Genomic DNA, 49974 nt, shown 5'->3' on the forward strand with positions numbered 1-49974 from the left:
CCGCCCGCCCGCCCCTAGAAATCGGAGAACACACCACATGACAACGACGTCAGCGACGTCGACGCGCGGTGGAGCGCGCGTCCACGTCCAGCGCTTCGGCACCTTCCTCTCGGGAATGGTCATGCCGAACATCGCGGCCTTCATCGCCTGGGGCTTCATCACGGCCCTCTTCATCCAGACCGGATGGCTCCCGCTCCTCGGCATCGACGCCACCTGGGTCCAGCAGTTCGGCGGCTGGAGCACGGATCCCGACGTGGTCAACACCGGCCTCGTCGCCCCGATGATCACCTACCTCCTCCCGCTCCTCATCGCGAACACCGGCGGCCGCATGGTCTACGGCGCCCGCGGAGGCGTGGTCGGCACCATCGCGACCATGGGCGTCATCGTCGGCGCCGGCATCCCGATGTTCATCGGCGCCATGATCATGGGCCCGCTGTCGGCGTGGCTCATGAAGAAGGTCGACTCGATCTGGGACGGCAAGATCAAGCCCGGCTTCGAGATGCTGGTCAACAACTTCTCCGCCGGAATCCTCGGCCTCCTCCTCGCGCTCCTCGCCTTCGCGGGCGTCGCGCCGCTCGTGGTCGGCCTCTCGACCGCCCTCGGTGCGGGCGTGGAGTTCCTGGTCAACGCGGGCCTGCTCCCGCTGACCTCGCTCTTCATCGAGCCGGCGAAGATCCTCTTCCTGAACAACGCCATCAACCACGGCATCCTCACGCCGCTGGGCGTGCAGCAGGCGGAGGAGGCGGGCAAGTCCTACCTCTTCCTCCTCGAGGCCAACCCCGGCCCCGGCATGGGCGTGCTCCTGGCCTTCGCGTTCTTCGGCGTCGGCGCGGCCCGCGCCTCGGCTCCCGGTGCGGCGATCATCCACTTCATCGGCGGCATCCACGAGATCTACTTCCCGTACGTGCTGATGAAGCCGGCGCTGCTCGCGGCCGTCATCCTCGGCGGTGCGACCGGTGTCGCGACGAACGTCGCGTTCAACTCCGGCCTCCGCGCCCCCGCCTCGCCCGGCTCGATCATCGCGGTGCTCCTGCAGACCGCGAACGACAGCTTCCTCGGCGTCATCCTCTCGGTGATCCTCGCGACCGCCGTGTCGTTCCTGGTGGCCTCGGTCATCATCCGGTCCGGCCGCAAGCGCGACCTGGCCGCGGAGCAGGAGGGCGACGACAAGCTCGCCGCCGCCGTCGCCGCCAACGAGGCGAACAAGGGCAAGGAGAGCGCCGTCGGCTCGCTCATCAACGCCCGCGGCGCCAACGCTCCGCAGGACTCGGCCGGCGCCTCGACCGCGGGGGCCACGGCAACCGCGACCCAGGTCCGGAACATCGTCTTCGCCTGCGACGCCGGCATGGGCTCGTCCGCGATGGGCGCCTCGGTGCTGCGGAACAAGATGAAGAAGGCGGGCTTCGAGGACGTCACGGTCACCAACAAGGCGATCGCCGCTCTCGAGGACGACGTGGACCTGGTCATCACCCAGGCCGAGCTCACGGAGCGCGCCCGCCAGCGCACTCCGGGCGCCATCCACGTCTCCGTGGACAACTTCATGAACAGCCCGAAGTACGACGAGGTCGTCTCGCTGGTCGCGGAGCAGCACGGCAAGTAGTACGCCAACCATTCGGAGGGAACCCGTAGGGTGCGACAGAGCGGACACGCTCCGCTCGCCCCTGCGGGTTCCCTCGCTGTCAGCACCTCCACGGAAGGACGCACCCCATGAGCGACGTGCTCACCATCGGACAGATCGACGCCTCCGGCACCGCCACCACGAAGGAGGCCGCCATCAAGGAGGCCGCCGACATGCTGGTCGGCGTCGGCGCGGTCACCCCCGCCTACTACGAGGCCATGCTCGCCCGAGAGGCGACCGTCTCGACCTACATGGGCAACCTGCTCGCCATCCCGCACGGCACCAACGACGCGAAGGACGAGATCCGCTCCTCCGCCCTCTCGTTCGTGCGCTATGCGCAGCCGATCGACTGGGACGGCAACGAGGTGCGCTTCGTCGTCGGCATCGCCGGCGTCGACAACGAGCACCTCGAGATCCTCTCCAAGATCGCGATCATCTTCTCGGAGGAGGACGAGGTGCAGAAGCTCCTCGACGCCCCGGACGCGCAGTCGCTCTACAGCCTGCTGGGCGAGGTCAACTCCTGATGCCCACCGCCGTCCACTTCGGCGCCGGCAACATCGGCCGCGGCTTCGTCGGCCTGATCCTGCACGGCGCCGGCTACGAGCTCGTCTTCGCCGACGTCAACTCCGAGCTGATCGGCCGCCTCGCCGCTGCCGACAGCTACGAGGTGCACGAGGTGGGGGAGGAGGCGGCCACGCACGTCGTCGACCGCTTCCGCGCGATCGACTCGGCCGCCGACGAGGAGGCTCTCGTCGGCGAGATCGCCGCCGCCGACATCGTCACCACGGCCGTCGGCCCGAACATCCTGCGCTTCGTCGCCCCCGTGATCGCGAAGGGCCTCGCGGCCCGCGACGAGTCGGCGCCGCGGCTGGCGGTCATGGCCTGCGAGAACGCGATCAACGCCACGCGCCTCCTGCAGACCGAGGTCGCCGCGAACCTCGGTGCGGACGAGTGGGAGCGCCTGCGCACCCGCGCCGTCTTCGCCGACACCGCGGTGGACCGCATCGTCCCCAACCAGGACCCGGGCCAGGGCCTGGACGTGACGGTGGAGAGCTTCTTCGAGTGGGTCGTCGACCGCACTCCGTTCGAGGGCACCGAGCCGGAGATCCCGGGCGCGACCTGGGTCGACGACCTCGAGCCCTTCATCGAGCGGAAGCTCTTCACGGTGAACACCGGCCACGCGACGGCCGCCTACACCGGCTTCGCGGCCGGAGCGCACAAGCTCTCCGACGCGCTGGCGATGCCCGAGGTGCACGACGCGGTCAAGGCCGCGCTCGAGGACACCAAGGCGCTCATCGTGGCCAAGCACGGCTTCAGCGACGAGGAGCAGCAGGCCTACCTCGAGAAGACGCTGAAGCGCTTCGCGAACCCGTACCTGACCGACACGGTCGACCGGGTGGGACGCCAGCCGCTGCGGAAGCTGTCGCGGCACGAGCGCTTCATCGGACCGGCGGCCGAGCTCGCCGAGCGCGGGCGCACGCCGGAGGGACTGCTCGCCGCGATCGGCGCCGCGCTGCGCTTCGACGTGCCCGAGGACCCCCAGAGCGTGGAGCTCCACGAGAAGCTGGCCGCGCTCACCCCGGAGGAGTTCGTGGCGGAGGTCACCGGCCTCACGGCCGAGCATCCGCTCTTCGACCGGGTCGTGGCGGTCGTCCGCGGCTAGTCCCGTGGCCGCACGGCGGTGAACGACGACGAGGTCCCCTGCTTCCCGCGGGGGACCTCGTCGTCGTCTGCGGCGGCTCGGGCGGAGCGCTAGAACAGCCGCCAGCGCGTGAGCGGCCAGGCCACGGCGAAGACGCGTCCGGTGACCCTGTCGATCGGCACGGTCTTCACGCACGTGTCGATCGGCCCGCCGGCGCCGCGGCACTCGCCGAGCGAGTCGTTGGAGTTCGACCGGTGGTCGCCCAGGACGAAGAGGGAGCCCTCGGGGACGGCGTACTCGTCGAAGCAGCGGAGGGACGCGGGGCTCGTCGTGCAGTCGAGGGTCCCGGGGGTGAAGGGGAAGTCCTCGAACACGTAGGACTCGTCCAGCGGCTTCCCGTCGACCAGCACGTGCCCCTCGGCGTCGCAGCAGGAGACGGTGTGGCCCCCCTCGGCGATCAGCCTCTTGACGAGGAACTCCTCGTGGGAGGGGCCGATGCTGGTGACGTCGCCGAACGTCTTCACGATCTCGGAGAGGGGGCTGCCGGCCTCGTCGCTCGCGCCCCAGTCGGCGTCGCGCGAGAAGACGACGATCTGGCCCTCCTCCGGCCCGCCCTGGAGGGCGAGGGTGCGGTCGACCAGGATGCGGTCGCCGAAGAATCCGCCGCCCTGGAGGGTGTTCTCCATCGAGCCGGTCGGCACCGTGTACACCTTCACGAAGAAGGTCTGCACCAGGGCGATGACCGCGATCGCCGCCAGGACCGTCACCACCGGGTGCGAGTACCAGCTCCGCCTCGCGGTCGCTGACCTCGTCGTGCGCGCCATGTGCTCTCCCTCCGGCTCGACGGAGCCAGCCTAGGCGGCGGCGGACGCAGGGCAGGGCAGGGGGCGCGCGTCGGGCGCGGAGGCGGAGGAGGGGGCGACACGCCCGAGGTGGCGGAGCGGCCGCGATTCGCGTAGTATCGACCCTTGGTGTTTTGCGCGTGCTCCGGCATGCCCGCGAACCCCGATCCGGGCTCTCGCCCGGTGGTGGCTCGTCGCGGAAACATTCGCACGACCAGTACACACACTACTTCCGAACGACAGTGAGGCTATGGCCAAAAAAGACGGTGTCATCGAAATCGAAGGTGCGGTTGTCGAGGCGCTCCCCAACGCGATGTTCCGCGTGGAGCTGACCAACGGACACAAAGTTCTCGCCCATATCTCGGGCAAGATGCGTCAGCACTACATCCGGATCCTCCCCGAGGACCGGGTGATCGTGGAGCTGAGCCCCTACGACCTGACCCGCGGCCGGATCGTCTACCGCTACAAGTAGGCGTTCGCTCCGCTGACGTTCGCGACGTGCGTGTCCTGTAAGGAACGGCCCCGGCATCCGCCGGGAGCACGACGCCAGCGAAAACAAGGACAAGAACAATGAAGGTCAACCCCAGCGTCAAGCGCATCTGCGACCACTGCAAGATCATCCGCCGCCACGGCAACGTGATGGTCATCTGCAGCAGCAACCCCCGCCACAAGCAGCGCCAGGGCTAGTCCCGCTGCTTCCGCGAGGGAGCGCAGGGGCGGCGTGCCGCCCCCACTGCACAACTGAACACACCCGCAGCACCAGAAATCGCGCAGCACCCCGGCGACCCCGGGGTGGACGGCGAGGACACCTTCGGTCGGAGGCCGAGGCACCGGTGCTGCTTCACACCTCCACTCACTCACAGGAGAAGCCACAATGGCACGTCTGGCAGGAGTAGACATCCCGCGCGAGAAGCGCGTGGAGGTCGCACTGACCTACATCTACGGTGTCGGCCGCACTCGCGCGCTCAAGACCCTGAGCGACACCGGGATCGACGGCAACATCCGCGTCAAGGACCTCAGCGACGACCAGCTCGTCTCGCTCCGCGACTACATCGAGGGCAACTACAAGGTGGAGGGCGACCTCCGCCGCGAGGTCGCCGCCGACATCCGCCGCAAGGTCGAGATCGGCTCGTACGAGGGCCTCCGCCACCGTCGCGGCCTCCCGGTCCGTGGACAGCGCACCAAGACGAACGCGCGCACCCGCAAGGGACCCAAGCGCACCGTCGCCGGCAAGAAGAAGGCCGGCCGCAAGTAACGCGGGCGACACGGACCTAGAGGAGATACAGAATTGGCTACCCCCAAGTCGGCCGCGCGCAAGCCGCGCCGCAAGGAGAAGAAGAACATCGCTGTGGGCCAGGCCCACATCAAGTCGACGTTCAACAACACCATCGTCTCGATCACCGACCCCTCCGGGGCCGTCATCAGCTGGGCCTCGTCCGGCGGAGTCGGCTTCAAGGGCTCGCGCAAGTCGACGCCGTTCGCCGCCCAGCTCGCCGCCGAGTCGGCCGCGCGCCAGGCTCAGGAGCACGGCATGAAGAAGGTGGACGTCTTCGTGAAGGGCCCCGGCTCGGGTCGTGAGACCGCGATCCGCTCGCTCCAGGCCGCAGGCCTCGAGGTCGGCTCGATCAACGACGTCACCCCGCAGGCGCACAACGGCTGCCGCCCGCCCAAGCGTCGTCGCGTCTAAGCAGCACTCGCAGCCGTCGGCCGGCCGCACGAACCGCCTCCGGGCGGGGAGTGCGGCCGACCGGCGGATCGCGCATTTCTTTCACAACTCCACACCTCGCAAACGCACGTGTCATATAGCGGACACGTGATCGAAAGGAATCATCAGTGCTTATCGCACAGCGTCCGACGCTCACCGAGGAGAACATCTCGGAGTTCCGTTCCCGCTTCGTCATCGAGCCCCTCGAGCCCGGCTTCGGCTACACGCTCGGCAACTCGCTGCGTCGCACCCTGCTGTCCTCCATCCCCGGCGCCGCTGTCACCAGCATCCGGATCGACGGGGTCCTGCACGAGTTCACGACCGTCCCGGGCGTCCGCGAGGACGTCACCGAGATCATCCTGAACATCAAGGGACTCGTCGTCTCCTCCGAGCACGACGAGCCGATCACCGCCTACCTGCGCAAGCAGGGAGCCGGCCAGGTCACCGCTGCGGACATCTCGGCTCCGGCCGGTGTCGAGATCCACAACCCGGAGCTCGTCATCGCCACGCTGAACGACAAGGCGAAGTTCGAGCTCGAGCTCACGATCGAGCGCGGCCGCGGCTACGTCTCGGCGACCCAGAACCGCAGCGAGTTCTCCGAGGCCGGCCAGATCCCGGTCGACTCGATCTACTCGCCCGTGCTGAAGGTCACCTACCGCGTCGAGGCCACCCGTGCCGGCGAGCGCACCGACTTCGACCGCCTGGTCGTGGACGTGGAGACGAAGGCGGCGATCTCGCCGCGCGACGCCATCGCCTCCGCCGGACGCACGCTGACCGAGCTGTTCGGTCTCGCCCGCGAGCTGAACAACGCGGCCGAGGGCATCGAGATCGGCCCCGCGCCGGTCGACGCGGTCCTCTCGACCGAGCTGTCCATGCCCATCGAGGACCTCGACCTCTCGGTGCGCAGCTACAACTGCCTCAAGCGCGAGGGCATCAACAACGTCAATGAGCTCGTCGCCCTCTCGGAGACGCAGCTCATGAACATCCGCAACTTCGGTCAGAAGTCGGTGGATGAGGTCAAGGAGAAGCTGACGGAGCTCGGCCTGTCGCTCAAGGACTCGGTCCCCGGGTTCGACGGCGCCCACTTCTACAGCTACGACGACGAGAGCATCTAGGTCCTCCGCTCCGGAGCCCCGGCTCCTCGCGTCCGACCTGCTGACACCCCTTTAGTACTGGAGTAAACCCATGCCCAAGCCCACCAAGGGCCCCCGCCTCGGAGGCGGACCCGCACACGAGCGCCTGCTGCTGGCGAACCTGGCCGCGGCCCTGTTCACGCACAAGAGCATCAAGACGACCGAGACCAAGGCCAAGCGCCTTCGTCCGCTCGCCGAGCGCCTGGTGACCTTCGCCAAGCGCGGCGACCTGCACGCCCGCCGTCGCGTCCTCGCGACGATCGGCGACAAGTCGGTCGTCCACGAGCTCTTCACCGAGATCGCTCCGCTCGTCGCCGAGCGCGAGGGCGGCTACACCCGCATCACCAAGATCGGCCCCCGCAAGGGAGACAACGCGCCCATGGCCGTGATCGAGCTCGTCCTCGAGCCCGTCACGCCCAAGGCGAAGAAGTCGCGCACCGCCACGGCGCCCGTGTCCGCTCCGGTGGACGAGGCCCCCGCCGAGGAGACCACTGCCGAGGAGACCCCCGTCGAGGAGGCGCCCGTGCAGGACGCTCCCGTCGAGGACGCCGCGCAGGACGCTCCTGTCGAGGAGACCGGCGCGACCAAGTAGTCACGCCCCCTCTGCCGAGAGCCCTCCGTCCCCTCCGGGGCGGGGGGCTCTCGTCGTTCCACGGGGCCGAGTGGCGCGAATCGTCGCTTACGATGGCACGGCTGCGCTCGTCGGGTGCGGCCGCGTCACGACCGGCGCTCCCGGGGTCCGCCCCGACGATCCTCGGAGGACTTCTTTGCGACTGCGCTCCTCGGCCGCTGCGGCGCTCCTCGCCCTGGCACTCGCGGGCGGAGTGAGCGGCTGCGCCTCCGGCGAGGTGATCGACGTGCCGGAGTCGGCGGGTCTCGCGAGCACGACCCCCGTGCCGTCGGCCGCACCGACCGTGTCCTCCGTGCCCTCCGTGCCGTCGAGCGAGGGCGTGGACTGCGCGACCGCTCTCCCCGCCTCCCTGGTCGAGCAGGAGGCCGGCTCGACGGCGGGCACCGTGTCGATCACCGCCGCGGGAGACACGTGCTCCTACGCCGTCGACGGCGGCGACCCGGTCGTCGTGCTGACGCTGCACCGCGGGCCCCTCGTCGAGACCTTCACCGGTGCGGGCGAGGCGCTCGGCGCCGTGCCGGTCTCGCTGGGCACGGCCGCCTACTGGGTGCAGGGCATCGCCTCCGCTCCCTCCGAGCTGGCCGTGCTCGCAGGCGGCTGGGAGGCGCGGATCGTCTCCTCGGTCGGCGAGCAGTCGACGCTGGTCGGCTGGGCGGTCTCGGCCCTGGCGGCCGTCGACGTCCCGCTCGCGGTCGCCTGAGCCGCGACCACGGCGCGCTCTAGACTCGTCTGATGCTCCACCGCGTCCGCCTCGACCTGGCCTACGACGGCTCGCACTTCTCCGGGTGGGCCAAGCAGCCCGGCCTCCGCACCGTGCAGGGGGTGCTCGAGGAGTCGCTCGCCCTGGTGCTGCGCTCCGAGCAGCACCCGACCGTGACGGTCGCCGGGCGCACCGACGTCGGCGTGCACGCCAGCGCCCAGGTCGCCCACGTCGACCTCACCCCCGAGCAGTGGGGCCGCATCAGCACCGGCCGGCGCCGACCGGGGGAGGAGCCGTTCCCGCCCGCGTCGATCCTGGAGCGGCGGCTCCGCGGGATCCTCGGGCAGTACACCGACGTCTCGGTGCACCGGGTGACGGAGGCGCCGGAGGGGTTCGACGCGCGGTTCTCGGCGCGCTGGCGGCGGTACGAGTACCGGCTGGCCGACGCCTCCTCGATGCGCCACCCGCTCGACCGCACGTACACCACCTGGATCACCGACTCCCTCGACCTCGACGCGATGTCGGCCGCGGCCCGCTCGCTCCTGGGCCTGCACGACTACGCGTCGTTCTGCCGTGCCCGCGCAGGGGCCACCACCATCCGGAGCCTGCTCGACTTCACCTGGGAGCGAGACGCCGACGGAGTCCTGCACGCCCACCTGCGCGCGGACGCCTTCTGCCACAGCATGGTGCGGGCCCTCGTGGGGGCGTGCGTCGCGGTCGGCGCCGGGAAGCTCGAGGCGGGGGCGGTCCCGCTGCTGCGGGACGCCGCCCGACGGACCAACGCGTTCGCGGTGATGCCGGCCCGCGGCCTCATCCTCCGCGAGGTCGACTACCCCGAGGACGACGCGCTCGCCGAGCGGGCCCTGCTCACCCGCGCGAAGCGCACCGTGCGGACCGAGGGGCCGGACCCGGAGGACTCGGAGTGAGGCGAGGGTGCGCGACCGCGCCCCGCGACCCGTGGCGGCTCGGGTCGCACCTCCCGCCGCCGGAGCCCCTGCCGCCACGATCCGTGCTTGGCCGCACGGGGGCTTTGCTGTAATGTCGACCCTTGGTGTTTTCGGCCGTGTGCCGAGCGCCCGAAGTTGAGCCCTCCACCGGATCGGTTCGGCCCCTCGCGGGTCGAACGGCCACGGAGCGGGATCCACGAACACCTCACTCCGACCAGAAAGCAGCACTCACGTGACTCGCACTTTTTCTCCGAAGCCGGCTGACGTCCAGCACGACTGGATCGTCATCGACGCGTCCGACGTCGTGCTCGGCCGTCTCGCCACCCACGCCGCGGCGCTCCTGCGCGGCAAGCACAAGGCCACCTTCGCGCCGCACATGGACATGGGCGACTTCGTCATCATCGTCAACGCGGAGAAGGTCGCCCTCACCGGCCAGAAGCTCCTCCAGAAGAAGGCCTACCGCCACTCCGGCTACCCGGGCGGCCTCTCGGCCACCACGTACGCCGAGCTCCTCGAGAAGAACCCGGTCCGCGCCGTCGAGAAGGCCATCCGCGGCATGCTCCCCAAGAACTCCCTCGGCCGCGCCCAGCTGCGCAAGCTGAAGGTCTACACGGGATCCGAGCACCCCCACGCGGCCCAGCAGCCGCAGGCGTACGCCTTCACCCAGGTCGCCCAGTAGGCTCCGGCCCTCCCCGACACCCCAGACTTCGAAGACAAAGGATCACCTACACCGTGGCGAAGATCGCAGACCAGATCGACGTGGCTCCCGAGAGCTACTCCACCGAAAGCCCGGCCACCGAGGCGTCCACGACGCCCCGCGCCGTCCTCAACGTCTCCGGCGCAGCCGTGGGCCGACGCAAGCAGGCCATCGCCCGCGTGCGACTCGTCCCCGGCAACGGCGGCATGACCGTCAACGCCCGCGAGTTCGCGGAGTACTTCCCCAACAAGCTGCACCAGCAGCTGATCACCGACCCCTTCAAGGTGCTCGACCTGATCGGCTCCTACGACGTGGTCGCCAAGATCACCGGCGGCGGCCCCTCGGGCCAGGCCGGCGCGCTGCGCCTCGCCATCGCCCGTGCGCTCAACGAGATCGACCGCGAGAACAACCGCGCGATCCTGAAGAAGGCGGGCTTCCTGACCCGCGACGCCCGCGTCATCGAGCGCAAGAAGGCCGGTCTCAAGAAGGCCCGCAAGGCGTCCCAGTTCTCGAAGCGCTAGTCGACGCGGCCTGACGGCCGCACGACCAGCAGCTCGAGAAGGGACTGCGCACCATGCCGCGCCTGTTCGGAACAGACGGCGTCCGTGGCCTCGCTAATCGCGAGGTCACGGCCGACCTGGCTCTCGGCCTCGCCCAGGCGGCCGCCCGTGTACTCGGAGCGGCCGCCCGGGCCGAGGGCCGTCGGCCCGTCGCCGTGCTCGCCCGCGACCCCCGCATCTCCGGTCAGTTCATCGGAGCCGCGGTCGCGGCGGGTCTCGCGAGCGCGGGAGTCGACGTGCTCGACGCCGGCGTCATCCCGACGCCCGCCACCGCCTACCTCATCGCCGACGAGAACGCCGACTTCGGCGTGATGATCTCGGCCTCGCACAACCCCGCAGCCGACAACGGCATCAAGTTCTTCGCCGCAGGCGGACGCAAACTCCCGGACGAGCTCGAGAACCGCATCGAAGCGGCCCTCGGAGTCCCCCCGCTCACGCCGACCGGAGCCGACGTCGGCCGCATCACCCGCTTCTCCGACGCGGAGGACCGTTACGTCCTCCACCTGCTCGGATCCCTCGAGGGCACCCGTCTCGACGGCCTGCACGTGGTCATCGACTGCGCGCACGGCGCCGCCGCCGGCATCTCGCCCCAGGTGTTCACCGACGCCGGAGCGACCGTCACCGTCATCGGCAACGACCCCGACGGCCTCAACATCAACGACGGAGTGGGCTCCACCCACCTCGACAACGTCGCCGAGGCCGTCCGCGCGGCCGGCGCCGACATCGGCATCGCCCACGACGGCGACGCCGACCGCTGCCTCGCGGTGGACGCCCAGGGCCGCATCGTCGACGGCGACCAGATCATGGCGATCCTCGCGACAGCCATGGCCCGCCGCGGCGCCCTCCGCGACGACGTCCTCGTGGCCACCGTCATGAGCAACCTCGGCCTCAAGCTCGCCATGCGCGACGCCGGCATCCGCGTCATCGAGACCGCGGTCGGTGACCGCTACGTCCTCGAGGCGATGAACGACGGCGGCTACTCGCTCGGCGGGGAGCAGTCCGGCCACGTCATCATGAGCCGCTACGCCACCACCGGCGACGGGGTGCTCACCGGCCTCCAGCTCGCGGCCGAGATGGCCCGGACCGGACGCACGATCGCCGACCTGGCCGCAGTCATGTCCGTCTTCCCGCAGACCCTCCTCAACGTGCGCGGCGTCGACCGCGAGGGCGTCCGCGACGACGAGGTCATCGCCTCCGCCGTCGCCGACGCCACCGCCGAGCTCGGCAGCGACGGCCGCGTGCTCCTGCGCCCCTCCGGCACCGAGCCGATGGTGCGCGTCATGGTCGAAGCGAAGACGCAGGAGACGGCCGACCGCCTCGCCGAATCGCTCGCCGCGGTCGTGCTCGAGCGGCTGCGCTCTTAGGGAGCCGCTCCCTGCGCGGCTCCTCGCGGTCGGCCTGGAGAGGTGGTCGCGATGGGTGGAGCGGGGCGCGTTCGCCGCGGGTGAATCGCTTTGCACGCGATTCCCACGACGGCTCGTGGGTTGGGCCGCTCCCTGCGCGGCTCCTCGCGGTCGGCCTGGAGAGGTGGTCGCGATGGGTGGAGCGGGGTGCGTTCGCCGCGCGGGAATCGCTTGGCACGCGATTCCCACGACGGCTCGTGGGTTGGGCCGCTCCCTGCGCGGCTCCTCGCGGTCGGCCTGGAGAGGTGGTCGCGACGGGTGGAGCGGGGTGCGTTCGCCGCGGGTGAATCGCTTGGCACGCGATTCCCACGACGGCTCGTGGGTTGGGCCGCTCCCTGCGCGGCTCCTCGCGGTCGGCCTGGAGAGGTGGTCGCGATGGGTGGAGCGGGGCGCGTTCGCCGCGGGTGAATCGCTTGGCACGCGGCTGTGTTCGTTGCGGGGCCGCTCCCTGCGCGGCCCCTCGCGGTCGGCTTCGCGAGGTGGTTGCGATGGGTGGAGCGGGGCGCGTTCGCCGCGTGGGAATCGCTTGGCACGCGGCGGTGCTTGTTGCGGGGCCGCTCCTTGCGCGGCACCTCGCGGTCGGCTTCGCGAGGTCGTTGCGCGGGTGGAGCGGGTCGCGTTAGCCGCGCGAAAATCGCTTGGCACGCGATTCACGCTGACGGCTCGTGGGTGGCGGCGAGCCTGCGCCGATCCTGCGGTGGAGGGGTTCGAGGAGGTCGGTGGCTGCGCGGTGCGCGCGGCGGCGAACAGCGACCGGGGGCGCAGTCAGATCTTGCGGAGGAGGACCGAGGAGACGGTGTGGTCGGCCTGCTTGCGGAGGACCAGGCTCGCGCGGGAGCGGGTGGGGCGCACGTTCTGCAGCAGGTTCGGCTCGTTGATCGCGGCCCAGATGCTCCGCGCGCGCTCGCGGGCCTCATCCGGGCTGAGCGCCGCGTATCGGTGGAAGTAGGAGTTCGGATTCGCGAACGCGCCCTGCTGCAGGGTGAGGAAGCGCTCCTCGTACCAGCGCGCGATGTCGCTGGTCCGGGCGTCGACGTAGACGGTGAAGTCGAACAGGTCGCTCACCGCCAGGCCGTGACCGGGTACCGGCGGCTGCAGCACGTTCAGGCCCTCGACGATCAGCACGTCCGGCCGCCGCACGACGATCTCGGCGTCGGGGACGATGTCGTAGGAGAGGTGCGAGTAGAACGGCGCGCGCACCTCCGCGGCCCCGCCCTTCACCTCCGAGACGAAGCGGAGCAGCGCCCGCCGGTCGTACGACTCGGGGAAGCCCTTGCGGCTCATCAGACCGCGGCGCTCCAGCTCGCGGTTGGGCAGCAGGAAGCCGTCGGTGGTCACCAGCTCGACGCGGGGCGTGTCCTCCCAGCGGGCGAGCAGCTCCCGAAGCAGGCGCGCGATCGTCGACTTGCCCACCGCGACCGACCCCGCGACGCCGATCACGAACGGAGTCGGCTGCGCGCGCTCCCCGAGGAACGTGCTCGTCGCGCGGTGCAGGTGCCGCGCGCCACCGGCGTACAGGCTCAGCAGGCGCGAGAGCGGCAGGTAGACCTCCGCGACCTCGGTGAGGCTCAGCCGGTCGCCCAGCCCCCGCAGCTGCACGACCTCGGTCTCCGACAGCGGCAGCTCCGTGGTGCGGGCGAGCTCGGCCCAGTCGGAGCGGACGATCTCGACGAAGGGGGAGGGGTGCGCGTCGCGCGCGGGATCGCGAGGAGACGACGGCATGGGGACCGATCCTAGCGTCCGCCCCGCCGGGTGCCCGACGCCGCGGGAGGCGCCTCCGCGCCGCTTAGAATCGAGCGCATGTGTGGAATCGTTGGATACGTCGGTGAGCGCGACAGCCTGGCCGTGCTGCTCGGGGGCCTGAAGCGTCTGGAGTACCGCGGCTACGACTCGGCCGGCGTGGCCGTGATCGACGCCGACGGGCAGCTCGACAGCCGCAAGCGCTCGGGCAAGCTCAGCGTCCTCGTCGACGACCTCGAAGCGCACCCGCTGGCCGAGGGCACCACGGGCATCGGCCACACCCGCTGGGCGACGCACGGCGGCCCGACCGACCGCAACGCCCACCCCCACCTCGCGGACGAGGGCAGGCTCGCCGTCATCCACAACGGCATCATCGAGAACTTCCAGCCGCTCAAGGAGCAGCTGCTCGCCGAGGGCGCCGTCTTCGAGAGCGAGACCGACACCGAGGTCGCCGCGCACCTGATCGCCCGCGAGTACCGCCGCACCGGCGACCTCGTGCTCGCCTTCCAGGCCGTCGTCGCGCACCTCGAGGGCGCGTTCACCCTGCTCGCCCTGCACCAGGACCAGCCCGGCGTGGTCGTCGGCGCGCGCCGCAACTCGCCGCTCGTGATCGGCCTGGGCGACGGGGAGAACTTCCTCGGCTCCGACGTCGCGGCGTTCGTCGAGTTCACCCGCCGCGCGGTCGCCATCGGCCAGGACCAGATCGTCACGATCACCCCGGAGCTCGTCACGGTGACCGACTTCTTCGGCAACCCCGTCGAGACCGAGCCGTTCGAGATCGCCTGGGACGCGTCGGCGTCCGAGAAGGGCGGCTGGTCGAGCTTCATGGCGAAGGAGATCACCGAGGGCCCCGAGGCCGTCGCGAACACGCTCCGCGGCCGCATCCACGAGGGCGCGATCACGCTGCCCGAGCTCGACGCGCTCGGTCCGGTGCTGACGGAGATCGACCGCATCACGATCATCGCCTGCGGCACGGCCGCCTACTCGGGCATGGTCGCCAAGTACGCGATCGAGAAATGGGCGCGCGTCCCCGTCGAGGTCGAGCTCAGCCACGAGTTCCGCTACCGCGACCCGGTGCTCACCCCGCGCACCCTCGTCGTCTCGATCAGCCAGTCCGGCGAGACGATGGACACGCTGATGGCGGTCAAGTACGCCCGCGAGCACGGCGCCAAGACGCTCTCGGTCTGCAACACCCAGGGCGCGACGATCCCGCGCGAGTCGGACGCCGTGCTCTACACGCACGCGGGACCCGAGGTGGCGGTCGCCTCGACCAAGGCCTTCGTCGCCCAGATCGCGGCGCTCTACCTCTTCGGGCTGCATCTGGCCGCGGTGCGCGGAGCCGCCTCCACCGAGCTCGTCGCCTCGCAGGCGGCCCAGCTCGCCGCGATCCCGGAGAAGCTCTCCCGCGTGCTCGACGCCTCCGACGACATCGCCCAGCTGGCCGGCTGGATGGCCGACACCCGCGCGGTGCTGTTCCTCGGCCGCCACGTCGGCTACCCGGTGGCGCTCGAGGGCGCGCTGAAGCTCAAGGAGCTCGCCTACATCCACGCCGAGGGCTTCGCGGCGGGCGAGCTCAAGCACGGCCCGATCGCGCTGATCGAGCCGGGCCAGGTCGTGTTCGTGATCGTGCCGAGCCCGAGCGAGTCGTACGAGCTGCAGCGAAAGGTGATCTCGAACATCCAGGAGATCAAGGCCCGCGGCGCCCGCGTCATCGCGATCGCGGAGCAGGGCGACACGGCCGCGATCCAGATCGCCGACGAGGTCGTGCCGATCCCGCTCGCCGACCCGCTGTTCGAGCCGCTGCTCGCCGTCACCCCGCTGCAGATGTTCGCGATGGAGCTCGCCGCCGCCAAGGGCCTCGACGTCGACCAGCCGCGCAACCTCGCCAAGTCGGTCACGGTCGAGTGATCGAGCCGTGATCGTGGGGATCGGGGTGGACGTCGTGGACCTCGCGCGCTTCGAGCGCTCGCTGACGCGCACGCCCCGGCTCCGCGACCGGCTGTTCGCCGAGAGCGAACGCTCGCTCCCCGTCGCCTCACTGGCGGGCCGCTTCGCCGCCAAGGAGGCGCTGATCAAGGCGCTCGGCGACTCCGTGGGCGCCGGGTGGCACGACATGGTCGTCGAGCGGGACGAGCACGGGAATCCGTCCTTCGCGCTGCACGGCCCGGCCCGGGCGGCCGCGGAGGCGCGGGGGATCACGCGCGTGCACCTCTCGATGACGCACGACGCGGGCGTCGCCTGCGCGTTCGTGGTGGCCGAGTCGTGAGCGTCCCTGCGTCGTACCGCGAGGCGGTGATCGACGTCGACGCGATGGCGGCGAACGCCGCGCGTCTGCGCGAGCTCACCGGCGCTCGCCGGCTCATGGCCGTCGTCAAGGCCAACGGCTACGGGCACGGCGCCCTGGCCGCGGCGCAGGCGGCGCTCGACGGCGGCGCGGACGCCCTCGGCACCGCGGAGCTGCGGGAGGCCGTGGCCCTGCGCGAGGCCGGCGTCGTCGCTCCGATCCTCTGCTGGCTGCACGACCCCGGCGAGGACTTCGATGCGGCGCTCGAGCACTCGATCGACGTCGCCGTCTCCTCGGTCGACCAGCTCGGCACGCTCGCACAGTCGGCGGAGGACCGCGGAGTGCGCGCGGCCGTGCAGCTCAAGGTCGACACGGGCCTCAGCCGCAACGGCGCCGCGGAGGAGGAGTGGCCGCACCTGGCGGAGGCGCTCGCCCGTCACAGCGCTCGCGGCACCGTCCACCTCACCGGGCTGTTCTCGCACCTGTCCAACACCTCGCGCGAGGACGACCTCGCCCAGCTCGCGCTCCTCCGCCGCGCCGAGGCCGTGCTGGCCGCGCACGGGGTGCAGGCGCCGGTCCTGCACCTCGCGGCGACGGCGGCGGCGCTGCGCCTTCCGGAGGCACGCCTCGACATGGTGCGCAGCGGCATCGCCCTCTACGGACTCTCGCCGTTCGAGGACGAGACCTCTCTCCAGCTCGGGCTCGTCCCGGCGATGACGCTCCAGGGCCGCGTCGCCGGCGTCCGCCGGGTGCCCCACGGGACCGGCGTGAGCTACGACTACACCTGGCGGGCCGAGGGCGGGACGACCCTCGCGCTCGTGCCGTTCGGCTACGCGGACGGCATCCCGCGGAGCGCCTCCGGTGTCGCGGAGGTCTCGATCGGCGGCCGCCGCCACCGGATCGCCGGGCGGGTCGCGATGGACCAGTTCGTCGTCGACGTGGGGGATGCGGGCGTTGCGACGGGCGACCCGGTGACGCTCTGGGGCGACCCGACGACCGGCGTCCCCTCGGTCGACGAGTGGGCGCGGTGGTGCGGCACCATCAACTACGAGCTGGTCACCCGGCTCGGGCCGCGCGTCCAGCGGCGGCTGCTGAGCGCGGCGGACGGCCGTGCCTGAGCGCTCCTGGTTCGCGGACCGCGTCGTCGAGGTCGCTGATCCGGAGGCCATGGCGGAGCTCGGCCGCGAGCTCGGCCGAGTGCTGCGCGCCGGCGACCTGCTGGTGCTGACGGGGCCGCTCGGCGCGGGCAAGACGACCTTCACGCGCGGGCTCGGCGAGGGCCTCGACGTGCGGGGTCCCGTGACGAGCCCCACCTTCGTGATCGCGCGGACGCACCCGCCGCTGCACGACGGGCCGCCGCTCGTGCACGTCGACGCCTACCGCGTGGGCTCGCCGGTCGAGCTCGACGACCTCGACCTCGATCCGGCGCGCTCGGTGGTCGTCGTGGAGTGGGGGGCCGGGATGCTGGACGGCGTCGCGGAGTCCTGGCTCGACGTGGTCATCGAGCGGCCGACCGCCGGCTCCGACGCCGAGGAGGGCGAGGAGCCGATCGAGCCGCGGACCGTCCGCTTCCGCGGCACCGGCTGGAGCTGAGCCCGCGGGTACCCTGGACGCGTGCTCCTCGCGATCGACACCTCCTCCGGAACCTCCGTCGCCGTCGTCGACTCCGCTGGCGCCGTGCGCTCGGAGCGCACCGAGACCGACACCATGCGCCACGCGGAGGTGGTCGGCCGGCTGATCCAGGAGGCGCTCGAGGCGGCCGACGTGGCTCCCGGGGGCATCGAGGCGGTCGCCGTGGGCATGGGCCCCGGCCCCTTCACCGGCCTCCGGGTCGGGATCGCCGCCGCCCGGGCCTTCGCGCTCGGCCGCGGCGTCCCCACCCTCCCCGTGGTCTCGCACGACGCGATCGCGCTCGCCGCGCTGCGGCACGGGCGCGCCGCCGGCTTCCTCGTCGTCACCGACGCCCGCCGCCGCGAGCTGTACTGGAGCGCCTACGACGGGCTCGACGATCAGGGACTCCCCGTCCGCCTCGCCGGCCCGGGCCTGGACAAGCCGCCGGCCCTCCCGCATCCGGAGCTCCCGCGCCTGGAGGCCGAGTCGGTCTCCGCCGGCGAGCTCGGAGTCGTGGCCGCCCGCCTGCGCGCGGCCGGCCGGCCCGGTGCCGCGGACGAGCCCCTCTACCTCCGCTCGCCCGACGTCACGCTGTCGGCCGGCCCCAAGCGGGTGACCGCATGAGCGAGGCCGTGCTCCGCGACGCGCAGGCGGACGACCTCGACGCCGTCATGGCGATCGAGCAGTCCGAGTTCGTCGGCGACGCCTGGTCGCGGGGGATGATGGCGGAGGAGATCCGGAGCCGTCACACCCGGTACCTGGTCGCCGAGCAGGACGGCGAGGTGGTCGGCTACGCCGGGCTCCTCTGCCCCGTCGGCGCTCACGAGGGCGACGTGCAGACGATCGCGGTCGTCGCCCGGGTCCGCCGCACCGGCCTCGGCCGCCGACTGCTGCGCGCGCTCCTCGAGGCGGCCCGCGAGCGAGGCGCCCGCGAGGTCTTCCTCGAGGTCCGCGCCGACAACCCCGCCGCGCAGACCCTCTACCGCTCGGAGGGCTTCGAGGAGATCGGCGTCCGCCCCGCCTACTACCAGCCCGACGGAGTGGACGCGATCGTGATGCGCCTGCCGCCGACCCCGACCCAGGAGACCCCGTGAGCACCGGACCCCTCGTCCTCGGCATCGAGACCAGCTGCGACGAGACGGGGATCGGCATCGTCCGCGGCACGACGCTGCTCTCGAACACCATCGCCTCCTCGATGGAGGAGCACGCCCGCTACGGCGGCGTCGTGCCCGAGGTGGCCGCCCGGGCGCACCTGGAGGCGCTCGAGCCCGCCCTGCACGCGGCGCTCTCCGAGGCCGGTGTCGCGCTCGGCGACCTGGACGCGATCGCGGTCACCAGCGGACCGGGACTCTCGGGCGCACTCATGGTCGGCGTCGGAGCGGCGAAGGCGCTCGCCGTCTCGCTCGGCCTGCCGCTCTACGCCGTGAACCACCTCGTCGGACATGTGGGAGCCGACGTCCTCCGGGCCGACGGCAGCGAGGGCAGCCCCGTCGAGGTGCCGACGATCGCGCTGCTGGTCTCGGGCGGGCACACCTCGCTCCTGCACGTGCGCGATCTGGTGTCGGACGTCGAGCTGCTCGGCGAGACCATCGACGACGCCGCCGGCGAGGCCTTCGACAAGGTGGCGCGCGTCCTGGGCCTGCCCTATCCCGGCGGACCGCAGATCGACCGGGTGGCGGCGGACGGGGACCCGAAGGCGATCCGCTTCCCCCGCGGGCTCAGCCTGCCGAAGGACCTCGAGCGCCACCGCTACGACTTCTCGTTCTCAGGGCTGAAGACCGCGGTCGCCCGCTGGGTCGAGAAGCGCCAGGACGCGGGGGAGGAGGTGCCCGTGGCCGACGTCGCGGCGAGCTTCCGCGAGGCGGTCGCCGACGTCCTGCTCACGAAGGCGTTCGCCGCCTGCCGCGACCGGGGCGTGCCGCGCCTCCTGCTCGGGGGCGGCGTGGTCGCCAACGCCCGGGTGCGCGCTCTGGCGGAGGAGCGGTGCGCGGCCGCGGGAGTGACCCTGCGGATCCCGGCGCTCTCGCTCTGCACCGACAACGGCGCGATGATCGCCGCACTGGCGGCGCAGCTGATCGAGGCGGGGCATCCGCCGTCGGGGCTCGGCTTCGGGGCCGACTCGACCCTCCCGGTCACCGAGATCCAGGTCCGCTGAGGCCTCTACCGGGCGGCGGCCGGGCCGCGCAAGCGCCGTCCAGCTTTTTGACAGGCGGATCGTGCCACTGCCACTCTTGGCCGCATCCGCTCGTTCCTGACCCTGGGGGATTCCATGACCACTCCGTACACGCCCGCGTCCGACCGCTACAACATCCTGGCGATCATCGGCTTCATCGCCTCGTTCTTCGTCTCCATCGTGGGCATCGTGCTGGGCTTCATCGCCCTGTCGCAGATCAAGCGCACGGGGGAGAAGGGCCGCGGCCTCGCCCTCGCCGCCGTCATCATCGGCTTCGTCGCGATCATCATCACCATCATCTCGTTCGTCGCGCTCTTCTCGATCGCGGCGACCATGCCCACGACCGGGTACTGATCGACACGCCTCCGAGGCTCGGGGGCGCCCGCACCACCAGGAGGACACCGTGACCGACGACACCGCGCCCGGACCGCAGACCGGACCGGCGCCCGCGCCGTTCGCCCCTCCGCTCGGCGAGCCGTCGGCGGCCTACCCGCCGCCGACGGCCGCCGCCGATCCCTACCCCGGTCTCCCGCCCCGCCGCCCGCCGATGAATCCGCTCGCGGTCGCGGCTCTGGTGTGCGGACTGCTGGGGCTGGCGCCCGCCGCCATCGTCCTCGGCCACATCGGCTTCGCCCAGGCCCGACGCTCCGGACAGCGCGGCCGCGGTCTCGCGGTCGCCGGCTTCGTGCTGGGCTACCTCGCGATCGTCCTCGCGGTGATCGCCTACCTCGCCTGGACGGCCTTCGTCGGCGACCTGCGCGACGGCGGGTACCTGCCCGCGTGAGCGGACGGAACCCCTCCGCCGCCGCCCGGGTGCTGGCTAGACTCGCGCCATGAGCGACGACAGCACCCGTCCCGGCCCCGGCTCCGACGAGCAGCACGGCTCCGTCCCGGTCCCGCCGGCCCCGCCCGTCCCCCCGGCTCCGCCCGCTCCGCCCTCGGCCGCGTCGCAGCCGTCGGTGCCGCTCGCCGACTCCGCACCGCCGGCCTACGGGTCGCCGCCGCCGCCCGCGTACCCCTCGGCGCCCGCCTACTCCTCCGCGCCCGGCCACCCCGCCGCCTATGCGGCCGCACCGGCGCCCGTCGTCCCCCGCACGCTGAGCCTCGTCGGGATGATCCTCGGCATCGTCGGCCTGGTCATCACGCTCTTCGCCGCCGGTTTCGGCTTCCTGCTGTCGGCTCCGGCCGTCGTGCTCGGCTTCCTCGGACGCCGGCGCGAGCCGGCCGCGCGCGGCTTCGCGCTGACCGCGATCATCACCGGGTTCGCCGGCATCGCCGTCTCGCTGATCTACCTGGCGGTCTTCCTCGTCTTCGTCGTGGTCGCCCTCGCCGCCGGCACCTCCGGCTACTGAGCCGGCGCGGGCCGCTCGACGCGCTCCGCGAGCAGCGCGCGGTGGCGCCCGGCGATCCGCGTCAGGATCAGCACCGCGCTGCCGGTGCCGGAGAGGCCCAGCCGCTTGCGGAAGCGGGCGGGGTCGACGTCCACCCCGCGCTTCTTGATCTCGAGCACGCCGATGCCGCGGGTGCGCAGCTCCTTCGCCAGCGTGCGCTCGTCCAGCGGCAGCTCGGCGAGGACCCGGAAGCTGCGGAGGAAGGGCGAGGCGGCCGCATCGTCGCCCGTCAGGTAGGCGATGCCGGGCGAGAGCATCCGCGAGCCGCTGGAGCGCGCGAGCTCGCCCAGGAGGCGCGCGCGGATCGCGGAGCCGTCCGGCTCGTGCACGAACGCGCCGAGGGGGCCGACCTCCTCGTCCTCGCTGTCGCCCGCCGCGGTGAGCTCGGAGGAGCCGGTCGCGCCGAGCAGCAGAGCGGAGCGGCGCACGCCCGGGCGCGCCAGAGAACCGAACCAGAGCCCGGTCTCGACCAGCTCCCCGTCGACCGAGACCCACTGCGCCTCGGCGTCCCGCGGCAGGCGCTCGCGGTCGAAGCCGGGACCCACCTTCACGCCCACGGGACGCTGCTCGGCCAGGCCGAACGCGAAGTCGAGCGAGGGGGAGTAGTCGTCCGGATCGTCGAGCCGGCGGGTCTCGCGGTGGCCCGCCGTGCGGCGTGCCGGGTCCAGGTAGACGGCGTCGAAGCCGTCGAGGTCGAAGGCCTCGGCCGTCGAGTGCACGGCGCTCGCCGCGGGGAACGGGGCGAGGTTGAAGCTGGCCAGGGTCGCGGTGACCTCGTCGGCCTCGACGGCGGTGACCGCCAGGTCGATCGCGGCCATCGCGAGGGCGTCGCCGCCGATCCCGCTGCCGAGGTCGGCGACGCGCGCCGCTCCCGCCGCGGCGAACCGGCCGGCGTGCAGGGCGGCGACGCGCAGCCGCGTCGCCTGCTCGAGTCCCGCGTCCGTGAAGAGCATCGAGCGGGCGAACTCGCCGAACTTCGCCTCCGCCTTCTGCCGGAGCCTCGCCTGGGTGAGCACCGCGGCGACGAGGACGGGGGAGTGGCCGGCGGCCCGGAGGCGTGCCACGGCCCGCACCAGGTCGTCGGACCGGTAGCCGTCGAGGGAGTCGAGGAGCCGGAGGCCCTCGGGGGAGAGGAGCTCGACCAGCTCGTCGCGTCGCATCCGGCCATGGTAGGCCACGGCCTCCCGGCGGGTCCGCCGCCCCGCTTGGCACTCTGATTGCACGAGTGCCAGCGGAGCCCCTACGATGGATCTAGCACTCTCGGAGCGTGTGTGCCAGAACCGCGTTCCGCCCACATCGTCGTCAAGAAAGAGGTCAACCGTGTCGGTGTCCATCAAGCCGCTCGAAGATCGCATCGTCATCAAGCAGGTCGAGGCGGAGCAGGTGACCGCTTCCGGTCTCGTCATCCCCGATACCGCCAAGGAGAAGCCGCAGGAGGGCGAGGTCGTCGCCGTCGGACCCGGTCGCATCGACGACAACGGCAACCGCGTGCCGCTCGACGTCGCCGTCGGCGACAAGGTGATCTACTCCAAGTACGGCGGAACCGAGGTCAAGTTCGGTGGCGAGGACCTGCTGGTCCTCTCCGCTCGCGACGTCCTCGCGGTCGTCGTCCGCTAGGCAGCATCCCTCGGAAGGGCCCGTCGACCTCGGTCGGCGGGCCCTTCCGTCGTTCCCGGTCCTCCTCGCGGCCAGTGGCCTGATCCGCCCGCTACGGGGCCGTCTCCCCACCCCGCGGCTGCGTAGCATCGGGGGAGTGACCAGCTCCCGCACCCCTGCCGAGTCCGTCTCGCCGTCCCCTTCGGACGTGCCCGTCGGCGAAGGAGTGGAGGCGCTCGGAGCGGCGGGACGCCCGGGCGGGATGTCCGGCACGGGGCTGCTGTTCGCGTTCTCGGCCTACCTGCTCTGGGGTGCGATGCCCCTCTACTTCATCGCGATGGCGCCGGCGTCGCCGTTCGAGATCGTCGCGTTCCGGGTGCTCTTCTCGCTCGTCTTCTGCGTGATCCTGCTCACGGTCCTCCGCGGCTGGCGCTCCTTCGGCGCGCTGCTGCGCCGCCCCCGCCTGCTCGGCGTGATGGCGATCGCGGGCGTGCTCATCTACGTCAACTGGCAGGTCTACGTGATCGCCACGACCACGGGTCACGTCATCGAGGCGGCTCTGGGCTACTTCATGAACCCGCTGGTCACGGTGCTGCTGGGCGTCCTGGTGCTGCGCGAGCGCCTCCGGCCCCTGCAGTGGGCCGCGATGGGCGTCAGCGCGGTCGCGGTGCTGGTCATCGCGGTGGGCTACGGATCCTTCCCGTGGATCTCGCTCGCCCTCGCCTTCTCGTTCGGCCTCTACGGCCTGGTGAAGAGCCGCGTCGGCGGCACGGTGGACGCGGTCGGCGGGCTGACGCTCGAGACGCTCTGGCTGACGCCGCTCGCCGTCGTGCAGCTGGCGGTCGTCGGCTCCACGGTGGGGCTGACCCTGACGACGGAGGGGACGGGGCACGCCCTCATCCTCGCCTCGGCTGGGATCGTCACGGCCGTCCCGCTGCTCCTGTTCGCGGGCGCCGCCCGGCGCCTCCCGCTGTCGATCGTCGGCTTCGTGCAGTACCTGACGCCGTTCCTGCAGTTCCTCGTCGGGGCCTTCGTGCTGCACGAGGAGATGCCGCTCGAGCGCTGGATCGGCTTCGCGCTGGTGTGGGCCGCCCTGGCGATCTTCTCAGGCGACCTCGTCGCCGCGGAGCGCAGACGGCGCCGATCCTCCGTCTGATCTGCGGAACGCGTCGTCCTGGCGCGGCGCGACAGCGGAATGGTAACGATCCGGTCGCGAAACGTATTGGTAACACCCCTGTATTGTTCACGGCTGCTTCGGAGGTTAGGTTGGCCGAGCGGTTGCCACCGGCGCCGCTCCCACTGACACACACCTCTCAAGGAGCAACATGGGCGTTTACGCGAAGGCCGGCTCGGCCCGCGCGCGGTCCCTCCGGGCAACCCTCGGCGGCGTCGCCATTCTGGGCGCCAGCGCTCTCGTCCTCGCCGGCTGCGCCGGCGGCGGCGACAGCGGATCGGGCGGCGACAGCGGCTCGGGCGACCTGTCCCTCAAGATCGGCACGATCCTCCCGCAGACCGGCACCCTCGCCGTCCTCGGCCCGCCCGAGATCGCGGGCGTCGACCAGGCGGTCGTCGACATCAACGACGCCAAGGCCGGCATCACGATCGACGTGGAGCAGAAGGACTCGGGCGACACTACGACCGACATCGCGACGCAGTCGGCCACGTCCCTCATCGCCGACAACGTCTCCGCCATCATCGGCGCGGCGTCCTCGGGCGTCTCGAAGACCTTCATCGACCAGGTGACCCAGGCGGGCGTCGTCCAGATCTCGCCGGCCAACACCTCGCCGGACTTCACGACCTACGACGACGACGGCTACTACTGGCGTACCGCTCCCTCGGACGTGCTCCAGGGCCGCATCCTCGGCAACAAGATCCTCGGCGACGGCAAGACCAACGTCTCGATCCTGTACATGAACGACGCCTACGGCACCGGCCTCGAGAAGAACATCAAGGAGACCCTCGAGGCGGGCGGAGCATCCGTCGCGGCCGAGGAGATCTTCGAGCCGGCCTCGACCGACTTCAACTCGGCGCTGACCTCGGTCCTCGCCCCGAACCCCGACGCGCTGGTCGTCATCTCGTTCGACGAGATCAAGACCATCGCGGAGCAGCTCTCGGCCAAGGGCTTCGACTTCTCGAAGCTCTACGGCACGGACGGCAACTACGGCGTCATCGGCGAGTCCGACACCAACGTCGATATCGCCGGCGCCCAGTTCACCAACCCGGGCGTCCAGGCGTCCGAGGACTTCCAGGGCAAGCTGCAGTCGCTCGTCGAGTCGCAGGGCAACGACGCGCTGACCGTGTTCAGCTACGCGCCGGAGTCGTACGACGCCACGGTCCTGACCGCTCTCGCCGCGCTCCAGGGCAAGGCGACGGACGGTGCGACCATCCGCGACAACCTCATGTCGGTCTCGGAGGGCGGCACCAAGTGCACGACCTTCGCCGACTGCGCGAAGCTCATCGCCGACGGCGAGGACGTCGACTACGACGGCCTCTCCGGCCCGATCTCGTTCGACGAGAACGGCGACACCAGCGAGGCCTCGGTCTCGATCTACAAGTACGGCACGGGCAACACCACCTCCTTCGAGGAGACCGTCGAGGGTTCGCTGAACTGACGACGCGGTGACGCGGCTCCTGCCGCATCCCTGAGGGGCTCGGTCTTCGGACCGGGCCCCTTCGCCGTCCCCGGAGCGCAGAGCAGGAGACGCGCCGGTCGTGCGGACGCAGCGAGGCGCGGCGGTCGTCCGGGAGGGTGACCGCTGTCGGGTGCGGGCGGACGGCTCCGCGGCGTCCAGGGCCCGGCGTGGCGTCGAGGAGCCACCCGGGAGGAGGAGCGGCTCGGGCGGCCGGTGAACCCCTCCGAGCGCCTCTCCCGGCCTCGAGGGGGCGCCCTGCCGGACCGCGGGCGGGAGCGACGACGTCGAGCGGGAACGCAGAAGCGCGCGCCCTCCGGGGGGAGGACGCGCGCTCGTGGTGTGCGGATGGCCTAAGAGGCGCGGAGCAGCTCCGCCTCCTGCGCCAGGCGGTACGTGACGAAGGAACGGCTGTAGTTGCGGCGCTTGCCGCCGGTGGTCTCGGCGATGACGACCTGGGCGTAGACGCCGACGACGCGCCAGCGCTCGTAGTCGCCGATCGCACCGGTGCCGAAGCCGGCTCCGAGTTCCACAGGGGCGGGGGTGTAGCTCTTCATGGTCGGCTCCTTCGAGGCGGACGACGCGGCGCTCGAGGCGCTGCGGGGAGGGGAGGAGATCGGCGACCGATCGCGGTCCCTACCGGGGGAGAGGGGAGCGGGACGTCCCCCTGCAGGGCTGTCCCGTGTCCCCAAAACTACGGCAGGTAGGGCGATATCCTGTCCCCCTCGTGGGGGTCGCTGGTGCGGAGAGACTCTCGCTGTCCTGCCCTCGTCCCGCGGACAGGAGACCGAGTTTCCAGACCGTCGTTCCGCCGACTTCCTGGGGCTTCGAAGGGCATCGCGGAGAGACCGGCGAAGGCCTGTCCGCGCCGGGAGAGCGGCCCCCCGCCTCCCTTCTGCTGCACCCCGTGCCGGCGCGTCTCCGGGCACCGAGCCGCCTGCCTTCCCGCCCTGCTCGGAGTGGTCTCCGAGCCGCCCGGCGCCCTGGGCGAGCGGCCCCGCCTCCGCCCCGGAGCCGCACCGGCCCCTCGGCCCCGCTCGCGCCCGCTCCGCGCCCCGGCAACGACGAAGGGCCCGCCGTCCGGAGACGACGGGCCCTTCGCAGCGGGGGTCAGCCGCCGACGGTCGGGGTGCTCGTGGTGACCTCGTTGGTCGTGGCGAGCGTGCCCAGGTAGAGCTCGATGACCTTCGGATCGTTCATCAGCTCCCGGCCCGCGCCCTCGTAGGCGTCGCGGCCCTGGTCGAGGACGTAGCCGCGGTCGCAGATCTGCAGCGCCCGCCGCGCGTTCTGCTCGACGATCATGATCGAGACGCCCGCGCGGTTGATCCGCTGCACGTTGACGAACGTCTCGTCCTGCCGCATCGGGGACAGGCCGGCGCTGGGCTCGTCGAGCAGCAGCATCGACGGGTCCATCATCAGAGCCCGCGACATCGCCACCATCTGGCGCTCACCGCCCGAGAGCGACCCCGAGCGCTGCTTGAGCCGCTTGCTGAGCTCCGGGAAGAGCTCGGTGACGAACTCGAGCCGCTCCCTGTACAGCTTCGGCTTCTGGTACATGCCCATCTCGAGGTTCTCCTCGATGGTGAGCGACGGGAAGACGTTGTTGTTCTGCGGCACGAAGCCCACGCCCTTGGACACCAGCTTGTCGGCCTTGAGGCCGGTGATGTCCTCGCCGTTCAGCAGGACGGTGCCCTGGCGGATGTTGACCAGGCCGAACATCGCCTTCAGCAGCGTCGACTTGCCTGCACCGTTCGGGCCGATGATCCCGACGAGCTCGCCGCGCTTCACGTAGACGTTCGAGCCGTTGAGGATGTTGACCCCCGGCACGTAGCCCGCGTGCAGGTCGTGCGTCTCGAGGGTGTTCGGAGTCGTCGTGTCGGCGGTCATCTCTCGTCCTTCTCGAATTCGACGGCCGGGGCGTCGGTCGTCGGGGCGACGCTCGTCGGCGCGGAGGCCGACGGGGACGCCGTTCCGGCCGCCGGAGCGTCGTGGCCGGGCGTCGGGATGCCGGCCTGCTCCGCCTGCCGCTCCACGTCCTCGCGGACGAGGTCGGAGTCCATCTCCTCGGCGATCTCGAGCTGGCCCTCGATCGTGCCCAGGTCGGTGTCGTGGTGCGCGCCGAGGTACGCGTCGATGACGGCCGGGTCGTTCATCACGGTCGAGGGCGGGCCCTCGGCGACGACCTTGCCCTCGGCCATCACGATCACCCAGTCGGCGATCGTGTTGACCATGTGCATGTCGTGCTCGACGAAGAGCACGGTCATGCCCTCGTCCTTCAGGTTCACGATGTGACCCAGGAGCGACTGCGTCAGCGCCGGGTTCACGCCGGCCATCGGCTCGTCGAGCATGACGAGCTCGGGCTCCGACATCAGCGCCCGCGCCATCTCGAGCAGCTTCTTCTGGCCGCCCGACAGGCTCGACGCGTAGTCGTCCCGCTTGGTGTCCAGCTTGAACTTCTCGAGCAGGCGGATCGCGCGCTGCTCGATCGAGTCCTCCTCCTTCGACCACAGCGGGCGGATGAGCGAGGTGAAGATGTTCTCGCCCTTCTGCCCCTTCGCGCCGAGCAGCATGTTCTCGAGCACCGTCATGCCGCCGAGCGCCTTGGTGAGCTGGAACGTGCGCACCATGCCCATCCGCGACACCCGGTAGGCCGGGACGTTGGCGAGGTTCTTGCCCTTGAAGTTCCACTTGCCGGTGTTGGGCTTGTCGAAGCCCGTCAGCAGGTTGAAGAACGTGGTCTTGCCGGCCCCGTTCGGGCCGATCAGGGCGGTGATGGATCCGCGGGGGATCTCGAGGTGCTCGACGTCGACCGCGGTCAGGCCGCCGAAGCGGCGGCTGACGTTGTCGGCGACGACGATGGGGTCCTTCTTCCTGACCCCGGGGACGATTGCTTCCTCGGTGATGTCCGAGACCGGCGTCTTAGGCAAAGTGCAGATCCTTCTTCTTGCCGAAGATCCCCTGGGGTCTGAAGATCACCAGGAGCATGAGGGCTACCCCCACCACGATGAACCGGATGGGTCCGGTCTGCACGGTGGTGAGGCGGATGAGGTCGTTGTTGAGGACCCCGGTGTCGATCCCGAGCGTGAGCAGTCCGTCGGTCAGACCGAGGACGACCCAGAAGATGATCGAGCCGACGACGGGTCCGAAGACCGTCGCGGCGCCGCCCAGCAGCATGATCGTGTAGAGGAAGAACGTGAGCTGGGTGCCGTAGTTGTCGGGCTGGAGCGAGCGGGGGAGGATGAACAGCGCTCCTGCGAGGCCTCCGAGCACGCCGCCCAGGATGAGCGCCTGGATCTTGTACGAGAAGACGTTCTTGCCGAGCGAGCGCACGGCGTCCTCGTCCTCGCGGATGCCCTTGATGACGCGGCCCCAGGGGCTGCGCATCAGGAGGAACACCAGGAGGCAGGCCAGGAGCACGAGGCTCCAGCCGACGATCCGCACCCACCACTGGTCCTGGCTGTACGTGAGGACGCCGATGCCCCAGCGGCCCTCGGGGAGCGGGTTGAGGTCGTTGAACGCCTTCGCCGCGCCGTTGATGCCCTCCGAGCCGCCGGTGATCGCCGAGAACTCGGGGGTCTTGACCGAGAGCCGGATGATCTCGGCCGCCGCGATCGTCACGATCGAGAGGTAGTCGGCCCGCAGCCGGAGCGTCGGGATGCCCAGGATGAGCGCGAAGACGGTCGCCGCGACGATCGTCGCGAGGAAGGAGCCCCAGACGGGCCACTCGAACTTGACCGAGGTGATGGCGAAGGCGTAGCCGCCCACCGCCATGAAGCCGGCCTGTCCGAAGTTGAGCAGCCCCGTGAATCCGAAGTGGATGACCAGGCCGATGGTCGCCAGCGCGTAAGCGGCGACAGTGGGATCGACGATCTGCCCGATCGCCAGCCAGATGAAGTTGAGGTTCATGGTGTCCTAGCCGATCCGTTCCTTGCGGCCCAGGATTCCCTGCGGCCTGACCAGGAGGATGATGATCATGAGAACGAGCGGAGCCACGTACTTGAGGTTCTCCGGGATCCAGATCGTCGAGATGTTCATCATCAGTCCGATGATGAGCGAGCCGACCAGCGCGCCGTAGGCGGAGCCGAGTCCGCCGAGCGTGATCGCCGCGAAGATCAGCAGCAGGATCGACGCTCCCGTGTCCCAGCGCAGCGACTGGTAGTAGCCGATGTAGACGCCCGCCAGCGCGGCGAGAGCGCCCGACATCACCCAGACGACGCGGATGACGCGCTCGACGTTGATGCCCGAGGCGGAGGCGAGGGCCCGGTTGTCCGAGACCGCCCGCATCGCCTTGCCGATCTTCGTCTTCGTGAGGACGTAGGCCACGGCGACGATGCAGACGACGCCGACGACGGCGCCGACGATGTCGGTGAACTTCAGGCTGATCCCGAGCTCCGGCACCGTGAAGAACGGAGCGGTGCTGTTGGGGAGCGAGAGCCGGTCGGCTCCGAAGAAGAAGACGAACACGTAGCGCAGGGCCAGCGAGAGGCCGATCGTCACGATCATCAGCGGGATGAGCTGGATGCCCTTCTTCCGCAGCGGCTTCCAGAGCAGCCCGTCCTGGACGAAGCCGAAGGCCCCGCCGAGGATCACCGCGATCGGGATGGCCAGCAGCGCCGGGAGTCCGAAGACCCCGGAGAAGAGGTACGCCATCAGCGCGCCGAAGGTGACCAGCTCGCCGTGGGCGAAGTTGTTCAGGCCGGTCACGCCGTAGATCAGCGAGGCGCCGATCGCCGCGAGGGCGATCAGGAGCCCGAAGATCAGGCCGGTGACGACCTTCGGCCAGAAGATGATCCAGAACGTGTCGGCCGACACCGGCTGGTTCACCGCGTTGGACGTCCCGTCGGGGTTCGTCGCGTCGTTGCCGGTCGTGCCCTCGGTCGCGGGGCTCGTCGGAGCCGCGGAGTCCGTCGGAACCGGGACGGTCGCTCCGGAGCCCTTCGGGTTGGCCGTCGAGACGATGAAGTTCACGATCTGGTTCTGCGAGGCGACGATCTTCACCTGCTTCGGGTTCTGACCCGCGGCGGGGTAGCCCTTGTCGGCGGGCAGGGACTCCTCGTCGACGGTCACCGTGTAGGTGCCCGCGGCGTCGAGGGGGAACGTGGCCCGGCCGTCCTCGCCGGTGGTCACGGTCGCGGAGGCGTCGCCTCCGATCTCGACGGTCACCCCCGTCAGGTTCTCGTTCGTCCCCTGCACGCGGACCCAGGCGATGATCGACTGGTCGGCGGTGGTGGCGGCGAGCGCGGCGGGGGCCGCCGCGGCGATCCCGGTGAGGGTCGCGGCGAGCAGACCCAGGGCCAGGAGCCGGTCTCGGAGCCTCGGGCGTCTCCTATCCACGGGGCGCCTCCCGGTCCGTCGGATGCAGGGTCGTCGAGCGCTGGCGGCGCATCGAACGGCTGGCTGTGAGCAAGACGTCTACCTCTCGTCAGGGTGCACAGACGGATGGGGTCTCCGGGCACGCCCGAATCGCCGTCGTCAAACAACGTTGGTTGACCATACGTTCCGCATGTGTCGGCGGTGTTTCACCGTCCGCACTTACGCGTGACGACATTATGAGGGAGAGGAGAGCGCTCCAGCGCCCATCCGCGGCCCGGCGGCCGCGCCGTCGAGGAATACCGCGGGCCTCACGGCGCTTAAGATCGAACAACCGTGGCGCTCGTGAGCGGACTCCTCCCGTCCTCTCCGGGCTCCCGCACTCGACCTGCTAAGGGGCATTGATGGACCAGCCGGATCCCTTCGGATTCCTCGGACTCACCTACGACGACGTCATGCTCCTCCCGGGGCACACCGACGTCATCCCGAGCGAGGCCGACACGGCCTCCCGCCTCACCAAGCGCATCAGCGTGGCGACCCCGCTGCTCTCCGCGGCGATGGACACCGTCACCGAGGCGCGCATGGCGATCGCGATGGCCCGCCAGGGCGGCTTCGGCGTCCTGCACCGCAACCTCTCCATCGCCGACCAGGCCGACCAGGTCGACCGGGTGAAGCGGAGCGAGTCGGGCATGGTCTCGAACCCCGTCACCACCACCCCGGACGCCACCGTCGCCCAGGTGGACGACCTCTGCGGCCAGTACCGGATCAGCGGCCTCCCCGTCGTCGACTCCACCGGCGTGCTCGTGGGCATCATCACCAACCGCGACATGCGCTTCGTCTCGCCGTTCGAGAAGGCGACCACGCTCGTCCGCGACGTGATGACCAGCACCGGTCTGATCACGGGCCGCGTCGGCATCCCCGACAGCGAGGTCATCGCCCTCTTCGCGCAGCACAAGATCGAGAAGCTGCCGCTCGTCGACGCGCAGGGCAAGCTCGCCGGCCTCATCACGGTCAAGGACTTCGACAAGTCGGAGCAGTACCCCAACGCCACGAAGGACGACGAGGGCCGCCTCCGGGTCGGCGCCGCGATCGGCTTCTTCGGCGACGCCTGGCAGCGCGCCACCGCCCTGCTCGACGCGGGCGTCGACGTGATCGTCGTCGACACGGCCAACGGCGACTCCGCCGGCGTGCTCGACATCATCCGCCGCCTGAAGTCCGACTCCGCGTTCGCCGGCGTCGACGTCATCGGCGGCAACGTCGCGACCCGCTCCGGGGCGCAGGCCCTCGTCGACGCGGGCGCCGACGCCATCAAGGTCGGCGTCGGCCCCGGCTCGATCTGCACCACCCGCGTCGTCGCCGGCGTCGGAGTCCCGCAGGTCACCGCGGTCTACGAGGCGTCCCTCGCCGCGCGCGAGTCCGGCGTGCCGGTGATCGCCGACGGCGGCCTCCAGTACTCCGGCGACATCGCCAAGGCGCTCGTCGCCGGCGCCGACACCGTGATGCTCGGCTCGCTCCTCGCGGGCTGCGAGGAGAGCCCCGGCGACCTCGTGTTCCAGAACGGCAAGCAGTTCAAGACCTACCGCGGCATGGGCTCCCTCGGCGCCCTGCAGACCCGCGGCGAGCGGACCTCCTACTCGAAGGACCGCTACTTCCAGTCCGACGTGCCCACCGACGACAAGCTGATCGCCGAGGGCATCGAGGGCCAGGTGCCCTACCGCGGCCCGCTCGCGAACGTGGCGTACCAGCTCGCCGGCGGGCTCCGCCAGTCGATGTTCTACGTCGGAGCGCGCACCATCCCCGAGCTGAAGGAGCGCGGGAAGTTCGTGCGCATCACGGCGGCCGGGCTGAAGGAGTCGCACCCGCACGATGTGCAGATGGTGGTGGAGGCGCCGAACTACCGGCGCTGAGGGGGTCTGGTGGGGCCGGCGGCGGATCGGGATCGCGGCCCCTCTGCCCGATGGGCCTGCGGCCCATACGCCCACCACGCCGGAGGGGCCGCGATCCCGATCCGCTGCCTCCCTCCGGGAGACGAGCGCCGGTCCTCGGCTGAGGGGCGGGGGACGCAGCGCGAGCGGCGCGAGGCGCCGCCGCGACTGCGGGGGGAGGCTTCCGCCTGTGCCGTCGCGGGGGAGTGGTCGTGCACCGCGCGCGAGCGCGACGGAGTGGGGACGGGCTTCCCGCGTTGCAGCGAATCGTGGTGGCGGCCGCGCAGGCTTCACCTGCTGGTGGAGTGCGCCCGCTCGCGTCGATCGCGGCCCGGTGAGGAGCCCGGTAGGAGCGGTAGCAGGCGATCCGCTCTCCAGCGGATCGTCGTAGCGCGGACGCGACCCGCTCTTCGGAACGCGACCGCCCGCTCGGGCCGACCGCGGGCGAGCGGAGCGAGGAGCGCGCCACGGCTGACACCGCTCAGCGGTAACCGGCGGTCCGCGTGCGAGCGGATCGGCGTAGCGCGGACGCGGGATGCTCTGCGGAACGCGACCGCCCGCTCGGGCCGACGGCGGGCGAGCGACGAGCGGCGAGCGGAGCGAGGAGCGAGCCACGGCTGACACCGCTCAGCGGTAGCCGGCGGTCCGCGTGCGAGCGGATCGGCGTAGCGCGGACGCGGGATGCTCTGCGGAACGCGACCGCCCGCTCGGGCCGGCGGCGGGCGAGCGGCGAGCGGAGCGAGGAGCGAGCCACAGTAAACTCTGCGTCATGGAGATCGAGATCGGGCGCGCCAAGCGCGCCCGCCGCGCGTACGCCTTCGACGACATCGCCGTCGTCCCGAGCCGCCGGACGCGCGACCCCGAGGTCGTGTCGGTGAAGTGGTCGATCGACGCGTACCAGTTCGCGACGCCGATCCTCGCCGCGCCGATGGACTCGGTGGTGTCGCCGGCGACGGCGATCCGGCTCGGGCATCTGGGGGCGCTGGGCGTCCTCGACCTCGAGGGTCTGTGGACGCGGTACGAGGACCCGGAGCCGCTGCTCGAGGAGATCCGCCGGCTTCCGGCCGAGACCGCGACGCAGCGGATGCAGGAGATCTACTCCGCTCCGATCCGCCCCGAGCTGGTGACCGCGCGCCTGGCCGAGATCCGCGCCGCGGGCGTGACCGTCGCCGGGGCCCTGTCGCCCCAGCGGACCGCGGAGCTGTACCAGACCGTCGTCGACGCCGGGGTCGACGTGTTCGTCATCCGCGGCACGACCGTCTCGGCCGAGCACGTCTCGCGCGACACCGAGCCGCTGAACCTCAAGAAGTTCATCTACGAGCTCGACGTGCCCGTCATCGTCGGCGGCGCCTCCACCTACACCGCGGCCCTGCACCTCATGCGCACGGGCGCCGCGGGCGTCCTCGTCGGGTTCGGCGGCGGTGCCGCCTCCACCACCCGCACGACGCTCGGCATCCAGGCTCCGATGGCGACCGCGGTCGCCGATGTCGCCGGCGCTCGCCGCGACTACCTCGACGAGTCGGGCGGACGCTACGTGCACGTCATCGCGGACGGCGGCCTCGGCACCTCCGGCGACATCGTGAAGGCCGTCGCGGTGGGCGCGGACGCCGTGATGCTCGGCTCGGCGCTGGCCCGCGCGACCGACGCTCCCGGCGGGGGCTGGCACTGGGGCGCGGAGGCGCACCACCCGCAGCTGCCGCGCGGCCGCCGAGTCGAGGTCGGCACCGTCGGCACCCTCGAGCAGGTCCTCTACGGCCCGGCCACCGGCGCCGACGGCACGGCGAACCTCATCGGCGCCCTGCGCCGCTCGATGGCGACGACCGGCTACTCCGACCTCAAGGAGTTCCAGCGGGTCGAGGTCGTCGTCGCGCCGTACCAGCCCAGCTGACGCTCACCGACCGAGGCGATCCGGACCGTCGAGGCCGCCGCGAACAGCGGGTTCCCTCGACGGCCCGGGGGTCCGTCGACGCGGCGGACGCCGGCGCGGGCCGGCCGGATGGGCTGGCGTCGGAGGCTTCGCGTCGGCCCCAGCGGACGACGCTGCGGACCCGCGCGGAGCCGATCCTCCCGGCGCTTCTCGGCGAGAAGCACGAGCTCGGGCGAGCGGTCCCGGAGGAACGCCGGGTCGGTTCGGATCGACGGCGGTCTGCGCCAGATCCGAGACGGCGAGTCCGCCTATCAGTGCGGGTGGGGGCGGACGCGCGCTCCGCGACGCCGTTCCGCATCCGGCTGCCCAGGTCCGTCGCCCCTCGACATGCACCGTCACCGCGAGCGGCTCGAGCAGGGGGTCCCGGACCGCCGCCGCCGACTCGCGGAGGACGAAGGGCGCGCTCCAGGTCGCGGCCACGGCGTCGATCCGCGCCCGCTGCCGCTCGTCCGCGGAGGCCCTTGCCCACTCGCCGGTCCGCGCGTACCGCGGCGCAGCCGCACGAACTCGTCCGACCGGCCTCACGCCCCGTCTGGATAGATCCCCACTGCACGCTTCCGCCCACCTTCCCCTCCCGCCCGCTCCCTCTGTGGAGACTCCCCTCCACTCCCTGCGGACAGCGGTGGAGCCCGGACCGTCGAGGCCGCCGGGAAACTGCGGGATCCCTCGACGGGTCGGGGTTCCCTCGGCAGGAGGGCTCCGCACGCGCCTAAGCTGGAAGTCCCGAGTGGGAGCGCCGCACGGCGCGGAGGGAGCACGCATGGTCGAGGTCCGCAGGGTCAAACTGCCCGGTGTCGGCGTTCTGCACACGTTCCTGACGGCCGACGGCGGCAAGGTCGGCGTCATCGCCCACCGCTCCGGCCACAGCGACCTGATCACGTTCGCCGAGGGCGACCAGGACGGCGCCAAGGTGTCGCTCCGCCTGAGCGACGACGAGGCGCACACCCTCGCCGAGCTCCTCGGCGGCACGCAGATCACGGAGTCGCTGACCGCGCTCGATCAGATCCCGGGCCTCTCGATCGACTGGTTCACCGTCGACTACGACGACCACATCGCCGGACAGCAGCTCGGCAAGCCCGCCGACCGAGGGATCGTCGGGCTGACCGTCGTCGCCGTGGTCCGGGGCGACGCCGCCAATCCGGCGCCGGCCCCCGACTTCCGCGTCTTCCCCGGCGACACCCTCGTGGTCGCCGGCAGCCCCGAGAAGGTCGCCAAGGCGTTCGCGTTCTTCCGCACCGGCAGCTTCGCCAAGACGGTCGACGCCCCGCCCGGAGCCTGAGGATGCACCACGGCGAAGACCTCATCGTCCTCGGCGTCCTGTTCGTCGTCGCCTACGTCCTCGGCCGGCTGGGGAGGACGATCGGGCTCCCGGCCATCCCGATCTACATGGTCGTCGGGCTCCTCGCGAGCCCGAACTTCCACCTCTTCCCACTCGACTTCGAGTCGAGCTACATCGAGCTGACCGCGGTCTTCGGGCTGATCCTGCTGCTGTTCAATCTCGGCCTCGAGTTCGACCAGGACGAGTTCTTCGGGAACGCCGGCCGTCTGATCCTCTCCGGCGGCTCCTACATCGCGGTCAACATGGCCGTCGGCCTCGGCTTCGGCTTCGCGCTGGGCTGGGGGAGCCGCGAGGCGCTGATCATCGCCGGCATCACGGCGACGAGCTCGAGCGCGATCGTCACCAAGCTGCTGATCGAGCTCAAGCGCCTGGCGAACCCCGAGACGCCGATGATCCTGGGCGTCACGGTCGTCGAGGACATCTTCATCGCGGTCTACCTGGCGATCGTGTCCGTGGTGCTCTCGGGCGAGACGGAGCCGTGGCCGGTGGTGCTCAAGCTCGTCATCGCGTTCGCGTTCCTCGTGGTGATGTTCGCGATCGCCCGCTGGGGCGGGAAGGTCGTCTCCCGCTTCTTCCGCACCCGCGACGACGAGCTGTTCACGATCCTGTTCTTCGGTCTCGCCATCCTGTTCGGCGGGATCGGCGAGGTCCTCGGAGTGACGGACGCGATCGGCGCGTTCCTGATCGGACTGGTCATCGGAGCGACGCGGTTCCGGTCGAGGGTCGAGCACATCGCGATCCCGCTGCGCGACGTGTTCGGCGCCTTCTTCTTCGTCAACTTCGGTCTCGGGCTGGATCCTGGCGCGTTCCCGAGCGTCGTGGTCCCGGTGCTGATCGCCGCGGTGATGACCATCGTCCTCAACCTCGGCGCGGGGCAGTTCGTCGCGTGGCTCAACAAGCTCGGACCGCGCGCGGGCCTGAACGCGGCGTTCATCCTGCACAACCGCGGCGAGTTCGCGCTCATCCTGGCGACGCTCTCGCTCTCGGCGGGGCTCGACGAGCGGATCCAGCCCTTCGCCGGCCTCTACGTGCTGATCATGGCGATCGTCGGGCCGATCCTCGCCTCGCGCTCCGAGAGCATCGGCGCGTTCCTCTCGCGGCGGCGGCACCGCCCGGCGCCCGCAGCGGCCACGGGCATGGACGAGGAGGACTTCGCGCTCGTGGAGGCGGCGATGGCCGCGCCCGCCGTCTCCGCGGAGGAGGTCCCCGCTCCTCCGAGGCGCCCCGCGGAGCCGGACGAGCTCGACGACGAGTTCCCCGATCCGATGCGCCAGGCGCTCATCGACCAGGCGATGCAGCAGTCCGACGGCGCCGACGACGCCCGGCCCCGCCGCCCGAGGGAGCCCGACTACTGATCCCACGGAGCTCCCACACTCACGGGTTAGGCTCGATCCGGCCCGCGGGACACCGCACGGATCGAGGGCGGACGAGGGACGAATGACGCAGAGCACGGTCGGGCAGGTGGCCCGGCGCCCGCGCTGGATCGCCGCGCTGGCGCTCGCACTCCTGATCGCCGGGCTGTTCGCCGCGCTCGGGCAGTGGCAGGTCGGCCGCGCGGTCGAGGCCGCCGCGCCCGACTCCGGAGTGTCGGAGACGACGCTCCCGCTCGCCGAGGTCGCGACCCCCTCCCGCTCGATCACGGCGACCGCCGACGGACAGCGCGTGGAGGGCTCGTCCGTCTTCGTGCCGGGCGGTGCCGAGATCCTCGGCGGCCGCCTGAACGGCGAGCAGCCGGGCTGGTGGGTCATCGCACGCACCCGCACCGCCGACGCCGACCTGGTGCTCGCCTACGGCTGGACGCAGGACGAGGCGCAGGCTCAGTCCGTCGCGGACGCGCTCAACAGCGGGAGCGAGCAGGCGCCCTCCTCCTTCACCGGCCGCCTCGTGGCCAACGAGGCCGCGGAGGCGCCGGCGGAGGGCCTGGACCCCGCCACCCTCACCGCGCTCTCCGTCCCCGCGCTGATCAACCGCTGGCCGGACCCGCCGCAGGACGTCTACCAGGGCTACGTCGTCGTCGACGAGCCGGTCGCCGGACTCGGGGCCATCGACTCCCCGGCGCGCGTGAGCGACGTCTCGCTGAACTGGCTCAACGTCTTCTACGCGATCGAGTGGGTCGTCTTCGCCGGCTTCGCCCTCTACCTCTGGTTCCGCCTCGTCAAGGACGCGTGGGAGCGCGAGGCCGAGGAGGCGCTCGACGCCGAGGAGCGCGCCCGCGCCGACCTGGGCGACCGGGCCGACGCCCCCGCCCCCGCACCGTAAACTGGTCGTCATGCCCCTCGAGCCCAAGCCCGCGCAGTTCCCTGCGATCCGGAGCGCGCTGCGCTTCTACCGGGTGACCTCGATCATCACCGGCGTGATGCTGCTCCTGCTCTGCGCGGAGATGCTCCTCAAGTACGTCTTCCACCTCGAGCTGTTCGCCTTCGGCCAGCAGGGCGTCCTGCACTTCGCCCCGATGTACGAGGTGCCCGGAGGCGAGTTCAGGTCGAGCGGCACCGGCGCGAACCTGTCCACCGGCATCCTGATCGCGCACGGCTGGTTCTACGTCGTCTACCTCTTCGCCGACTTCCGCCTGTGGAGCCTCATGCGCTGGCCGTTCACGCGCTTCGTGCTCATCGCGCTCGGCGGCGTGGTGCCCACCCTCTCCTTCTTCGTCGAGACCCGCATCGCCCGCGAGGTCGAGCAGTACCTCGAGCGCCGGACCGCCGGCACCGACCCGAAGACCCCGACCGACTCCGTGGAGGCCCCCCATTAGCGAGCAGCCCACCGCTCCCCAGCCGCACCTGGCCGCGCAGCCCGTCCTCGTCGTCGACTTCGGCGCGCAGTACGCGCAGCTGATCGCCCGCCGGGTCCGCGAGGCGAACGTCTACTCCGAGATCGTGCCCTCCAACGCCACGGCCGCCGAGATCGCCGCGAAGTCGCCCGTCGGCATCATCCTCTCGGGCGGCCCCTCCAGCGTGTACGAGGAGGGCGCCCCGCAGCTCGACCCCGCGATCTTCGACCTCGGGGTCCCGGTCCTGGGCATCTGCTACGGCTTCCAGGTGATGGCGAAGACGCTCGGCGGCGAGGTCGCCAACACGGGGCTGCGCGAGTACGGAGCGACGGACGCCGCCCTCTCGTCCGACGGTGGCGTGCTCCTCGGCGAGCAGCCCGCCGACCAGACGGTGTGGATGAGCCACGGCGACTCGGTCGCACAGGCGCCCGAGGGCTTCGAGGTCCTCGCCTCCACGAGCTCCACCCCGGTCGCCGCCTTCGGCAACGACGAGCGCCGCCTCTACGGCGTGCAGTGGCACCCCGAGGTCAAGCACTCCGCCTACGGCCAGGCCGTCATCGAGAACTTCCTCCACCGCGCCGCGGGCATCCCGGCCGACTGGAACTCCTCCAACGTGATCGACGACCAGGTCGCCGTGATCCGCGAGCAGGTCGGCACCGGACGCGTCATCTGCGGCCTGTCCGGCGGAGTCGACTCCGCCGTCGCCGCTGCGATCGTGCACCGCGCCATCGGCGACCAGCTCACCTGCGTCTTCGTCGACCACGGACTCCTCCGCAAGGACGAGCGCCGCCAGGTCGAGGAGGACTACGTCGCCGCGACCGGCGTCCGCCTGGTCACCGTCGACGCGCGCGAGCAGTTCCTCGACGCGCTCGCCGGCGTCAGCGACCCGGAGCAGAAGCGCAAGATCATCGGCCGCGAGTTCATCCGCACCTTCGAGGCCGCCGCCGAAGCGCTCGTGCTCGAAGCGCAGGGCGAGGGCGAGACGATCGACTTCCTCGTCCAGGGCACGCTCTACCCCGACGTCGTCGAATCCGGCGGCGGGACCGGCACCGCCAACATCAAGTCCCACCACAACGTCGGCGGACTCCCCGAGGACCTGCAGTTCGCCCTCGTCGAGCCGCTCCGCACCCTCTTCAAGGACGAGGTCCGCGCGATCGGCCGCGAGCTCGGCCTCCCCGAGGTCATCGTCGGCCGCCAGCCCTTCCCCGGACCCGGCCTCGGCATCCGCATCGTCGGCGAGGTCACCCAGGAGCGGCTCGACCTCCTCCAGGACGCCGACGCCATCGTCCGCGCCGAGCTCACCGCCGCCGGCCTCGACACCGAGATCTGGCAGTGCCCCGTCGTCCTCCTCGCCGACGTCCGCTCCGTCGGAGTCCAGGGCGACGGCCGCACTTACGGCCACCCCATCGTCCTGCGCCCCGTCTCCTCGGAAGACGCGATGACCGCCGACTGGACCCGCCTGCCCTACGACCTCCTCGCCAGAATCTCCAACCGCATCACCAACGAGGTGAGCGGCGTGAACCGGGTGGTGCTGGATGTGACGTCCAAGCCCCCCGGCACCATCGAGTGGGAGTGATTCCGCGGGTCTCCGCACGGTCATCTGCGGCGTTGTCGGCGGTTGCGATACCTCCGGTATCGCGCCCTTCTCCGCCTTGCAGCTGACCGCGCGGAGACCCGCGGAACGTCAGGAACGGCTCCCTTCGAAGGGGGCCGTTTCTTGTTGAGGGGAGCGGGTGGGGGAACGAGCCCCTGCGGGGCCGTTCCTGGGTGCAGGTAGTGGGGAACGAGCACCTGCGGGGCCGTTCCTGGTTGCAGGCAGTGGGGAACGAGCCCTTGCGGGGTCGTTCCCGGGTGCAGGTCGGGGAACGAGCTCAGGTGGCTGTTCAGGGAACGGGTGGCCGCGGTGAGGCCGGGGGATCGGTCAGGGGCGACCGGTTCCTCGCGAGGTGTACCGAGTGGCGGTCAGGGGTTCGAGGCCCTGCGGGGACGTTCCGGGGGTGCCGATCGAGAGGCGAGCTCCTGCCGGGTGGTCGGGGAACGCGGGTCGGCGCTGGTCCGGGGGCCGAGGTGCAGGCGGCAGGCGCGCGAGCGCGGGTCAGGCGGGGGTGTCGAGCACGCCGATGAAGCGGGTGCCGATGCCGTCGTACTCGTCGCGGCGGTGGCCCTCGGGGTGGTGCGGCCAGGAGGCGGGGGAGTGGTCCTCGCAGACGAGGAACGTGAACTCGGGCCACCACTTCTTCGGGCGGGCGGCCTCGGAGCGGCCGCAGACGGCGCAGTCGAGGGTCACCCACACGGGACGCCTGCCGGTGCGGTTCGCGCGCGACTGGACGAGCCAGGCGGGCGGATCCTGCTCGAGGGCGGCGAGCTCCTCCTCCGACAGACGGGTGGGGATGCCGTGCCGCGTCGCCATCTCGAGGGGGATGTCGAGGCGCTGAGCGGCCTCGCGACGCGTGATCATCCGGCCACCCTAACCCAGCGCCGCGCGCGGACCCCGAGGCCGCAGCGACGCGCGCGCGAGCAGCCACTCCAGCGGGCCCTGCCCCACGAGCCGCCTCCAGAGGAGAGCGGCGACGATCGAGCCGACCACGAAGACGCCGAGCAGCGTCCAGCTGCGCCACGCCTCGAAGTCGAACGGCTCGTACGGGACCAGGTACACCGCCAGCGCCACGAGCTGCAGCGAGTAGATCGTCAGCGGCATCGCACCGACGGCCGCGATCGGAGTCGCCGCCCGTGCCAGGAGCGGCAGCCGCTGCAGCAGAGCCGTCAGCGCGCCGAGGACCACGCAGGCGACCCCGCCCGCCCCGAGGAGCTCGGCGGTGGTGCTGGCGTGCGCCTCCACCGCCTCCGGACCCCCGAGCAGCAGCCCGCCGCCGTAGCCGAGCACGGCCGAGACGGCGCCGCCGACGACGACCCAGCGCTGGGTGGTCGCGGACCGGATGTCGCAGCGCGCGATCAGGAGGCCGAGCACCACGTACGCCAGCCACGACGGCACCGGGTAGTACTGGGTGAGCCAGATGAGGGGCTGCGCGGCCAGGAGCGCCTCGTCGGGCGACAGGGTCGAGAGCCAGGAGCCGCCGGCGCTCGTCAGCGCGTCGACCGCGAGGGGCCCGGCGATCGCCGCGACCGCGACCAGCAGGGCGAGGACCGCCCGCGGCAGGAAGAGCAGCAGCGCCGCGACGAGGAACATCACCCCGTAGTGCGGCAGGATCACCGCGATCGGCGTCCCGAGCAGGGTGAGGGCGACGCCGATGACGAGCAGGTACAGCCCGCGGAGCAGGATCGATCCAGTGTCCTGCCAGGGCCGCGAGGAGCGCTGTGCGCCGCCCGTCATCAGCCCGATCGACACTCCCGCCAGCACGGCGAAGAGGACGGAGCTGCGGCCGTTCCAGAGCATCTCGCTCTCGACGGGGGCGAGGTGGGCGGCGAACATGCCGAGGACGGCCAGGCCGCGTGCGACGTCGAGGCCGACGATCCGGGAGTCTGCGGCGCTCATCCCTCCATCGTGCCAGGCGCTCCCGGCAGTGCACCGGGAACGACGCTGGGGCCGGGAACGACGACGGGCGCCCGACCCGGAGGTCGAGCGCCCGTCGGACGTGGTGCGCCGTGCTACTCGCGGAAGATCGCGACGAGGCGCAGGATCTCCAGGTACATCCAGACGACGGTGACCAGGATGCCGTAGGCGCCGGTCCAGCCGTAGATGCGGGGGAGGCGGTTGCGCACGCCCTGCTGGATGAACTCGAAGTCCATCACGAGCGAGTACGTGGCGAGCGCGACGGCGATGAGGCCGATCACGATGCCGATGAAGCCGGTGCGGAGACCGAAGCCGCCGCCGACGCCGAAGAGGCCGAGGCCCAGGTTCACCAGCGAGAACACCGCGTAGCTGATCATGCCGATGAAGAAGATCTTGTTGAGCTTCGGCGAGGTGCGGATCTTGCCGTTCATGAACAGCGCCAGGGTGACGCCGATCACGATGACGGTCGCCATGAGGGCCTGGACGACCGCTCCGGCGTACGCGCTCTCGAAGAACTTCGAGATCGCGCCGACCGCGATGCCCTGGGTCGCGGCGTAGCCGAGGATCAGGGCGGGCGACGGCTGCTTCTTGAACGCGTTGACGATGCCCAGCACCAGCGCGACGAGCACGGCGGGGAGCATCAGGCCCGGGACGAACCAGCCGACGGCCGCACCCGCGAGGAGCACGACGAAGGCGAGGGCGGTCTTGGCGAGGGTGTCCTCGACGGTCATCCGGTCGGTCTCGACGGAGCCGGCGGCCGGACGGGAGTACATCTGGTCGAGCGTGCCGGGGGAGACGTCCGGGAGGTCCTGCACGCGGCCGGCGTAGCCGCGGTTGCTGAACTCCGGGCGTCCGAAGGCCGGATTGTTGCTTGCCATGGTTCCTCTTCTCTCAGGTGCGCTGGTCTCCGAGGGAACTCGCGGATCTGAGTCGCTGTGGGTGCGGGGTGCGCCGCGGATCCGAGAGGACTGCGACGATGGACACCACCTTATCTGAGAGCACCTCTCAGAGTCTGGCTGTTCTCTTCGAGCGGACCTCGACTCCGCTGCGAGCCGTGCAGTGCCGCCCGTAGGATCGCGGCATGCCCGCGCGTCAGTCACCGCTCGTCATCGGCCACCGCGGAGCGAGCGGCTACCGACCGGAGCACACCCGCTCCGCCTACGAGCTGGCGATCGCGCTGGGCGCCGATGCGCTCGAGCCCGATCTGGTGGCGACCCGCGACGGCGTGCTCGTCCTCCGCCACGAGAACGAGATCTCCGGCACGACGGACGTCGAGAAGCGCCCGGAGTTCGCTGCACGCCGCACCACCAAGCGGATCGACGGCCGCGAGATCACCGGCTGGTTCACCGAGGACTTCACCTGGGACGAGCTGTCGGAGCTGCGGGCCCGCGAGCGGCTGCCGGCGGTGCGCGGCTCCAGCGCCACGTTCGACGGGCAGTTCCCGCTGCTGCGCTTCAGCGAGCTGCTGGCGCTGCTGGACCGGGCGGCGGAGGACGATCCGCTCGCTCCGCCGGGGCTCGTCGCCGAGATCAAGCACGCGACGTACTTCGCCGGGATCGGGCTGCCGCTGGACGTGCTGCTGCGCGAGGAGCTCGCCGCCGCGGGCTGGGGTCCGCGCGACCCGCGGCTCACGATCGAGAGCTTCGAGAAGACCGTTCTGGAGCGGCTCGCGGTGAGCGGAGTCGGCACCCGCCGGATCTACCTGCTCGAGTCGCGGGGCGCCCCGCCCGACCTCGTGGCCGCCCACGGCGCCGCCGCGGCCCCCTACTCCGCCTTCACCACGCCGGCGGGACTGCGGAACCTCGCCGGAGTCGTCGACGGGATCAGCGTCGACAAGAGCATGCTCTTCTCGCGGGACGCGGCCGGCCGGGCGACGGGGACCGGTCCGCTCGTCGAGGACGCCCACGCGGCCGGGCTCGAGGTCTACTGCTGGACGCTGCGCGCCGAGAACCGATTCCTCGAGAAGGTGCACCGCCGCGGGAAGGACCCGGCGGAGTACGGCGGCTGGCAGGAGGAGTTCGCGATGATCCTCCGCTCGGGAGTGGACGGCGTCTTCGCCGACCAGCCCGATCTGGCGATCGAGGCGCGGGCGGCCGAGCAGGAGCGCCTGCTCCGCGGCTGACCGGTCCGCCGATCGGGTTCTCGTCCGGCGCGTGCCGAGCGGACGCGGAGGCTGCGCTGGCATCATCGGCTCACCACCGCCCGCCCGACCCTCGAGAGGAGGCCCCGTGTCCACCCGAGAGCGCATCACCCGCCGCTGGATCACCACCGCCGTCCTCGCCGTGATCGGCGTCGCCGTCGTCTACTGGCTCGCCGTGCTCACCCCTCAGGGCCAGGGCGTCGAGAACTCGGGGCTCCGGGGCGCCGACCTCGTCTTCGGCCGGGCCACCGGCGCCGCCGCGGGGGCGCTCGCGGACGTCACCCCGCTCTCCATGGTCGTCGGCGCCCTGCTCGTCGCGGCGATCGCACTGATCCGGAGGCGCCCGGCGCTGGCCGTCGCCTCCGTCGGCTCGATCGTCGTCACGGCCGGGCTCACCCAGCTGCTCAAGAACGTGGTCCTCGAGCGGCCCGAGCTGGTCGACACCGACTCCTGGTACACCGGCGGCAGCTTCCCGAGCGGGCACACCGCGGCGGCCGTCTCGGTGGTCTTCGCCCTGGCGATGGTCGTCCCCGGGCGCGCGCGGACCGTCGTGCTCGCGCTGGGCGGCGCGGTCGTGGTGCTGGTCGGCAACCTGACGATGGCCGCCTCCTGGCACCGGGCGAGCGACGTCCTCGGGGCCGACCTCGTCGCGCTCGCCTCCGCCTCCGCCGCCTGCGCGTGGCTGACCACCAGGGCCCAGGTGGGCCGAGCGCCGAAGAGGCCCGCGCGGCGCGGGGTGAACCGGCTGCTCCTGGTGTGCTCGGTGATCGTGGTGGTGCTGCTCGCGGCTCTCGCCGTCCAGGGCATCCAGTACTACCCCGACGACACGAAGGACCTCACCGCCTTCGCGCTCCTGCAGCTCCTGGCGGTGTCGACGTCGGCGCTCGCCGTGCTCGGCTTCTCCCTCGCGTGGCGCGGACTGGACGTCGGCGGGGCGCTCACCTCGCCCGCGCCGCGTCAGCGGACCGCCTGACCGCTCCCGGTGTCGGAGGGGCGATCTACACTCGGAGGGACATGAGCTTCCTCTTCGATCCGAGCGACTCCCGCGCCACCCCGGTCATCGTCGGTCCCCCCGGCGGCCCCGGGGACGCGCCCCGCACCGACCCGGCGCACGAGCAGCTCGTCGCGGGGCTGAACCCCCAGCAGCGCGAGGCGGTCGAGTACCGCGGAGACGCGCTGCTCATCGTCGCGGGTGCGGGCTCGGGCAAGACCAGCGTCCTCACCCGGCGCATCGCGAGCCTCCTGGGCAACGGCGAGGCCTGGCCGAGCCAGATCCTCGCGATCACGTTCACCAACAAGGCCGCGGCCGAGATGCGCGAGCGCGTCGAGAAGCTGGTGGGGCAGAGCGCCGAGGGGATGTGGATCTCGACGTTCCACTCCGCGTGCGTGCGGATCCTGCGCCGCGAGGCCGAGAACTTCGGCATGACCAAGTCGTTCACGATCTACGACTCGGGCGATCAGCGCGCCCTGCTCAAGCGCATCGTGAAGGACCTCGAGGCCGACTCGCTCGGAATCACCGTCGCGAGCGCCTCCGCGAAGATCTCCAAGCTCAAGAACGAGCTCGCCGACGTCGACTCCTACGCCCGCACCGCGAACCTCAGCGACCCGAACGAGGAGATGTTCCTCCAGGTCTTCCGGGCCTACTCGCGGGCGCTCGAGGGGGCGAACGCGTTCGACTTCGACGACCTGATCGCGCAGACCGTCTACCTCTTCCGCGCTTTCCCGCACGTCGCCGCGAAGTACCAGCGGCGCTTCCGCCACGTGCTGGTCGACGAGTACCAGGACACGAACCACGCCCAGTACTCGCTGATCCACGAGCTGACCCGGCCCGTGCCGCCGGCGACGATGGCGGCGGCGCAGTTCGACCGCCCCTACCGCGGACCGGTCACGGCCGACGGCTCCATCCCGGGGGCCTCGCTCACCGTCGTCGGCGACTCGGACCAGTCCATCTACGCGTTCCGCGGCGCCGACATCCGCAACATCGTCGAGTTCGAGCGCGACTTCCCGGGCTGCCGCGTGATCCTGCTCGAGCAGAACTACCGCTCGACGCAGAACATCCTCTCGGCGGCCAACGCCGTCATCTCGAACAACTTCGACCGTCGCGCGAAGAACCTCTGGTCCTCCAGCGGCGACGGGGAGAAGATCGTCGGCTACACCGGTTACTCGGGTCACGACGAGGCGCAGTTCGTGGTCGACGAGATCGCCCGCCTGCACGCGGCGGGCACGGGCTACGACGAGATCGCGGTCTTCTACCGCACCAACGCGCAGACCCGCGCGCTGGAGGAGATCTTCATCCGCTCCGCGCTGCCCTACCGGATCCTGGGCGGCACGAAGTTCTACGAGCGCGCCGAGATCAAGGACGCCCTGGCGTACCTGATCACGGTGGCGAATCCGGCCGACGTGCTGGCGCTGCGGCGCATCATGAACACTCCGAAGCGGGGCATCGGCCCCGCGACGGAGGCGCAGCTGCAGTCGTTCGCCGACACCAACGCGGTGACCCTGCGGGAGGCGATGCGCAACGCCGGCTCGCTCGGGATGGGCCCGAAGGTGACGAAGGCGATCGTCGACCTCGCGACCTTCCTCGACGAGTGCGCGCTGATGCTCGACCCCGCACGGGAGGGCGGCGAGGCGAAGGTGCACGAGGTGCTGACGGCGCTCCTCACCCGCAGCGGCTACCTCGACATGCTCCGCGCCAGCCGCGACCCGCAGGACGAGGCCCGCGCCGAGAACGTCGACGAGCTCATCGCCGTCACCAAGGAGTTCGCGCGCAACAACCCGGACGGCGGGCTCGTGGACTTCCTCACCGAGGTCTCGCTGGTCGCCGCGGCCGACGACCTCGACGACGACTCCGGCACCGTCTCGCTGATGACGCTGCACACGGCGAAGGGCCTCGAGTACGACGCCGTGTTCCTCACCGGCATCGAGGAGGACCTGCTCCCGCACCGCATCTCGGCGAACGAGCCCGGCGGCCCGGCGGAGGAGCGGCGGCTGTTCTACGTGGGGATCACCCGGGCCCGCAAGCGCCTCTACCTCTCGCTCGCGATGACCCGCGCGCAGTACGGCGAGACGTCGGTCGCGATGCCGAGCCGGTTCCTGCAGGAGATCCCCGGAGAGCTGATCCAGTGGCGCCAGTCGCCCGGCGCGGCGACCTCGCGCGGCGGCACGCAGCCCCGGGCCCTGAACGCTCAGCGGCCCGGCTTCGGCAAGTCGCGATCGAACACCGAGTTCCGGGAGGCGCTCGCGGCGGCGCCGAAGGCCAAGGGCGAGTTCCCGAACCGGATCACCGGCATGGTGCGCGACAACGGCGACCTCGAGCTGATCGCGGGCGACCGCATCCGGCACACCGACTTCGGTGAGGGGCGCGTGAACGCGGTGACGGGCGAGGGCTCGAAGCGCGTCGCGCACGTGCTCTTCGACCAGGTGGGCGCGAAGAAGCTGCTGATCAAGGTCGCGCCGATCGAGAAGATCTAGTCCGGTGGCGGCCGGATCGGCGGTCGCGCGGCTCGCGACGGAGGCGTTCTCCCCTGCGGTCCTCGCGGTGCTCGTGCCGGTCGTGGTCGGCGCGCGCGTCGCGGATCCGCCCCTGCTCGGCGTCGCGTGGGGAGCGCTCGCAGCACTCTTCGTCGGGGTGGTGCCCTACCTCGTCATCCGCCTGCTGATGCGCACCGGCCGGATCCACGGCGACCATCACGTGCCCGACCGGCGCGAGCGGGCGCTGCCGATCGCGCTGGCGCTGGTGTCGATCGCGGCCGGCCTGGTACTGCTCGCCGTGCTCGGCGCTCCTGCCGCGGTGACCACGTTCGGCGTGGTGACGGTGGCCGTGGTGCTCGCCGTCGGCGTGGTCAACCTGGTCTGGAAGCTGTCCGGGCACGCGGCGGTGGTCGCCACCTGCGCCGTCGTCGTGCTGATCGCCTACGGACCGCTCTCCCTGCTGATCAGCGTGCCCATCGTCCTCTGGGTGCTCTGGTCGAGGGTGCGCCTCGGTGCGCACACCGCCGCTCAGGTCCTCGCGGGCGCCGCGGTCGGCACCGTCCTCGCCGGGACCGTCTGGTCCCTGCTCGGCTGACGTCCGTCCCTTCCCGTGTGCCCTCTGGTCGCCTTCCGCGAGATGCCGCTCCGGTGCGCGGTACGCCGTGGCGGGCTCACCCGAGTGGCATCTCGCGGAAGGGGTCAGCCGGCGTAGCGCGCGACGAGCTCCCGCTTGAGGATCTTGCCGCTGGGCCCGAGCGGGAGGGCGTCGACGAACTCGACGCGGCGGGGGAACTTGAAGGCGGCGAGATGCTCGTTCGCGTAGGCGATCAGCTCCTCCGCGGTGGCGGTCGCCGACGGGGCGAGGATCACCGCGGCCATCACCTCCTGGCCGTGGCGCTCGTCCGGGATCCCGAAGACCGCCGCGTTCTGCACGGCCGGGTGCCCGATCAGCACCTCCTCGACCTCGCGCGGGTACACGTTGTAGCCGTTGCGGATGATCATGTCCTTCGTGCGGTCGAGGATGCGGATGTAGTCCTCCTCGTCCTTCGTGCCCAGGTCGCCGGTGCGGAACCAGCCGTCGATCACCGCCTCCGCGGTCGCCGCCGGGTTGCCGAGGTACCCCTTCATCAGGTTGTGCCCGCGCACCACGATCTCGCCGAGCTCGCCCCGGGGGAGCAGCTCGACGCGGTCGGTCACGTCGGGGCGGGCGACCTCGACCTCGACGCCCCAGATCGGCGTGCCGACCGTGCCCGGCCGCGGCGGGACTCCGACGTGGTTGAAGGTGGCGACCGGGGAGGTCTCGGTGAGCCCGTAGCCCTCGTAGATCTCGACGCCGAACACCTCGCGGAAGCGCTCGATCACGGCGACGGGCAGGGCGGCGCCTCCCGAGACCGCGTAGCGCAGCGGCGGCCGGTCCTCGCGCCGGGTCGCGGCGTCGAGCAGGGCGACGTACATCGTGGGCACGCCCTCGAAGACCGTGCAGCCGTGGGCGATCATCGCCTCGAGCGCGGCGTCGCCGTCGAACTTCGGCACCAGGACGACCGTCGCGGCGGTGCGGAAGGCCGTGTTCATCGCGCAGACCTGCCCGAAGGTGTGGAAGAGCGGCAGCGCCCCGAGCACCACGTCGCCGCGGTGCAGGTCGAACGTGTTCATCAGCAGCACGTCCGACTGCGAGACGATCGCGAAGTGCGTCCCCTCCGCCCCCTTCGGGCGGCCGGTGGTGCCGCTGGTGTAGAGGATCGTCGCCGTGTCGGAGGGGGAGCGGGGCACGTAGCCGTCGATCGGGGTCGCCTCCGCGGCGAGGTCCTCCAGGCGCGGTAGGGGCGAGGCGGTGCCGTCGGGCACCATCACGCTCAGCACGGGAACGTCGGCGAGGTCCGCTCCGGCGGCCCCCTCGGCGAGCAGCGGAGCGGCGCACACGAGCGCGACGGCTCCGGAGTCGCGCAGGACGTAGGCGATCTCGTCGTGCTTGAGCAGGGCGTGCACGGGGACCACCACGGCGCCGAGCGCGAGGACGGCGAAGTAGCCGCGGGGGAAGTCGGGGACGTTCGGGACCAGCAGGGCCACGCGGTCGCCCGGTCCGATCCCCTGGGCGCGCAGGGCTCCGGCGTAGGCACGGGTCTGCCGCCAGAGGGTCGCGTAGTCGACGGCCTGCTCGCCGACGCGGACGGCGATCGTGTCAGGGGTGCGCCGCGCCGCCTCCGCCAGGATGGCCGCGACGGAGAGGGTGCCGAAGCCGGCGGCGGGCGGGGGAGCGGCGGGGGCCTCGGCCGTGCGG

General features: G+C 71.5%; 50 protein-coding genes. 38 read left to right on the plus strand and 12 right to left on the minus strand.

What is annotated here, in order from left to right:
• Positions 1-37: 37 nt before the first annotated feature.
• From C5D66_RS14335 to C5D66_RS14345, 3 genes are all read left to right on the plus strand, one after another.
• Complete coding sequence (locus C5D66_RS14335; RefSeq protein WP_104224995.1) at positions 38-1600, plus strand: PTS mannitol transporter subunit IICB; 1563 nt, start codon at positions 38-40, stop codon at positions 1598-1600.
• Between the two features lie 107 nt (positions 1601-1707).
• Positions 1708-2142 carry a PTS sugar transporter subunit IIA gene (locus tag C5D66_RS14340; protein ID WP_104224996.1) on the plus strand — a complete coding sequence of 145 codons (435 nt, stop codon included), beginning with the start codon at positions 1708-1710 and terminating at the stop codon, positions 2140-2142.
• Entirely contained in the window at positions 2142-3281 is a 1140-nt protein-coding gene (locus C5D66_RS14345) for a mannitol-1-phosphate 5-dehydrogenase (protein ID WP_104256573.1), read from the plus strand. The genes C5D66_RS14340 and C5D66_RS14345 overlap by 1 nt, the downstream gene beginning before the upstream one ends.
• 89 nt (positions 3282-3370) lie before the next feature.
• Here C5D66_RS14345 and lepB read toward each other — a convergent pair whose 3' ends face one another.
• The gene (lepB, locus tag C5D66_RS14350) at positions 3371-4084 is read right to left on the minus strand and encodes a signal peptidase I (protein ID WP_104256574.1); all 714 of its coding nucleotides are present in this window, start codon (positions 4082-4084) and stop codon (positions 3371-3373) included.
• A gap of 268 nt (positions 4085-4352) precedes the next feature.
• On the opposite strand from lepB, the gene infA reads away from it, so the two are divergent.
• From infA to glmM, 11 genes are all read left to right on the plus strand, one after another.
• On the plus strand, positions 4353-4574 hold the full coding sequence (gene infA, locus C5D66_RS14355) for a translation initiation factor IF-1 (protein WP_022883252.1): 222 nt from the start codon (positions 4353-4355) through the stop codon (positions 4572-4574).
• 98 nt (positions 4575-4672) lie between these two features.
• A complete protein-coding gene (rpmJ, locus tag C5D66_RS14360; protein WP_055787164.1) occupies positions 4673-4789 on the plus strand; it encodes a 50S ribosomal protein L36 in 117 nt (38 codons plus the stop codon).
• 187 nt (positions 4790-4976) lie between these two features.
• Positions 4977-5357, plus strand: coding sequence for a 30S ribosomal protein S13 (rpsM, locus tag C5D66_RS14365; protein WP_068251511.1), 381 nt, complete (start codon positions 4977-4979; stop codon positions 5355-5357).
• A 33-nt stretch (positions 5358-5390) separates the two neighbouring features.
• A complete protein-coding gene (gene rpsK, locus C5D66_RS14370) occupies positions 5391-5789 on the plus strand; it encodes a 30S ribosomal protein S11 (protein WP_055787170.1) in 399 nt (132 codons plus the stop codon).
• A 146-nt stretch (positions 5790-5935) separates the two neighbouring features.
• A complete protein-coding gene (locus C5D66_RS14375; protein ID WP_104224999.1) occupies positions 5936-6922 on the plus strand; it encodes a DNA-directed RNA polymerase subunit alpha in 987 nt (328 codons plus the stop codon).
• A 70-nt stretch (positions 6923-6992) separates the two neighbouring features.
• Positions 6993-7532, plus strand: coding sequence for a 50S ribosomal protein L17 (gene rplQ / locus C5D66_RS14380; protein ID WP_104225000.1), 540 nt, complete (start codon positions 6993-6995; stop codon positions 7530-7532).
• A 175-nt stretch (positions 7533-7707) separates the two neighbouring features.
• Positions 7708-8271: a hypothetical protein gene (locus C5D66_RS14385; protein ID WP_104256575.1), complete on the plus strand. Its 564-nt coding sequence runs from the start codon at positions 7708-7710 to the stop codon at positions 8269-8271.
• Positions 8272-8303: 32 nt separating this feature from the next.
• On the plus strand, positions 8304-9197 hold the full coding sequence (locus C5D66_RS14390) for a tRNA pseudouridine(38-40) synthase TruA (protein ID WP_104256576.1): 894 nt from the start codon (positions 8304-8306) through the stop codon (positions 9195-9197).
• Positions 9198-9450: 253 nt separating this feature from the next.
• Positions 9451-9897, plus strand: a complete 447-nt coding sequence (gene rplM / locus C5D66_RS14395) for a 50S ribosomal protein L13 (RefSeq protein ID WP_104225003.1) — start codon at positions 9451-9453, stop codon at positions 9895-9897.
• A gap of 53 nt (positions 9898-9950) precedes the next feature.
• The gene (rpsI, locus tag C5D66_RS14400; protein ID WP_104225004.1) at positions 9951-10436 is read left to right on the plus strand and encodes a 30S ribosomal protein S9; all 486 of its coding nucleotides are present in this window, start codon (positions 9951-9953) and stop codon (positions 10434-10436) included.
• Between the two features lie 53 nt (positions 10437-10489).
• Positions 10490-11839, plus strand: a complete 1350-nt coding sequence (glmM, locus tag C5D66_RS14405; RefSeq protein WP_104256577.1) for a phosphoglucosamine mutase — start codon at positions 10490-10492, stop codon at positions 11837-11839.
• 804 nt (positions 11840-12643) lie between these two features.
• On the opposite strand, the gene coaA is transcribed toward glmM, so the two are convergent.
• Entirely contained in the window at positions 12644-13600 is a 957-nt protein-coding gene (gene coaA, locus C5D66_RS14410) for a type I pantothenate kinase (protein WP_104234153.1), read from the minus strand.
• Between the two features lie 78 nt (positions 13601-13678).
• Between coaA and glmS the strand changes: the two genes are divergently transcribed.
• The 10 genes from glmS to C5D66_RS14460 all read left to right on the plus strand — a co-directional run bounded on the left by glmS (position 13679) and on the right by C5D66_RS14460 (position 21038).
• Complete coding sequence (gene glmS / locus C5D66_RS14415; RefSeq protein WP_104227413.1) at positions 13679-15526, plus strand: glutamine--fructose-6-phosphate transaminase (isomerizing); 1848 nt, start codon at positions 13679-13681, stop codon at positions 15524-15526.
• A gap of 7 nt (positions 15527-15533) precedes the next feature.
• Positions 15534-15884, plus strand: a complete 351-nt coding sequence (locus C5D66_RS14420; protein ID WP_104256578.1) for a holo-ACP synthase — start codon at positions 15534-15536, stop codon at positions 15882-15884.
• On the plus strand, positions 15881-17020 hold the full coding sequence (gene alr / locus C5D66_RS14425) for an alanine racemase (protein ID WP_104256579.1): 1140 nt from the start codon (positions 15881-15883) through the stop codon (positions 17018-17020). Before C5D66_RS14420 ends, alr begins: the two co-directional genes overlap by 4 nt.
• A 49-nt stretch (positions 17021-17069) precedes the next feature.
• Positions 17070-17495 (plus strand): tRNA (adenosine(37)-N6)-threonylcarbamoyltransferase complex ATPase subunit type 1 TsaE, encoded by a 426-nt coding sequence (gene tsaE, locus C5D66_RS14430; RefSeq protein ID WP_104225016.1) that lies wholly within the window; start codon positions 17070-17072, stop codon positions 17493-17495.
• A 21-nt stretch (positions 17496-17516) separates the two neighbouring features.
• Entirely contained in the window at positions 17517-18137 is a 621-nt protein-coding gene (tsaB, locus tag C5D66_RS14435) for a tRNA (adenosine(37)-N6)-threonylcarbamoyltransferase complex dimerization subunit type 1 TsaB (protein WP_104225011.1), read from the plus strand.
• Complete coding sequence (rimI, locus tag C5D66_RS14440; protein WP_104256580.1) at positions 18134-18607, plus strand: ribosomal protein S18-alanine N-acetyltransferase; 474 nt, start codon at positions 18134-18136, stop codon at positions 18605-18607. The genes tsaB and rimI overlap by 4 nt, the downstream gene beginning before the upstream one ends.
• Positions 18604-19668 carry a tRNA (adenosine(37)-N6)-threonylcarbamoyltransferase complex transferase subunit TsaD gene (gene tsaD / locus C5D66_RS14445; protein WP_104256581.1) on the plus strand — a complete coding sequence of 355 codons (1065 nt, stop codon included), beginning with the start codon at positions 18604-18606 and terminating at the stop codon, positions 19666-19668. The genes rimI and tsaD overlap by 4 nt, the downstream gene beginning before the upstream one ends.
• Positions 19669-19782: 114 nt before the next feature.
• Positions 19783-20040, plus strand: a complete 258-nt coding sequence (locus C5D66_RS14450) for a DUF4190 domain-containing protein (protein WP_104234158.1) — start codon at positions 19783-19785, stop codon at positions 20038-20040.
• 49 nt (positions 20041-20089) lie between these two features.
• The gene (locus tag C5D66_RS14455) at positions 20090-20470 is read left to right on the plus strand and encodes a DUF4190 domain-containing protein (RefSeq protein WP_104234159.1); all 381 of its coding nucleotides are present in this window, start codon (positions 20090-20092) and stop codon (positions 20468-20470) included.
• A 49-nt stretch (positions 20471-20519) separates the two neighbouring features.
• Positions 20520-21038, plus strand: coding sequence for a DUF4190 domain-containing protein (locus C5D66_RS14460; RefSeq protein WP_104274232.1), 519 nt, complete (start codon positions 20520-20522; stop codon positions 21036-21038).
• Here the strand turns inward: C5D66_RS14460 and C5D66_RS14465 are convergent.
• Positions 21032-22237 (minus strand): SAM-dependent methyltransferase, encoded by a 1206-nt coding sequence (locus C5D66_RS14465; protein WP_104256105.1) that lies wholly within the window; start codon positions 22235-22237, stop codon positions 21032-21034. The two genes, C5D66_RS14460 and C5D66_RS14465, sit on opposite strands and share 7 nt — an antisense overlap.
• 160 nt (positions 22238-22397) lie before the next feature.
• Here C5D66_RS14465 and groES point away from each other — a divergent pair, with 160 nt between their 5' ends.
• From groES to C5D66_RS14480, 3 genes are all read left to right on the plus strand, one after another.
• On the plus strand, positions 22398-22694 hold the full coding sequence (groES, locus tag C5D66_RS14470; protein WP_097167691.1) for a co-chaperone GroES: 297 nt from the start codon (positions 22398-22400) through the stop codon (positions 22692-22694).
• A 241-nt stretch (positions 22695-22935) separates the two neighbouring features.
• Positions 22936-23829, plus strand: a complete 894-nt coding sequence (gene rarD / locus C5D66_RS14475; RefSeq protein WP_104224726.1) for an EamA family transporter RarD — start codon at positions 22936-22938, stop codon at positions 23827-23829.
• 169 nt (positions 23830-23998) lie between these two features.
• Positions 23999-25285 carry an ABC transporter substrate-binding protein gene (locus C5D66_RS14480; RefSeq protein WP_104238457.1) on the plus strand — a complete coding sequence of 429 codons (1287 nt, stop codon included), beginning with the start codon at positions 23999-24001 and terminating at the stop codon, positions 25283-25285.
• 371 nt (positions 25286-25656) lie between these two features.
• Here the strand turns inward: C5D66_RS14480 and C5D66_RS14485 are convergent, their stop codons facing one another.
• From C5D66_RS14485 to C5D66_RS14505, 5 genes are all read right to left on the minus strand, one after another.
• A complete protein-coding gene (locus C5D66_RS14485; RefSeq protein WP_104234164.1) occupies positions 25657-25860 on the minus strand; it encodes a hypothetical protein in 204 nt (67 codons plus the stop codon).
• Positions 25861-26413: 553 nt separating this feature from the next.
• Positions 26414-27190 carry an ABC transporter ATP-binding protein gene (locus C5D66_RS14490; RefSeq protein WP_104238458.1) on the minus strand — a complete coding sequence of 259 codons (777 nt, stop codon included), beginning with the start codon at positions 27188-27190 and terminating at the stop codon, positions 26414-26416.
• Entirely contained in the window at positions 27187-28230 is a 1044-nt protein-coding gene (locus tag C5D66_RS14495) for an ABC transporter ATP-binding protein (RefSeq protein WP_104251056.1), read from the minus strand. The genes C5D66_RS14490 and C5D66_RS14495 overlap by 4 nt, the downstream gene beginning before the upstream one ends.
• Positions 28223-29209: a branched-chain amino acid ABC transporter permease gene (locus tag C5D66_RS14500; RefSeq protein ID WP_104256106.1), complete on the minus strand. Its 987-nt coding sequence runs from the start codon at positions 29207-29209 to the stop codon at positions 28223-28225. The genes C5D66_RS14495 and C5D66_RS14500 overlap by 8 nt, the downstream gene beginning before the upstream one ends.
• A 6-nt stretch (positions 29210-29215) precedes the next feature.
• Complete coding sequence (locus C5D66_RS14505) at positions 29216-30637, minus strand: branched-chain amino acid ABC transporter permease (RefSeq protein ID WP_104224732.1); 1422 nt, start codon at positions 30635-30637, stop codon at positions 29216-29218.
• A 380-nt stretch (positions 30638-31017) separates the two neighbouring features.
• Between C5D66_RS14505 and guaB the strand changes: the two genes are divergently transcribed.
• The 7 genes from guaB (at position 31018) to guaA (ending at position 40150) form a co-directional block, all read left to right on the plus strand.
• Positions 31018-32520, plus strand: a complete 1503-nt coding sequence (guaB, locus tag C5D66_RS14510) for an IMP dehydrogenase (protein WP_104256107.1) — start codon at positions 31018-31020, stop codon at positions 32518-32520.
• Positions 32521-33307: 787 nt separating this feature from the next.
• Positions 33308-34426 (plus strand): GuaB3 family IMP dehydrogenase-related protein, encoded by a 1119-nt coding sequence (locus C5D66_RS14515; protein ID WP_104224734.1) that lies wholly within the window; start codon positions 33308-33310, stop codon positions 34424-34426.
• Positions 34427-35225: 799 nt separating this feature from the next.
• Positions 35226-35744, plus strand: coding sequence for a cation:proton antiporter regulatory subunit (locus C5D66_RS14520; RefSeq protein WP_068256939.1), 519 nt, complete (start codon positions 35226-35228; stop codon positions 35742-35744).
• 2 nt (positions 35745-35746) lie between these two features.
• Entirely contained in the window at positions 35747-37159 is a 1413-nt protein-coding gene (locus C5D66_RS14525; protein ID WP_104256108.1) for a cation:proton antiporter, read from the plus strand.
• 82 nt (positions 37160-37241) lie between these two features.
• Complete coding sequence (locus C5D66_RS14530) at positions 37242-38063, plus strand: SURF1 family cytochrome oxidase biogenesis protein (protein WP_104256109.1); 822 nt, start codon at positions 37242-37244, stop codon at positions 38061-38063.
• A 10-nt stretch (positions 38064-38073) separates the two neighbouring features.
• Positions 38074-38556 carry a DUF3817 domain-containing protein gene (locus C5D66_RS14535; RefSeq protein WP_104256110.1) on the plus strand — a complete coding sequence of 161 codons (483 nt, stop codon included), beginning with the start codon at positions 38074-38076 and terminating at the stop codon, positions 38554-38556.
• A gap of 28 nt (positions 38557-38584) precedes the next feature.
• Complete coding sequence (gene guaA / locus C5D66_RS14540) at positions 38585-40150, plus strand: glutamine-hydrolyzing GMP synthase (RefSeq protein ID WP_104256111.1); 1566 nt, start codon at positions 38585-38587, stop codon at positions 40148-40150.
• A gap of 519 nt (positions 40151-40669) precedes the next feature.
• On the opposite strand, the gene C5D66_RS14545 is transcribed toward guaA, so the two are convergent.
• From C5D66_RS14545 to C5D66_RS14555, 3 genes are all read right to left on the minus strand, one after another.
• Positions 40670-41032, minus strand: coding sequence for a DUF5997 family protein (locus C5D66_RS14545; RefSeq protein ID WP_104224739.1), 363 nt, complete (start codon positions 41030-41032; stop codon positions 40670-40672).
• Positions 41033-41041: 9 nt separating this feature from the next.
• Complete coding sequence (locus C5D66_RS14550) at positions 41042-42067, minus strand: DUF418 domain-containing protein (protein ID WP_104256112.1); 1026 nt, start codon at positions 42065-42067, stop codon at positions 41042-41044.
• Between the two features lie 113 nt (positions 42068-42180).
• Positions 42181-42963 (minus strand): Bax inhibitor-1/YccA family protein, encoded by a 783-nt coding sequence (locus C5D66_RS14555; protein ID WP_104224741.1) that lies wholly within the window; start codon positions 42961-42963, stop codon positions 42181-42183.
• Positions 42964-43166: 203 nt separating this feature from the next.
• On the opposite strand from C5D66_RS14555, the gene C5D66_RS14560 reads away from it, so the two are divergent.
• The 4 genes from C5D66_RS14560 (at position 43167) to C5D66_RS14575 (ending at position 48291) form a co-directional block, all read left to right on the plus strand.
• On the plus strand, positions 43167-44207 hold the full coding sequence (locus C5D66_RS14560; RefSeq protein WP_104256113.1) for a glycerophosphodiester phosphodiesterase family protein: 1041 nt from the start codon (positions 43167-43169) through the stop codon (positions 44205-44207).
• A 106-nt stretch (positions 44208-44313) separates the two neighbouring features.
• Positions 44314-45198 (plus strand): phosphatase PAP2 family protein, encoded by an 885-nt coding sequence (locus C5D66_RS14565; protein WP_104224743.1) that lies wholly within the window; start codon positions 44314-44316, stop codon positions 45196-45198.
• 41 nt (positions 45199-45239) lie between these two features.
• Positions 45240-47696 (plus strand): ATP-dependent helicase, encoded by a 2457-nt coding sequence (locus tag C5D66_RS14570; RefSeq protein ID WP_104256114.1) that lies wholly within the window; start codon positions 45240-45242, stop codon positions 47694-47696.
• Positions 47697-47700: 4 nt separating this feature from the next.
• Positions 47701-48291, plus strand: coding sequence for a phosphatase PAP2 family protein (locus C5D66_RS14575; RefSeq protein WP_104256115.1), 591 nt, complete (start codon positions 47701-47703; stop codon positions 48289-48291).
• A gap of 104 nt (positions 48292-48395) precedes the next feature.
• Here the strand turns inward: C5D66_RS14575 and C5D66_RS14580 are convergent, their stop codons facing one another.
• Complete coding sequence (locus C5D66_RS14580; RefSeq protein ID WP_104326951.1) at positions 48396-49907, minus strand: long-chain fatty acid--CoA ligase; 1512 nt, start codon at positions 49905-49907, stop codon at positions 48396-48398.
• Positions 49908-49974 lie beyond the last annotated feature (67 nt).

This window comes from Rathayibacter sp. AY1B4 (assembly GCF_002932815.1).
In the GTDB taxonomy this organism is placed as follows: domain Bacteria; phylum Actinomycetota; class Actinomycetes; order Actinomycetales; family Microbacteriaceae; genus Rathayibacter.

Excerpts from the sequence above, each read along its gene's own strand:
- C5D66_RS14335 (WP_104224995.1), top strand. The coding sequence starts at position 38 with ATGACAACGACGTCAGCGACGTCGACGCGCGGTGGAGCGCGCGTCCAC.
- coaA (WP_104234153.1), bottom strand. The coding sequence starts at position 13,600 with ATGCCGTCGTCTCCTCGCGATCCCGCGCGCGACGCGCACCCCTCCCCC.
- C5D66_RS14465 (WP_104256105.1), bottom strand. The coding sequence starts at position 22,237 with ATGCGACGCGACGAGCTGGTCGAGCTCCTCTCCCCCGAGGGCCTCCGG.
- rarD (WP_104224726.1), top strand. The coding sequence starts at position 22,936 with ATGTCCGGCACGGGGCTGCTGTTCGCGTTCTCGGCCTACCTGCTCTGG.
- C5D66_RS14550 (WP_104256112.1), bottom strand. The coding sequence starts at position 42,067 with ATGAGCGCCGCAGACTCCCGGATCGTCGGCCTCGACGTCGCACGCGGC.
- glmS (WP_104227413.1), top strand. The coding sequence starts at position 13,679 with ATGTGTGGAATCGTTGGATACGTCGGTGAGCGCGACAGCCTGGCCGTG.
- C5D66_RS14485 (WP_104234164.1), bottom strand. The coding sequence starts at position 25,860 with ATGAAGAGCTACACCCCCGCCCCTGTGGAACTCGGAGCCGGCTTCGGC.
- C5D66_RS14560 (WP_104256113.1), top strand. The coding sequence starts at position 43,167 with ATGCCCGCGCGTCAGTCACCGCTCGTCATCGGCCACCGCGGAGCGAGC.
- C5D66_RS14490 (WP_104238458.1), bottom strand. The coding sequence starts at position 27,190 with ATGACCGCCGACACGACGACTCCGAACACCCTCGAGACGCACGACCTG.
- C5D66_RS14515 (WP_104224734.1), top strand. The coding sequence starts at position 33,308 with ATGGAGATCGAGATCGGGCGCGCCAAGCGCGCCCGCCGCGCGTACGCC.
- C5D66_RS14555 (WP_104224741.1), bottom strand. The coding sequence starts at position 42,963 with ATGGCAAGCAACAATCCGGCCTTCGGACGCCCGGAGTTCAGCAACCGC.
- guaB (WP_104256107.1), top strand. The coding sequence starts at position 31,018 with ATGGACCAGCCGGATCCCTTCGGATTCCTCGGACTCACCTACGACGAC.
- C5D66_RS14570 (WP_104256114.1), top strand. The coding sequence starts at position 45,240 with ATGAGCTTCCTCTTCGATCCGAGCGACTCCCGCGCCACCCCGGTCATC.
- C5D66_RS14520 (WP_068256939.1), top strand. The coding sequence starts at position 35,226 with ATGGTCGAGGTCCGCAGGGTCAAACTGCCCGGTGTCGGCGTTCTGCAC.
- C5D66_RS14480 (WP_104238457.1), top strand. The coding sequence starts at position 23,999 with ATGGGCGTTTACGCGAAGGCCGGCTCGGCCCGCGCGCGGTCCCTCCGG.
- C5D66_RS14545 (WP_104224739.1), bottom strand. The coding sequence starts at position 41,032 with ATGATCACGCGTCGCGAGGCCGCTCAGCGCCTCGACATCCCCCTCGAG.
- C5D66_RS14535 (WP_104256110.1), top strand. The coding sequence starts at position 38,074 with ATGCCCCTCGAGCCCAAGCCCGCGCAGTTCCCTGCGATCCGGAGCGCG.
- C5D66_RS14500 (WP_104256106.1), bottom strand. The coding sequence starts at position 29,209 with ATGAACCTCAACTTCATCTGGCTGGCGATCGGGCAGATCGTCGATCCC.
- rplQ (WP_104225000.1), top strand. The coding sequence starts at position 6,993 with ATGCCCAAGCCCACCAAGGGCCCCCGCCTCGGAGGCGGACCCGCACAC.
- C5D66_RS14530 (WP_104256109.1), top strand. The coding sequence starts at position 37,242 with ATGACGCAGAGCACGGTCGGGCAGGTGGCCCGGCGCCCGCGCTGGATC.
- C5D66_RS14460 (WP_104274232.1), top strand. The coding sequence starts at position 20,520 with ATGAGCGACGACAGCACCCGTCCCGGCCCCGGCTCCGACGAGCAGCAC.
- tsaE (WP_104225016.1), top strand. The coding sequence starts at position 17,070 with ATGGCGGAGCTCGGCCGCGAGCTCGGCCGAGTGCTGCGCGCCGGCGAC.
- C5D66_RS14390 (WP_104256576.1), top strand. The coding sequence starts at position 8,304 with ATGCTCCACCGCGTCCGCCTCGACCTGGCCTACGACGGCTCGCACTTC.
- rimI (WP_104256580.1), top strand. The coding sequence starts at position 18,134 with ATGAGCGAGGCCGTGCTCCGCGACGCGCAGGCGGACGACCTCGACGCC.
- infA (WP_022883252.1), top strand. The coding sequence starts at position 4,353 with ATGGCCAAAAAAGACGGTGTCATCGAAATCGAAGGTGCGGTTGTCGAG.
- C5D66_RS14450 (WP_104234158.1), top strand. The coding sequence starts at position 19,783 with ATGACCACTCCGTACACGCCCGCGTCCGACCGCTACAACATCCTGGCG.
- rpsM (WP_068251511.1), top strand. The coding sequence starts at position 4,977 with ATGGCACGTCTGGCAGGAGTAGACATCCCGCGCGAGAAGCGCGTGGAG.
- rpmJ (WP_055787164.1), top strand. The coding sequence starts at position 4,673 with ATGAAGGTCAACCCCAGCGTCAAGCGCATCTGCGACCACTGCAAGATC.
- glmM (WP_104256577.1), top strand. The coding sequence starts at position 10,490 with ATGCCGCGCCTGTTCGGAACAGACGGCGTCCGTGGCCTCGCTAATCGC.
- C5D66_RS14340 (WP_104224996.1), top strand. The coding sequence starts at position 1,708 with ATGAGCGACGTGCTCACCATCGGACAGATCGACGCCTCCGGCACCGCC.
- C5D66_RS14345 (WP_104256573.1), top strand. The coding sequence starts at position 2,142 with ATGCCCACCGCCGTCCACTTCGGCGCCGGCAACATCGGCCGCGGCTTC.
- lepB (WP_104256574.1), bottom strand. The coding sequence starts at position 4,084 with ATGGCGCGCACGACGAGGTCAGCGACCGCGAGGCGGAGCTGGTACTCG.
- C5D66_RS14525 (WP_104256108.1), top strand. The coding sequence starts at position 35,747 with ATGCACCACGGCGAAGACCTCATCGTCCTCGGCGTCCTGTTCGTCGTC.